The organism is Mesorhizobium sp. WSM4871, assembly GCF_055811295.1.
In genome coordinates, this window is record NZ_JBVVPU010000008.1 from 109676 (window position 1) to 166023 (window position 56348).

Sequence of the window (56348 nt, forward strand, 5' to 3'; positions counted from 1 at the left end):
AGGCGGCAAAGTCAGGTACGGCGACGCGCGACGAGCTGTCGGGATCGACCATCACCATCACCTCGCTCGGCGCCATGGGCGGCGTGGCGACGACGCCGGTCATCAACCATCCGGAAGTGGCGATCGTCGGCGTCAACAAGATGATGGTGCGGCCGGTGTGGGACGGTGCGCAGTTCATGCCGCGCAAGATGATGAACCTGTCCTCGAGCTTCGACCACCGCGTGATCGACGGCTGGGACGCCGCGGTGTTCATCCAGCGCATCAAGACGCTGCTGGAGACGCCGGCGCTGATTTTCGTGGATTAGGGCTGTGGTTGGAGGAGTTGGCTCTTTGGCTGAACGTAGCGCATGGTCACCGCCGGCCGGCTTCCGGCTGCCAGCCTACAACGCCTGCGATTGGCCGCACGCCTCCACGCCTTCGTCATCCTCGGGCTTGACCCGAGGATCCATGCCGTGCCCGCTGTCGAAGGGCGCGGCACTGCAGAATTCCGCACTGATGCGGCTCTCGGATGTCACGGCATGGATCCCAGGGTCTACGCGACGTCGCTTCGCTCCTGCTTCGCCCTGGGATGACGAAGGGAGGGGTGTCTCGGCTAACCTCCAAGGTTCCGGGTTTGCCATAACCGGTGCGATGACGAACCAGGTGACCCCATGAAAGAAATCTCCTGCAAGCTGCTCGTCATCGGCGCCGGGCCCGGCGGCTATGTCTGCGCCATCCGCGCCGGCCAGCTCGGCATCGACACGGTCATCGTCGAAGCGGGCAGGCCGGGCGGCACCTGCCTCAATGTCGGCTGCATCCCGTCCAAGGCGCTGATCCATGCGGCGGAGGAGTTCGAGAAGGTATCGCATATGGCCGGCGGCAAGGGGCCGCTCGGCATTTCGGTCGCGCCGCCTTCCCTCGATCTGGCCAAAACGGTGGCCTGGAAGGACAATATCGTTAGCCGGCTGACCAACGGCGTCGCCGGACTGCTCAAGAAAGCCAAGGTCAAGACCGTACAGGGCTGGGCGACGTTCCGCGACGGCAAGACCGTCGAGGTCGAGACCGAGACCGGAACGCAGGTGATCCGAGCCGAGACGGTCGTGATCGCGACCGGTTCGGCTCCGGTCGAACTGCCGTTCCTACCCTTCGGCGGGCCGGTGATCTCATCCACGGAAGCGCTGGCGCTGAGCGAAGTGCCCAGAAGGCTCGCGGTCGTCGGTGGCGGCTATATCGGGCTGGAGCTGGGCATTGCCTTCGCCAAGCTCGGCGCCGCGGTGACCGTGGTCGAGGCCTTGCCGCGCGTGCTCGCCCAATATGATGCGGAGCTGACCCGGCCGGTAGTAAAGCGGCTGGCCGAACTCGGCATCGAGGTGATCACAGGCGCGAAAGCCAAGGGCCTCTCCAGTAAAGGCGATGCGCTGCTGGTCGAGACGTCTGACGGCAAGACGGCTAAGATTGCCGTCGACAAGATCCTGGTCACGGTCGGGCGCAAGCCGCTGACCGAAGGGTTTGGGCTCGAGCAGATCGATCTCGACATGGCGGGCAAAGATGGGTCAGGCAGATTCATCCGCATCGACGACCAGTGCCGCACCTCGATGCGCGGCGTCTTCGCCATTGGCGACGTCACCGGCGAGCCGATGCTGGCGCACCGGGCGATGGCGCAAGGCGAAATGGTCGCCGAGATCGTCGCCGGTCACAAAAGAAGCTGGGACAAGCGCTCGATCCCGGCGATCTGCTTCACCGATCCCGAACTGGTCACGGTGGGCCTGTCGCCGGAGGAGGCGAAGGCGCTGGTCGGCGAGATCAAGATCGGCCAGTTCCCCTTTGCCGCCAATGGCCGGGCGATGACGAAGCTGGGCGAGGAAGGATTTGTCCGGGTCGTTGCGCGTGCGGACAACCATCTGGTGCTCGGTATCCAGGCGGTCGGACAAGGTGTCTCGGAGCTGTCGGCGGCGTTTGGTTTGGCGCTGGAAATGGGCGCACGGCTGGAGGATATCGCCGGCACCGTCCATGCCCATCCGACGCAGGGCGAGGGTTTCCAGGAAGCGGCGCTGAAGGCGCTGGGACACGCGCTGCATATTTGAGGGGGCGTGATCTCCCCCCTTGAGGGGGAGATGCCAAGTGGTGGCAAAGAGGGCAGGCCAGAGGGGGTTGGTTCGACTGGATGCGACCCTCCCTCGCGGCAGATGGAGGTTGGCGCTCTACGCGAGGCGACCCCCTCTGTCGCCTTCGGCGACGTCTCCCCCTCGAGGGGGGAGATTACGCAGCTCACCCCGCCAGCCGGCTTACCATCTCGTGCTGCGCGTAGGCGTGGCCAAAACGGTTGGCGAGGAAGGCGTCGAGGGCGATGTCTTCCTGCCTGATGAAGCCCTTGGCCGGCAGGCTGCCGTCGGCCAGCATGTCGAGCACGGCGCAGATGGCGGAGGCCGTGGTGATCTGGATGGCGCTGCGCACGGTCTCGCCGATGCGCTTCGAATAGATCTTGTTGGCGTAGGTCTCCTGCAGCAGGCGGCCGTTCTTGCGGCCGCTGACGGTGACGAAGACGATGACCACATCCTGCAGCGTCGCCGGCAGGGCGCTTTCGAAAATGTCCTTCAGCACGTCGCGGCGGTGGCGCAGGCCGAGGTCGTTGAGCAACGCCTTCATGATCGCGGCGTGGCCGGGGTAGCGGATGGTGCGGTAGTTCAGCGTGCGCACCTTGCCCTTCAGCGTTTCGGCCAGCGTGCCGAGGCCGCCCGAGGTGTTGAACGCCTCGTAAGTGACGCCGTCGAGCGAAAACTCCTCGCGCTCCTCCAGCGGCGGCACCTCGACCAGCTCGCCTTCGACGATCGCCTCGCAAGGCTCGCAATATTCGTTGATGACGCCGTCGGTGCTCCAGGTCAGATTGTAGTTCAGCGCGTTCGACGGGTATTGCGGCAGCGCGCCGACCCGCATGCGCACGCTCTCCAGCGTGTCGAAGCGGCTGGCGAGGTCGTTGGCGACGATCGAGATGAAGCCCGGCGCCAGCCCGCATTGCGGGATGAAGGCGCTTTTGGCGGAACGGGCCAATTCCCTGACGCGTCTGGTGGCGGCGACATCCTCGGTCAGGTCGAGATAGTGCACGCCGGCGGTGGCGGCCGCTTCGGCGATGCGCGTGGTCAGATGGAAGGGGGCGGCGCTCAGCACCGCGAAACGGCCGGCGAGCGCTGCTTCGAGGGCGCCCGCTTGCGCAATGTCGAGTTCCAGGGTCGCAATCGTAGCCGGAAGGTCGGTCGCGCCAAGCTGCGCCACCGAACGGTCGACGAGGGTGACATGATAGTCGCCTGTATCGGCCAGCATTGCGGCGATGGTCGAGCCGATCTTGCCGGCCCCGACGACTACGATTTTCTTCATGACGGCTTCCCTCGCCTAAATTGGTTGAGGGCTCAGGATCGCAGCTTGCCTGTCGAAAGGAAGCGTGGAACTGTTCGAAACGAAGTCCCCCGTTTGATCGATATGCCGACATCGATCGTCGAAATGCCGAGTGAAGCTGAATGCCGAGTGAAGCTGAATGCTGAGTGAAGCTGACCAGGCCCTGATTTCCCTGCTGCGCGACAATGCGCGTGCCTCAACGGCGGAGCTGGCGCGGCGGCTCGGCGTGTCGCGCACCACCGTGCAGAGCCGGATCGAGCGGCTGGAGCAGCGCGGCATCATCGCCGGCTACGGGATTAGGCTTTCGCCCGACCATGAACGCGGCCTGGTGCGGGCGCATGTGCTGCTGACAGTCACGCCCAAGCTCGCCGACAAGGTGGTGCGCGCGTTGCAGGCGCTGCCGCCGGTCAGGACGCTGCATTCGGTGAGCGGCAGTTTCGACATGATCGTCATCGTCGACGCGCCGTCGATCAGGGATCTCGATACGCTGCTCGACGAGATCGGCGCGATGGACGGGGTCGAGCGGACATCGTCGTCGATTATTCTGTCGACGCGGATCGACCGCTGAGGGGGCTGCGTCGCCATTCTCCAGCGCTGGTGATTAGCCGCCGACCACCATGCCTTCGTCATCCTAGGGCGGAGCGAACGCGAAGCGGAGCGAAGACCCTAGGATCCATGCCGTGACATAAGCCGAAGAATGCATCGGTTCGGAATGGCGCTCGATCCTGGCGCAAAGAGTACTAGGCTCCGGGCCGTCGGAGAATTGCCGCCAGGTAACGGCATGGATCCTAGGGTCTGCGCCGCGTCGCTACGCTCCTTGCTTCGCCCTAGGATGACGAAGAGAGGGAGGTTTTCGGGTAGTCTCACAAGGCTACGACTGCCCCAAGGAACTGTCGGCGTTCGCTGGCCTCGGCCGAGGATCAGCTCTACCGCGCGGCGTTCTTCAGCCAGTCGTCGACGCCTGCTAGCCGCCGATCTGGTCGAGAAACGGCAGATTGCCGGCCATCAGTCCGGCGTCGACATTGAGCGTGGTGCCGGTGATGCCATTGGCAAAGGGCGACGCCAGGAAAACCGCGGCGCGGGCGACCTCGACCGGTTCCACCAGCCGGCCGAGCGGATAGAGCTTGCCGACGGCGGCGAGGATCTCCGGCTTCTGCGCCAGGCGATGTTCCCAGGCGCCGGTGCGGATCGAGCCGGGAATGACGGCGTTGGCGCGGATGCCGTTGCGGCCTTCCTCGGTGGCGATGGCGCGCATCCAGGCGTTCAGCGCCGCCTTGGCCGCGGCATAGGCCGGGTTGCCGAAATGCGCCTGCGCGTTGACCGAGGAGATAAAGACGAAAGCCGCGCCCTGCTTCTGGTTGCGCATGACGGGCAGCAGCGCCTGCGACAGGAGTGCTGCGCTGCGGAAATTCAGGTCCATCTCATGATCGAGCGCGGCAAGCGAGACGTCGGCCAGTGTTTCCGCCCGCGTCCAGCCGGCGTTCGAGATGATTGCGGCCGGCGCATTGCCCTTGCCAATGCGGCCGGCAAACGATGCGACAGCCTGGTCATCGAGCAGGTCGAAATGATGCGCCTCGGCAATTGCCGTCGCGGTCAGGTCTGTGCCCTTGCGATCGCAGGCGATCACCCTTGCCCCGCAGGCCGACAGGACCGTGACCAGGGCGCTGCCGACGCCGCCGGCGGCGCCGGTAACGACCACGCCGCGGCCACCGAAGTCGATCATATGGCTCCTCGCTTGTCTCTCACTCGATCCTCCCCTGCCGAATCGCTTGACGCAACCGCCTGGTGAAGTGCCTGGTGCAACGGTTGGCCTGCAGGATGCTGACGCCACTGTAATAAAGCAACATAAATTCCAAAGAATGTTGCTTTCCTACAAAGCCTGTTTGAGAATCGTCTGGACAGGCGTAAACCGTCGCCGGGGAAACCGGCAAATGGCGCTATTGCAAGATCGCGCCGTGCCGCGCATGAACAGGAGGCTTTTCTTGCCCAAGCAATGTTTTGGAACATCCCATGTGCCGCTGTCGCCGGCGGTGCGGGCTGGCGACTTCGTCTATGTCTCCGGACAGGTGCCGGTCGGCGGCGACGGTGTGGTGGTCAAGGGCGGTATCGTCGAGCAGACCGAGCAGGTGCTTTCGAATGTGAAGGCAGCGCTGGCGCTGGCCGGCTGCACCATGGACGACGTGGTCAAGACGACGGTCTGGCTTGAGGACGCGCGCGATTTCGGCGCCTTCAATGCCGTCTATGCCAGGCATTTTCCAAAGGATCCGCCGGCCCGCACCACGGTGGAGTCGCGGCTGATGATCGACATCAAGATCGAGGTGGAAGCCGTCGCCTACCGGCCGCTCTGAGCGGCGCCGGCAACGACAGCCGACAGGGACAGAAACGGGAACAGCCGCCATGCGTGTCTTCACGGCCTCGCTCGCCACCGAAACCAACACCTTCTCGCCGGTCTCGACCGACCGCTCGTCCTTCGAGATGGCGTTCTACGCATCGCCGGGAAAGCATCCGGAGACGCCGACGCTGTGCTCCGCGCCGATCCCCGTCCTGCGCCGGCGGGCCAGGGACGAAGGCTTCACCCTGATCGAAGGCACCGCGACCTGGGCCGAACCCGGCGGCTATGTCCGGCTCGACGTCTATGAGGCGCTGCGCGACGAGATCCTCGATCAGTTGCGAGCGGCGATGCCGGTGGATTGCGTCGTTCTTGGCCTGCATGGCGCGATGATCGCGCGCGGGCTGGACGATTGCGAAGGCGACCTGCTGGCCCGGGTGCGCGAGATCGTCGGCCCCAAGGTGATCATCGCCGCCGAACTCGATCCGCATAGCCATCTGACAAAGAAGCGCGTGGCGGCGGCCGACATACTGGCGGCGTTCCTCGAATTTCCGCACACCGATTTCGTCGAGCGCGCCGAGCATGTCGTCGAGCTGGCGCTGGCAGCAGCGCGCGGCAGGATCCGGCCGGTCATCTCGGCCTTCGACTGCCGGATGATCGACGTGTTCCCGACCAGCCGCGAGCCGATGCGCTCCTTCGTCGACCGGATCAAGGCGCTGCAGGGCAAGCACGGCATCCTGTCGGTATCGCTGATCCACGGGTTTCTCGCCGGTGACACCGCCGAGACCGGGACGCAGCTCCTGGTGGTCAGCGACAATGACCGCACCGCCGGCGATGCGCTGGCCGAGCGGCTCGGACGGGAGGTTTTCGCCATGCGCGGCTCGACGGCGATGCACAGCGTGACAACAGGCGAGGCAATCGAGCGGGTCAGGACAGGCGGCCACGGCGACAGGCCGTTCGTGCTCGCCGACATGTGGGACAATCCCGGCGGCGGCACCGCCGGCGACAACACCGTGCTGCTGCATGCGCTGGTCGACAGCGGCATCAAAAGTGCCGGCGTGGCCACGATCTGGGATCCGCAGGCCGTGGCGCGGGCGCAAGGCGCCGGCGAAGGCACGGTGCTCGACATCCGCATCGGCGGCAAGACGAGCGTTGCCAGCGGCATGCCCTTCGACGGCACGTTCGAGGTCCGCCGCCTGGCGCCCGACGCCTGGCAGTCGTTCGGGTCGAGCCTGGTGCCGCTCGGCCCCTCGGCGGTGCTGCGCCTGGCGGGCACCGAGATCGACATCGTCATCAACACCAACCGCACGCAGACCTTCGAGCCCGACATCTTCTCCAATCTCGGCATCGACCCGCTGAGCAAGCAGGTGCTGCTCATCAAATCGACCAACCATTTCCACGCCGGTTTCGTGCCGGTCGCGCGTGAAATCATCTATGTCGCGGTCGAGGGCTGCTATCCCAACAACCCCGTCACCACGCCCTACCGCAAGCTCAAGCGCCCGATCTGGCCGATCGTGGCAGACCCTTTTGGGACCGACAGCTCTGGCGAGGCCGCGGCCTGAAGCCGGCTTTGTTTCTCAACCGGAGGCTAGGCATCGATGCAATTTGACCTCCTGCTGAAGGGCGGCCGCCTGATCGACCCGGCGTCCGGTCTCGACGCGCCGCGCGATCTCGCCATCGCCAATGGCCGCATCGCCGCGATCGAGGCCGATATCCCGTTCGAACGCGCCGCGCGCGTCATCGACGCCAGCGGCTCCATCGTCGCGCCCGGCCTCATCGACCTGCACAGCCATGTCTATTGGGGCGGCACCTCGCTCGGCGTCGATGCCGACCGTCTTGCCGCAAGGAGCGGCACCACCACCTTCATCGATGCGGGAAGTGCGGGCGCCGGCAATATCCTCGGCTTTCGCCGCCATGTCATCGAGCGCTCGAAAGTCCGCATCCTGGCCTATGTCAACATTTCCTTTGCCGGCATCTTCGGCTTCTCGCACAGCGTGGCGGTCGGCGAATGCAGTGACCTCCGGCTCTGCGAACCGCGTGAGACGGTGGCGGCGGTGCGCGAGCACGCGGACGTGGTCGTCGGCGTCAAGGTGCGCTCGGGCCGCCATGCCGGCGGCACCAGCGGCATCGCGCCGGTGGATCTGGCGCTGGAGGCAGCCGACCAGGCGGGCCTGCCGCTGATGGCGCATATAGACGAGCCGCCGCCCGGCCGCTCGGAAGTGCTGCCGCGCCTGCGCAAGGGCGATATCCTCACCCACTGCTTCCGGCCGTTTCCCAATGCGCCGGTGTTCGCCTCGGGCGCGGTGCGGCCCGACATGCGGCTGGCGCGCGAGCGCGGCGTCATCTTCGACATCGGCCACGGCATGGGCTCGTTCGACTTCGAGGTCGCCAAGGCGATGCTCAAGGAGGGGCTGGCGCCCGACGTGATCAGCAGCGACGTGCATCTCTACTGCGTCGACGGCCCGGCCTTCGACATCCTGGTCTGCATGTCGAAACTGCTGGCGCTGGGGATGCCGCTGGTGGAGGTCTTGCGCGCGGCGACGCAGCGGCCGGCGGAGGCCATCGCCAGACCCGATCTCGGAACGCTCAAGGTGGGCGGCGTCGCCGACGTCGCGGTGCTGCGCCTGCGCTCGGGCAGCTTCACCTTCGTCGATTCGCTCGGCGCGGCGCTGGTCGCAGAGCAACGGCTGGTCTCGGACGGCATCGTCATCGGCGGCACCTGGTGGCCGAACGAGGCGGCGGATGACCTCGGCGACACCGAGCGCTTCAGGGCGCATGCCCAGCATACGCATGTCGAGGTTGCCGCGAGGCACTTTGGGCGCAGCCACGATTGAGGCTGTGCCTGTGCGGGCTCAGCGTCTGTGCAGGCACCACGCGACTTCGTCATCCACGGGCGGAGCGACGCGAAGCGGTGCGCAGACCCGAGGATCCATGCCGTGACTTTTGCCGAAGAATGCAACGGAACAGGATAGTCGTTCGATGAGTCCCTTTACCGCCGTTGGTGCATGGAACCTTGCTTCAGGATCGCTTTCGCGTGTCATGAATGGCACGGCATGGATCCTCGGATCTGCGCTGCGTCGCTGCGCTCCTTGCTTCGCCCGAGGATGACGAAGGCACAGGTTAGCAGCCCGAATTACTGGGCACCCCATAAACCCGCGTTGCAATCCCCTCCATCCTCGCCTTGATCTGCAGCGCCACATATTTCGAATAGAAGCGCGACAGCGCCAGATTGCCGCCGTGGAACCATAGCGCTTCCTGTGCCGTCGGCTTCCACATGTTGCGCAGCTCGCCTTGCCACGGGCCGGGGTCGCCCCTGACGCCCGAGCCGAGGCCCCAGCATGGGCCGACCTTGTCGGCGACCTCGCGCGAGACGATCTGCGCCACGGTCTCGTTCATCGACTGGTAGCCGGTGCAGGCGACGATGGCGTCGACCGCGAGTTCAGTGCCGTCGTCGAAAAGGATGCCGGTCGACGTCAGCGCCTTGATGCCGACGCCGCTGCGCAGGCCGATCTGGCCGTCGATGATCAGGTCCGACGCTCCGACATCGATGTAGTAGCCCGAACCGGTGCGGTAGGCCTTCATCAGAAGGCCGGTTTCGTCGTCGCCGAAATCGAGGGCGAAGCCGGAAGCGCGCAGACGATCATAGAAGGCCGCGTCGCGCTCCCTGATGATATCGTAGAGCGCCCGCTGGCCCTGCGGCACCAGCGCGAACGGCGTCGAGGCGACGATCATGTCGGCCTTCTCGGTGGTGATGCCGCGCTCCAGCGCCTTTTCCGAGAAGATCTCGAAGCCGACTTCCATCAGCGTGTCGGACTTGACCACCGTGGTCGGCGAGCGCTGGATCATGGTCACTTCGGCGCCGCTTTCCCAGAGATCGACGCAGACATCATGTCCCGAGCTTGCCGCGCCGATGACGGCAACCTTCTTGCCGCGGAATTTCTCGCCGCTGGAATATTGGCTCGAATGCAGCAGCTCGCCCTGGAATTGATCGGCGCCAGGCAGGTCGATGCGCCGTGGCGGGCCATAGGCGCCGGTGGCGAAGACGATGTGCTTCGGCTTCAGTGTGATGCGCTGGCCGGCGCGATCGACGACGACCGTCCAGACCTTCTCTGCCTCGTCATAGCTGGCGCTGACGCACTTTGTGGCGACCCAGTAATTGAGTTCCATGACGCGCGTGTACATTTCCAGCCAGTCGCCCATCTTGTCCTTGGGCGTGAATACCGGCCAATTCTCAGGAAATGGAATGTAGGGCAGATGGTCGTACCAGACCGGGTCGTGCAGCACGAGGGTGCGGTAGCGGTTGCGCCAGGAATCGCCGGGCCGCGCATTCTTCTCGATGACGATGGTCGGCACGCCGAGTTGCCGGAGTCGCGCGCCCAGCATGATGCCGCCCTGGCCGCCGCCGATGACCAGGCAATAGGGCTGCTCGGAAGCGCCGAGGTCGCGCATCTCGCGCGCCCTTGCCTCCGCCCAGGTCTCGCGGTCCGGATCGGCCTTGTGGCGGACACCGAGCGGCCGCGCCGGGCCCTTGCGCTCCTCGAAACCCTTGAGGTCGGTCATCGCGGTGAACAGCGTGCGGCAGCGTCCGTCGTTGAGGCGCATGATGCCCTGGCCCCAGGCCGACGCCGTCTCGAAGGTGAACCAGGCCTCTATCGTGCCTTCGTCGGCGCTGGCCTCGCCGTTGAGCTGCCATCCGGTCGGCCTTGCCGTTGTCAGCGTGGCTTCCAGCATCTCGCTTATCGCGGCGCGGCCTTCCATGGTCTTGATGTTCCAGGTGAAGGTCAGGAGGTCGCGCCAGTAGCAGTCGTCGGCGAACAGATTGGTCACGGCATTGACGTCGCCGGTCTCCAGCGCCTGGGCAAAGGAGGAAAGCCAGCTGGCGGCCTGTTTCGATGGTGCGATCTCGAGCATTCTTCCTCTTCCTGCAATACACCCAATTCATACTGGGGCCGTCAATTGTCAAACTCGGCGCCGCCCCTCATCCGCCTGCCGGCACCTTCTCCCCGTATAGTGACGGGGAGAAGGGGGCTGGCCGCAACGCTGGCGACCCCCTCTCCCCGTTCTTCACGGGGAGAGGGTAAGGGGTGAGGGGTAGCGCAAGTGCCCCGCAAACTGGCCTCAATCCCCCAGCGGTTCCATTTCCTTGCCTGTCCTGTGGATCTGGGCGTTGTATTTGATGCGGCGGACCGTTTCGCGGGCCGAGCCGTCGAGCTTGTAGGCGCAAGCCACCGCCATCAGATCGATCGCCGCCAGGAAGGCGAAGCGCGAGGCCGTCGGCTTCAGCGTGTCGGGATATTCGGGCACCGCCACCGTCAGCCGGACGTCGCAGGCGCGGGCGAGGTCGGTGTCGGGCGCGGTCACGCCGATCGCGTTGGCGCGGTAGTGCTTGGCGAGTTCGACGGCCTCGATCACCTCCCGCGTTCGTCCTGTCGCCGAAATGGCGATCACCAGATCGCCGGGCTTCAACGTCGAGGCGGTCATGCGCATCAGATAGGGGTCGCATTGGGCGCTGACGGTGATGCCATAGCGGAACAGCCGGTACTGGGTTTCCTGCGCCAGCGCCGACGAGGAGCCGCCGAGGCCGAACACGGTGACCTGGCGCGCCTTGGCGATGAGCTCGGCCGCCTTGACCAGCTGCGCCGGATCGAGCTGCCGCTCGGCCTCCTGCAGCGCCTGGCGCGCCTCGCCGAACACGGCGTTCCAGAACGGCATGCCATTGTCGGCGCTCGCCGGCGCAGGCTTGCTCAGATAGAGCGCGCCGACGACGAGGCTCTGCGCCAGCTTCAGCTTGAAGTCGCGCACGCCGTCACAGCCGATGGCGCGGCAAAAGCGCGTCACCGTCGGTTCGCTGACGCCGGCGCGCTGGGCAAGTGCGGCGTTGGAAGCATCGACCGCGTATCGGACGTCGTCGAGCACGACATCGGCGACGCGCCGCTCCGCCGGTCGCAGCTCGGCGTAAGAATCCTTGATCAGCGAGATGATGTCGGGGATGCGCCTGACATGGTCGTGTTCATCGGCCGCGCGCCCATCGGCATTGTCGTTTGAGGTCCGCCCATCAGCTTTAGTCATTGAGCCTTCCTGCCATTCGTGGAGCTGGAATCTCTACCATGTCTGCATGCCGTCATCACGTCCGCAACGCGGGATGCGAATGCTGCGCTTGCCTGTCCACTGCCGGAGCCGTTTTTCAGGAGTATGTAGGAAAGCAACATTCTTTTCAAGCAATAGAAACATAATAAAAACAACATAATACGAGACGCATGCGCAAACTGCCGGGTTACATCCCGGCTCTCCGCTTGACAGCAAAGTAGGATAGTTACAGACTGATTTCGCGCGATGACCGAGGGGCTGATCGCGCAATCTCCGAGGGGCGCATGAACGCGGGCAGTGCAACCACCCCGAAGCTTGGCGTGCAGGCCGCGACCAAGGTCTATCACACGGCTTCCGGCGACCTTCTGGCGCTGGACCGCTGCAGCCTCGACGTCCACGCCAATGAGATCGTCTCGATCGTCGGCCCTTCCGGCTGCGGCAAGACCACGCTTTTGTGGTCGATGTCCGGGCTGCACCGGCTGACCAGCGGCGGGGTGCGGCTCGACGGCAAGGAGATCACCGGTCCGCATCCCGATATCGGCATCGTCTTCCAGGAGGCAAATCTCCTGCCTTGGCGCAATCTCGACGCCAACATCCATTTTCCCTTCGAGATCAAGGGCGAGAAGCCGGACCGCGCCTGGATCGCGCATCTCATCAACCGTGTCGGGCTCGACGGTTTCGGCGGCAAGTTTCCGCGCGAGCTGTCCGGCGGCATGCAGCAGCGCGCGGCGATCGTGCGGGCGTTGGCACTGAAACCGTCCGTGCTGCTGATGGACGAGCCGTTCGGCGCGCTCGACAGCTTTACCCGCGAGGAGATGAACCGGCTCGTCGAGGAGATCTGGCTCGACACCAAGACCACCATCGTCTTCATCACCCACAGCATCGAGGAAGCGATATTCCTGTCCGACCGGGTGGTGGTGCTGAGCGCGCGGCCGGGCCGCGTCGCCAAGGAGTATCGCGTGCCGTTCGCGCGCCCGCGCTCGCTGGAGATCATGGCGACCAAGGAAGTCTTCGACCTCACCAACAAGATCAAGATGGATATTGTCGGGGAGCGCTCCCGGCCGAAGGCGCCGGACCGGCCCACCGCCGAAATCGTGAGGATCAGGCCGTGAGCGGAGGCGACGCCATCCCGGAATTTTCGAAGGCCAAGGCGGGCGCCAAGGCCGGCGATGGGCATGATGTCAGCCTGACCAATTTGTCGGCCTTTGCCAGCGGTCCCGGCATCAAGTCGGGCAAGGAGGTGGCGGCCATCCTCGCTGTCGCCGTGATCATCATCGGCGGCATCGAACTGGCGCTGCGCCTGTTCCAGGTGCCGCTCTACATCATGCCGCCGCCGAGCTCGATCGCCTACGCGTTGTTCGACGAATTCCCGCTGATCGCGCCGCATCTCGGCTACACGCTGGTCGAGCTGATATCCGGCTTCACCATCGGCGCGGTCATCGGACTGGTGATGGCGGCGGTGATCACGCAGTTCCCCTTCGCCGAGAAGATCGTCGCGCCCTACATATTGCTGCTGGTCACCACGCCGATGCTGGCGCTGGTGCCGCTTCTGATCCTGCGCTTCGGCTTCGGCTACACGCCGCGCATCATCGCGGTGGCGCTGGCCGCCGGGCCGATGGTGATGATCAACGCGGCGACCGGCTTTCGCCGCGTCGACAACGCCAAGATCGCGCTGGCGCGCTCCTATGGCGCCAGCACCTTGCAGATCTTCTGGAAAATCCGCGCGCCGATGGCGCTGCCGATGATCCTGGTCGGGCTGATGATCGGCGCGATTTTCGGGCTGCTGACCGCGGTCGGCGCCGAAATGGTCGGCGGCGGCTTCGGTCTCGGCAACCGGCTGACCACCTATTCGTCGATGATCCAGATGCCGCAATTCTTCGCGGTGGTGCTGATCCTGTCGACCCTCGGCATCCTGATCTATGTGCTGTTCTTCCTGATCGGCAAGAAATGGGCGAGCTGGGAGGCATGAAACGGAGCAGATGAAGGCGCCCGGGAGGCGGGCGGCAGGGCCAAACAAGCAATCAACAAAAAGGGGAATGCCATGACCAAAGAAAGTTCGATCAGCCTGAGTGCCGGGATCTCCCGCCGCACTTTCCTGCAGGTGACCGGCGCCGGCCTGGTGACGGCGACCGCGCTCGGTGCTTCCGGCCTCAGGGCCAGGGCCGAGGCTTATGGAAAGTTCACCTGGATCTCGCCGCGCGGCACGCTCGAGGTGCTGGACGACTATCCCTATTGGGCGGCCAAGAAAGCCGGCTATTTCGGCGACCTCGACACCGACATGCAGCCGGGACCGTCGGACGGCACGGCGACGGTGAAGTTCGTCGATGTCGGCCAGGCCGATATGGGCTTTCCCTCGCCTGGCGTGTTCTCCTTCGCCATCCAGAACGGCATGAAGCTCAAATCCGTGTTCCACATGGGCGCGCGCGACACGTTCAGCATCGCCTTCCGCAAGGGCGAGGGCACGAACGACCTGAAGACGCTCGAAGGCAAGACCATCCTGCTCGGCTCCGCCGCCTGGCAGTCGATCACCGATCCGCTGCTGGCGGCGCAAGGCGTCGACATCAAGAAAGTGAAATATGTCGAGGCCGGCTGGCCGACCTGGGGCACAGCACTTGCCGGCGGCCAGGGCGATGCCGCCTTGTCATGGGAGGGCTTGCGCGCCGAATGGATCGCCAAGGGCCTCGATTTCGAATATTGGCTCGGCGTGCAGAACTCGAAGCTGCCGGCCAACACATTCGTCGTGCGTACCGCCGATCTCGAGGACCCCGACCGCAAGGCGTTCCTGGAGAAATATCTGCGCGGCTGGGCGATGGGGCTGGAGTTCGGCTACCAGAACCCACGCGCCGCCGTCGAAGCGGTGTTCGAGCAGTTCCCGACTTTGGCCAAGAATCTGGGGCCGGAGCTCGGCACCACCTCGATCCTGCAGCAGATCAACGTCTTCCGCGGCGACATGGACAAGCGCGGCGGCTGGGGCTCGCACGACATGGCGAGCTGGCAGGGTTTCTTCGACGAGATCCACAAGATCGGCCAGATCACCAACCCGGTGAAGGCCGAGGACGTCTGCACCAACGATTTGATCGGCCCGGCCAATGATTTCGACAAGGCCAAGGTCAAGGCCGATGCCGATGGCTACAAGCTGTCGGAAGGCTTTGCCGCGCTCGATGTCGAGAAGATCAAGGCGCATCTGTTCGACTCGGCGGTGAAGTAGCACGCCGGCAAATTCGTGCTGGAGAATTGCCGATGCCGCCCCTCATTGCCCTGCCGGGCATTTCTCCCCGTATAGTGACGGGGAGAAAGACGCTTTCGCAAAGGATTTCGCCAACAATAACTAGCGTTGCAAAAGAAGCGCCAGGGTTGCGGCCGGCCCTCTTCTCCCCGTCCCTATACGGGGAGAAGGTGCCGGCAGGCGGATGAGGGGCAGCGCAAACCTGAAGCGATTGCCCTGGAAAAACGACCAATACGGGCGGCGACCAGGTTGCCTCCCGCAAAATCATTTGAAAAGAGCACGGGAGGTGGCATTGGCCGACAAGGTAAAAGTGCTGGTGGTGGGGCTGGGCAATATGGGCGCATCGCATGCCAGCGCCTATCATCGCTCCGACGGCTTCGAGATCGTCGGCATCATGAGCCGCTCGATCAAGAGCAACAAGAAGATCCCGGCCGAACTCGCCGGCTATCCGCTCTACGAGGATTTCGACCAGGCTCTGGAGGAGACGAAGCCCGATGCCGTCTCCGTCAACAGCTGGCCCAATACGCACGCCGAATACGCGCTGAAGGCGATCGCCGCCAACTGCCATGTGTTCATGGAAAAGCCGCTCGCCACCAATATCGAGGATGCCGAAAAGGTCGTCGCGGCGGCGCGGGCGAAGAACCGCAAGCTGGTGTTGGGTTATATCCTGCGGGTGCATCCCTCCTGGATCAAGTTCATCGAGGTCGGCAAGACGCTCGGCAAACCGCTGGTGATGCGGCTGAACCTCAACCAGCAGAGCAGCGGCAGCGCCTGGCACTGGCACAAGAACCTGATCGATTCGCTGATCCCGATCGTCGATTGCGGCGTGCACTATGTCGACGTCATGTGCCAGCTGACCGGCGCCAAGCCGGTGCGGGTGCATGGCATCGGCGCCAAATTGTGGGCGGAAGCCGACAAGCAGAATTACGGCCATCTGCATGTCACCTTCGATGACGGCTCGGTCGGCTGGTACGAAGCGGGCTGGGGCCCGATGATGAGCGAGACGGCCTATTTCGTGAAGGATGTGGTCGGTCCAAAGGGCGCTGTCTCGATTGTCGCCGGCCAGGCGGCAAGCAGCGCGGCCGAGGCTGCCGAGGTGTCGAACTCCGCCGATATCGACCGCCACACCAAGACCGATGCGCTGAAGATCCATTATGCGCAGGTCGATGGCGACAAGAATTTCAGCAAGCCCGACGAGATCGTCAGCATGGAGGACGAGCCCGGCCACCAGGAGCTTTGCGACCGCGAGCAGGCGTTCTTCCTGCGCGCCATCGCAGAGGATCTCGATCTGACCGAGCAGATGGATGCGGCGGTCAACAGCCTGCGCATAGTGCTCGCCGCCGAGCAGAGCATCGAGTTGGGACGGACTGTCGAGCTGGCGTGAGGCAGGCTTGCCTGCGTCGGGTCGGAACGGCGTGAAGGCCGCAGCCGCTTCGTTCAGGGGCCGAATATCACAAGCTCGGTGAACGTCAGATCGCCAAGCGAGGGTGGTTTGGGGCCCTTGAAGTACTTCAGGCCCTTGTTGGGGCGGTACCATCCGTGCAGACCTGCAATCGGCTCCTTGGCGTCGACGACGCAAAGCAGGATTCCGCTTCGCAAGAGAAAGCGCCCCAGAGCGCCGGCACACCGGCTCAGATCCGCGAGAGAGCGGCAATAGATGATCTGATAGCATGGGACAAGACCACGCAACATTCGGCGCGGCATCAACACCAAAGGAAACGCTGCTCCGTCGCAAATGCAAATCAATGACAGGCAGCCCAGCGCGGCGTGTTCCGAGAGTATGTATCTCTCGCTGTCGGGCAGCATCGCCATTTCCGCAAGGTCGGGACGAACTTCAAGCACGCGACGTGACCGCTGCACCGAATTCAAAGCCGGCAAAAAGGCAAATTGTCCATTGGAAAAGAGGCGAAAGCCGAGCGCCCGGTTGGCTTTCAACGTCGCGGGCGCCGGCGAGATGTTCGTGTAGGTGACATCCCTTCGCTTGAGAACCGCCGCAACCAACATGGCGCCATAGGGACGGAATTCCGCGTCGACGGACCAGCTTGAAAGGTTGCAGCGGATTTCGTCGCCGTCCTGCCCCTGATAACGGGTATAGAGGGTCAGCACGACACCGACGATCCGACCGGCGTTTTCCAGGGCAAAGCCGTATCGCTGGAATTCGGCAATGGACGGCCGCTGCGACAGACGGATCAGCGCCTGTGTCCAATAACTACGGTTCCGCTCCGGGAAACCCCTGCACAGGCAATCGACCACTCCTTCCCAGTCAGCTTCGCGAATTGGTCGACAGCGAAGATCGGGAGGGAGAGCGCCAAGGACGGCCAAAAAAATCAACTCCAGAATACAACAAGCCCAACAGATATTGTTGGTGAATAACGATTAATAATCTGTGCCGCATTTAAGAGCGATTTTCCGCACTGAGGCGGCCCGCCGCACCAGATGGACGATATGCCGGACGGACCCGTCCGGCGTCAAACCGCTGTGGGACAACGTGCTGAAAGCACCGCCGGCCGGAGCCGGCGGCGCTCCCTGGACAGTCTATAGGGGCAGGACAGTCCAATGATCCCTAAGGATCGATTCTAATTTCGGATGTTCCCTGGCCAGGGACATCGGCCGAACGGATGAAGGGGCCTGGGGCACTCAATCCCAAGCGGGCGTATCTCTTTCTGATGCCTTGATCGAAAGGCTTCTCGAAATAGCGGAAACTCAGAGCCGCCAGCCCGAAAACAACGCCAATGAACGCGACGAGACATAACGGATTGGACGCAATTTCCGGCCTGTCGATTCTGAAAAAGTCGAGGATCGTGTTGATCGCTATCTGCAACGGGACATGCAGGAGATAGCTGCCATAGGTGGCATCGCCGAACCATTTCAACCCGTCGGATCTGTATATGCCGATAGTGTCGATGGCAGCGGTCACCAGCACCAGACCGATGAAAGCGACCACCACCTGAAAGTTGACCGGAATGGGGAACGCTTGGGCGATGGGTAGGAAGAGAAGGGCCGAAACGGCTCCCACAATCGCCAGCGTGATCGATTTCCTCAGCAGAAGAAAAACGGCCACGCCAAGGTAGAACAAAAAGGCGCACTGCACGACCGGTGATGTCACGTGCTGGGCCAATATGGCAAGCGGTGCGGATACGCCTATGGCGGTGACGAGAGCCGGGTAGCGCCGCAGGAACGACAGGCTCCAGAAGAAAACGAAGTAGACGACGACTTCAGCCGAAAGCGACCACACAGGTCCATTGAAGGACCAGCCTTTTTCGAAGCCCCACGCAGAAGCCATGAACAGGTTCAGGGTGAAGTGATAGGCGTCGTTATGCTCGTATATCTGCTCGTGGCCCACTGCCATCGATGAGCAGAATTGCAGAACTGCAACCAGGATCAAGGTCGCAAAATGCAGCGGGTAGAGCCGCGCAAACCGGCGGATGAAAAAATCGCCTCCACTTACCGGGTGATCAATGTAGGTGGCCGCAAACACAAACCCGCTAATGATCCAGAAGAACTGCACCGCCCAATAGCCGTAGTCGTAGAAAATCCACAAAGCCCCATGCCACGGCAGCATGCTGCTGTCGCCAACGATTGGATCGGGACCTGCCTCTGGAAAGTAGAAGTGCCGATAGTGGTAGATCAGCACGGCCAGGGCCGCCGCACCCCTGGAAATGTCGATCAGGCGATAACGCTGCGGGGCTCTCGCGGTCATCTGGGCGGGTCAGTTCTGCCAGAGGACCACCAGACAAAATACAGTGAGCCCGTCTTCATCACGGGAACGCGCCGGTCGCGTTCGCGGTCCCGCGATTCTCGATAGGTCTCGACCTGTTCATCGGGCTGGATAATCTCGGGGTTCAGCGGGCGCTCGCAATCTCCAACTCGCGTCGAGTATCAGGCCGCGGACCATTGGGCAATGTTTGATCGGGCCAACATCAGCTGCTTTACATCTCGTGCGCCCGGCTCCCAGAAATCAATCGCGGTGGCGACAGGGTGGCGGCACGCAACGAGAAAATGAAAAGGCCACCCGAAGGCGGCCCTGTTCAACTGCTTGATTCCCTGGGAGGAAACTGGAGCGGGTGAAGCGATTCGAACGCTCGACCCCAACCTTGGCAAGGTTGTGCTCTACCCCTGAGCTACACCCGCTCGCGCGGCTTTCGGGCCGCAAGCCGCGCCTATATGGCTGAAGAGCGCGGCGATTGCAACAGGGAAATCGCAGGCTTTTTCGGCGGCGCCCAGCGACGCAAACAGAGATCATCGCATAGGTGACGGCTAACGGAATCCAGCGCGTCGCCGCGCTACGGTCTTGTCTCGACCGCGCCATTGGCCGTAAACGGCTTGACCGGAACCGCGCCGACAGGATGCCTGATGCCGAAAACCGAAGCAGAGTTTTTCGCCTTTCTCGCCGATCTAGGCATTGACGTCTCGACGCGGCGCCATCCGCCGCTATTCACGGTTGCCGATTCGCAGGCGTTGCGCGGGGAAATCGCCGGCGGTCATACGAAAAACCTGTTCCTCAAGGACAAGAAAGACAATTTCTTCCTGGTCAGCGTCGGCGAGGAGGCGGTGGTCGACCTGAAGCAGATCCACCATGTTATCGGCGCCGCCGGCCGCGTTTCCTTCGGCAGACCGGAGATGCTGATGGAGCTGCTCGGCGTCGTTCCGGGCGCGGTCACGGTTTTCGGCCTGATCAACGATACGAAGTTGCGGGTCAAGGTCATCCTCGACCAGGCATTGATGGATCATGCGGTCATCAACGCCCATCCGCTGACCAATGAGGCAACGACGTCGATTGCCGCCGCCGATCTCGTCAGATTCGTCGAGGCAACCGGGCACGATCCTGCTATCTTGAAAGTCTCGGCATAAGCGCCACATGCATGGCGGAAAAGCCGGCAGGGCTGAAAAACCGATTTCTGGAGACGAGACGTTGCGCCAGGCCGAAGCTGGCGGCGCGACCGAAAGGGCGATGAGATGAGCGACAACAATCCATTTGGCGGCCAATTCGGCAGCAATGGCGGCCAGTACGCCACGTCGGTGCAGTATGGCGGTACCGAGGCGGCTCCCGCGAAAGCAGCACTTGGCGAGGCGCCGGCCGATGTCATCAAGGACACCACGACCGCCACTTTCGCCGCCGACGTCATTCAGGAATCGCGCCGCCAGCCGGTGCTCGTCGATTTCTGGGCGCCGTGGTGCGGCCCCTGCAAGCAATTGACGCCGCTGCTGGAAAAGGCGGTGAAGGCGGCCGGCGGCAAGGTCAAGCTGGTCAAGATGAACATCGACGATCATCCCTCGATCGCCGGCCAGCTCGGCATCCAGTCGATCCCGGCGGTCATCGCCTTCAAGGACGGTCAGCCGGTCGATGGCTTCATGGGCGCCATTCCAGAGAGCCAGATCACCCAGTTCATCGACAAGGTCGGCGGCAAGAATGGCGGCGCCCCGCAGGTCGCCGAGGCGCTTGCCGCGGCAGCGGAGGCGCGTGAGGCCGGCGACGCGCAGACAGCCGCCGACATTTACGACGCGATCCTGGAGCAGGCGCCGGAAACGATCGAGGCGATCGCCGGGCTGGCCGATCTTCTGTTCGAGGCCGGCGATGCCGAGGGCGCCGAAGCCGTGCTGGCGCGGGCGCCGGAGGCAAAGAAGGATGCACCGCCGCTCGCCGCGGTGCGCGCCAAGATAGCGCTTGCCGCGCAGGCTTCAGCGCTTGGCAACCCGGCCGAGTTCGAGCGGCGCCTGGCCGAAAACCCGGGCGATCACCAGGCGCGGTTCGATCTTGCCATGATCCAGAACGCCAAGGGCGAGCGCATGGCGGCGGCCGACAATCTGCTGGCGATCGTCAAGGCAGATCGTACATGGAACGACGATGGCGCCAGGAACCAGTTGCTGCAATTCTTCGAGGCCTGGGGCATGACCGACGAGGCGACGCTGTCGGCGCGACGCAAACTGTCGTCATTGCTGTTTTCATAAGCCGGCGCTGTTTTTTACCGTTGGCCTTGCGGCCGGCGGCGGCCGCGCCAGATTAGTGGTGAGGCCCAAGAGCAGGCAGCCGACTTGAAGCGCATCATCCGTTCATGACGCGAAGCGTTTCAGGACAGGCCCGATCGGCCTGCTGCGTTGGGCACAGGCGGATCGGAGGCGCTTCTCGATATGAAGCGATCGGAGGAACGAGGTGCAAGCGGGAAACGCGCATTACCGGCTGGGCACGGATCTGCCGTCGACGATCCCGATCTTTCCGCTCGAAGGCGCGTTGCTGCTGCCGGGAGGCCGCATGCCGCTCAACATCTTCGAGCCGCGCTATCTGCAGATGGTGGACGAGGTGATCGCCGGACCGCGGCTGATCGGCATGATCCAGCCCAGCCTCGATGGCGCCTTGCGTGCCCATGGCGAGCCGGAACTGTGCAGCGTCGGTTGCGCCGGGCGCATCATCGCTTTTTCCGAGAGCGGCGACGGCCGCTATCTGGTCTCGCTGCAAGGCGTGTGCCGGTTTCGCATCGTGCAGGAACTCTCCGTCAAGACGCCGTTTCGCCAGTGCCGTTTCGCGCCCTTTCTCACCGATCTGGACGAAGACCAGGCGGAGACCGGGATCGACCGGCCGGCGCTGCTCAGGGCGTTCCGTGCCTATTTGCAGGCCAATGATCTGGAAGCCGACTGGGAAAGCGTCAGCCGCGCGGAAAACGCCATGCTGGTCAACGCGCTGTCGATGATGGCGCCCTACGGGCCGGCCGAGAAACAGGCGCTGCTCGAAGCGCCGGATTTGAAGACGCGCGCCGAAACGCTGATCGCCATCACCGAAATGGCGCTGGCACGCGAGAATGAGGACTTTGGTTCGAGCTTGCAGTAAGAAGAACTGTCCTTCTCCCCTTGTGGGAGAAGGTGGATCGGCGCGCAGCGCCGAGACGGTTGAGGGGTGCTGGACGGATCGCCGTCGTTGCCAAGCTGGAACACCCCTCATCCGACTGAGCTGCGCTCGGCCACCTTCTCCCACAAGAGGAGAAGGGAAGACCGCTCAGACTTAGCGATTGCCCAGGAGGACGGACCGGATGGCGGATGGGCGTGACGGCAAGAAGATCGATGTCGATCCCAAGCTCTTGGAATTGCTGGCCTGCCCGCTGACCAAGGGTCCGCTGGCCTGGGATCCGGAACGCGGCGAACTGATCTCGAGGGTGGCAAAGCTTGCCTATCCGGTGCGTGACGGCATCCCGATCATGCTGCCCTCGGAGGCGCGGGCGATCTCGGCCGAGGATGTGTTGCCGCCGCCTCCACCGCGCCTGGGCGGGCCGGGCTAGGGTGTGTTGATATTCAGGTGAGGCCTGCCTGCGAATGGCGGTCTTCTGCGCTTCCGGTGCTCACGTACCCAAAAGTACGCTGCGCTCCGGTTCTCGAAGCCCACCATTCTCGACTCGGCCTGACCTGAATCTCAACACACCCTCCCCACAACAGCATCGGTCCTCTATTGAAAGTTGCGCCCCTTGGGCATGACCCTTTCCGCTTTTCCCGACAGCGTCGCGATATCCCGCCGGTCGTTCTGCACGACAGGTGCGTTTTCCTCCAATAGCGTTGCCAGCCAGGGCGTCAGATCCTCTATCTTCTCGGCGACGATATGGATGACATCGGATTCCGACTGCAGCTTGCCGGTGACCTTTACGAAGCGCGCGCCCATGACGATGGGCCGGTAGCGGGTGAAGGTGCGTTCCCAGAAAATGACGTTGGCGACCGAATGCTCGTCTTCCAGCGTCAGGAAAATCGCTTTGCCAGTGCCCGGGCGCTGGCGCACGAGCACGAGGCCGGCGACGGAGACCCGCCGGCCATCGCGCACCGAAGAAAGGCGTGCATTGGGCGTGACCCCGACCCGGTCGAGCCGCTCACGCAGGAAGGCGACGGGATGCGCCTTCAGCGACAGGCCGAGCGAACGGTAGTCATGAATGACATGCTCGCCGAGCGGCATTTTCGGCAGCTTCGTCTCGGGCTCGAGATCGCGCAGGCGGATATGCTTCTGGTCGAACAGCGGCAATCTCTCGGCGGCGCTCTTGCCGTCGAGCGCGCGGACCGCCCACAGGGCCGCGCGTCGATCGAGGCCGATCGAGCGAAAGGCATCCGCCTGCGCCAGTTTTTCGATCTCGTCGACGTCGAGACCCGAGCGCAGCCAGACATCCCTGACGGTCTCGTAACCTGAGCCGCGTCTTTGGACAAACACCTCCATGCGGTCCTTGGAAAGCCCCTTGATCTGGCGGAAACCCAGCCGCACGGCATGATTGGTCCGTATGACGCCTCGCATTTCGGCATGGCGGGCAAGGGTGCGGGCCGGATCGAAGGCCGATTCCTCCAGCGCGCAGTCCCAGCCGGAGAAATTGACGTCGGCCTCGCGGATGTCGACGCCGTGGTCGCGCGCGTCGCGGACGAGCTGGGCCGGCTGGTAGAAGCCCATCGGCTGCGAATTCAGGATCGCGGCGCAGAACACATCGGGGTAGAAGGTCTTGAACCAGCAGGAGGCATAGACCAGCAAAGCGAAGGAGGCGGCGTGGCTTTCGGGAAAGCCGTATTCGCCAAACCCTTCGATCTGCTTGAAGCAGCGCTCGGCGAAGTCCTTCCGGTACCCTTTTTTCATCATGCCGTCGATCATGCGCTGGCGGTAATTGCCGATCGTGCCGGTACGCTTGAAAGTGGCCATGGCGCGGCGCAATTCATCGGCCTCGCCCGGCCTGAAGCCGCCGGCGACGATGGCGATCTTCATCGCCTGTTCCTGGAACAGCGGAACACCCAGCGTCTTGCCAAGAATCTCCTTCAGCTCCGGCTTGGGGTACTCGGCTTCTTCCTTGCCCTGCCGGCGGCGCAGGTAGGGATGCACCATATCGCCCTGGATCGGGCCGGGCCGCACGATCGCCACTTCAATGACGAGATCGTAGAAGGTGCGCGGCTTCAAGCGCGGCAGCATCGACATCTGGGCGCGGGATTCGATCTGGAAGACGCCGAGCGTGTCGGCACGGCAGATCATGTCGTAGACATGGCCGTCCTCCGGCGGCAGGGTAGCCAGCACATAAGGTTGGCCGTACGGGTCGCGAGCATCGGGGTAATGGTTTTCAAGCAGGGCGAAGGCGCGCTGCAGGCAGGTCAGCATGCCGAGCGCCAGCACGTCGACCTTGAGGATCTTCACCGCGTCGAGATCGTCCTTGTCCCACTCGACCATCTTGCGCTCGTCCATCGCCGTCTTGACGATGGGCACGATCTCGTCGAGCCGGTCCCTGGTGATGACGAAGCCGCCGACATGCTGGGACAGATGCCGGGGGAAGCCCATGATCTCGTTGGCGCGTTCGATCACCTGCCTTGCCAGCGGATCGGTGCGGTCGATGCCGCCGGCGTGGGCTTCCTTCTCGCCGAGTTCCGAGGTCGACCAGCCCCAGATCGAGCTGGACAATGCGCTGCGGACATCCTCGGACAGGCCCATGGCCTTGGCCACTTCGCGCAGCGCCGAGCGGCCGCGATAGCTGATGACGGCCGCGGCCAGGGCAGTGCGCTTGGCGCTGTATTTCGTATAGATGTACTGGATCACCTCCTCGCGCCGCTCATGCTCGAAGTCGACATCGATGTCGGGCGGCTCGTTTCTTTCCTCGGAAATGAAACGTTCGAACAACGTATCGATCCTGTCGGGTCCGACTTCGGTGATGCCGATGCAGAAGCAGACGATCGAATTGGCGGCGGAACCGCGCCCCTGGCAGAGAATACCCTGGCTGCGGGCGAATTTGACGATGTCGTGGACGGTCAGGAAATAGCGCGCGTAGTTCAGGCGCTCGATCAGAGCGAGTTCCTCGCGAATGCGCTGCATTACGGAAGCGGGGACGCCCGCCGGATAGCGCGTGGCGGCCCCCTCCCTGGCCAATCGTTCGAGCTCGGCCTGCGGCCCGAGGCCCGATTCCGTCGGCTCGTCGGGGTAGTTGTACTGGAGGTCGCTGAGCGAGAAGGTCAGCTCGCCGGCAAAGCGCAGCGTTTCCGCCAGCGCCTGCGGATGCCGGCGGAACAGGCGGGCCATCTCGACCGGGGGCTTCAGATGACGCTCGGCATTGGCGGCCAGCTCCAGCCCGACCTCGCCAACGGGCATGTTGAGGCGGATCGCCGTCAGCACGTCCTGCAGCGGCCGCCGCTCGGCGCTGTGATAGAGGATGTCGTTGGTCGCCATCAGCGGCACGCCCGATGCCTCGGCCATCGCCGCCGCCTGCTCGATGCGGAAGCGGTCATTGCCGCGATAATCCGGTGCAACGGCAAGCCGCAGGTTCCCACCGAAGCGATCCTTAAGCCGGCTAAGCAATGCAAGACCATCATCGGCGCCCGATGTCAATTCTGGCAGGACAGCCAGCGACAGCAGGTCACCCCATTCAAGAAGGTCGCTTCGCTGCAAAAGGGTCGCGCCCTTCTCGTTTTCGTCGCGCAGATTGGCTTGCGTCAGCATGCGGCAGAGATGACCCCAGCCCTTGCGGTCCTGCGGATAGGCGAGAATGTCGGGCGTGCCGTCGCCAAAAACCAGGCGGCAGCCGGGATGGTAAGGCAGCTTCTCCACCTTGGCCTGCTGCCAGGCGCGCACGACGCCGGCCACCGTGTTGCGGTCGGCCAGGCCGATCGAGGAGAAGCCGAGGAACTTGGCCGCGACCACCAGTTCCTCCGGCTTGGAGGCACCGCGCAGGAAGGAGAAATTCGACTGGATGCCGAATTCGGCATAGGGAACGATGGTCAGCGCGTTCATGCGAAAACCCCATGCATGAACCAGCGCGGCGGCACTTGAGAGACGCCGTAAAGGCCTTGGCGGTAGAGCCAGTAGCGGCGGCCGTCGCTGTCCTCGATGCGGAAATAGTCGCGGGTCGGCGCGTCCTCGCCGCCCTGCCCCCGCCACCATTCCGGCGCGATGCGTTCGGGCCCTTCGGCGCGCGCCACGCGATACAAGGCCCGCCGCCAGCGGAAATTCATCGGCGGTCCCTCAGGCATCTCGGTGGCCGGCACCTCGATCGGCTCGGGCGAACGGAACAGCCGGATCGGGCGTTCCCGCGGGTAGATCGTGGCCGGCGGATAGATGGTCATGGGCGGATTTCTGACCGGCTTCCTCGGCGGCGAGGTCCTTTGCGGGACTTCGGAGAAAGGCACAGTGGCGACGGCGCGCTCCGGCAGATGGCTCTCGACAGTGACCGGCCGCAGGACAGCGCCGTCGCCGAGGCGGGCGCGGATGCGGTCGGCGAACAGCGCGATATCGGCGTCGCAATCGTCCGTCTCGCCGGTCAGGTCCGCCTGCTGCATGTCGAAGGCCGCCGCCGACAGCACGCAGAGACGCACGAGGTCGAAGCCATAGCCGGCATCGATATCCTGTTCGAGCGCGGCCAGCCTTTCGTGGAACAGTTTCTGGATCAGCAGTGGCTCGCGCAAGGGACGCGACGTGCCGACAGCGATGCGGCTGACGGCGCCGTCGACGCGGAAAAGCAGCAGCGCCAGCCGTCTCGCGCCCTCGCCGCGGCGCTCGAGATCGGCCTTCAGTGTCGTCGCCAGCAGGCTCACCAGCCGCTCTATCTCGTCGGTCAGCATGACTGGCTCGGCGAGATGGCGTTCGACCGAAAGCGGCGCCACCGGCAGGCGCGGCGAGACAGCCTCGTCGAGGCGGCCGAGCGCCTGGTCGAGGCGCAAGAGCAGCGTTGCGCCGAAGCGGCGGGCGAGCGGCGCGCGGGGCGCTGCCATGACGGCGCCCGCCGTGCGCAGGCCGACGCTTTCCAGGCTGGCGCGGATATCGGGCTCAATGCGCAGCGCGGCCAGCGGCAAGGGGGAAAGAAGCGCCTCCTCCTCGCCGCTCCGCACGATGTGGTCACTGGCAAACCGCGCCGCCGCCCACGCCGCACCGGGCGTGGCGGCAAGGCCGGCGCGGACGTCGAAACCCTGATGGAAAAAGCGCGACAGGATGTCGTCCAGCATCGCGCGTTCGCCGCCGAACAGATGGGTGCAGCCGGTGACATCGAGGAACAGGCCGTCGATCCCATCGATCGCCACCAGCGGGGTGTAGCGGTCGCACCAGTCGGCAAGGCCTTCGAGCAGGCGGCGATCGGCCTGCGGATCGGCCTCAACGACATCGATCGAGGGATGCATGGCGCGCGCATCGGCAATGCCCATGCCGCGCTTCAGGTGAAGCGCCTCAGCCCGCTCGTCGAGGGCCGATATGCGCTGGGCGTTGCGGTCGCGATGGCTGATCACGAGCGGTGGGTGAGATGGCGGCAGGTGATCCGACGGCCGCGAACGCCACGACCGTCCCAGACGCTGGCGCAGGATCCTTTCGGCGGCCAGATGCGGGAACCACAGGGACAGGATCCTTTGCCTCCCCGGCCCTTCTTTGCTCGAAAACATGGTCATCGGGGTTCCACTCCAGTGTGAATTGGCCAGGCAAGGCGGTGCGGCTCTTGCCGATGCCGACGGTGAAGGCGGGCCGGCCGATCGAGCCGGCGAGCGGCCCGGCGATCGTCGCGCGGCTTGCGGAAGGGGCTGTAGACACAATGAGACGCACGGGCGCGGCGGTCGGTTCGGCCTCGCCGGCCTGGCGCAGCAGGAACACCGGCCGGCCGGCCGCTTGCGCGCGGGCATGCAGGCGCCGTGTCGCGGTGAGGTCCAGCCGCTGCGGACTGCCACGGATTTCAAGGATGACGGCGGAGAGCGCCGTCATCCTCGCGGCCTCCTCGGCGACCCACAAAGCATCGACAAGCCGCGGCGCCTCGGAAAACAGCAATTCTCCGGGTTCGATGCCGAAGGAGGTTTGAAGCCCCCTGGCATAGGGAAAGCCGGCCTCGCGAAAAATTTCCGATGTGCCGATCCACAGGATGGGCAAGCGCGGCTGCTGCTGCTTCAGGATCAGGCTGACAAGCGAAAGGGCAAAGCCGGCGACAGCTCCGGCGTCACGGGTTTCAGCGCCATGGATCTCGCTGAGCGCCGCCTTCGGCAGGCCGCCGCCGAGCGCGGCATCGAGAGGCTCGGCGGTGCGCAGGAAGGCATCGGGCGGCGCCACCGCAAGGCCGCGCCGGACAATGGTCAGATCCCGTGCATCCTCGTCAGGCGGCGAGCCAACCGGGGCCGCGCCGACCGGCGCCTGCAGGCGCTCGGGCAACGTTCCCTCGATCTTCGCGATCTGGCGGCGCAGGGCAAAAACAGTCTCCCGCGCCACGGCGTTCATCGCCATGACGGTCAGCTTCCACTCACAATTGTTCCTGTTATGTTCTTATAGATTCCAGAGGGGGATCGAAGAGTCAAGCGGAGTCATGGGGAATTTATTCCTGTCTCTCCCTCGCCTACGGAGCGTCTTGGTCATTTGCCTCGCCCGGTGCGAAAGCCTATATGCCCGGGAAAGGACAAAGCATGGCCCGCATCTACAAGACCCGCACCTGGCACGCCGAGCTTTCGCCGTCGATGGAGGAAATCGAGTTCCTGGCGCTGGAGGCCTATGCCCATCTGCCAGAGGATTTCCGCAAGCTGACCGGCGAGATCGTCATCCAGATCGCCGAATTCCCGACCGACGAGATCATGGACGATCTGTCGCTGGAAACGCCCTTCGACCTGCTCGGCCTGTTCGAGGGGCGCGGCATCGCCGAACGCTGGAATCCGCAGACCGGCGAGGGGCCGAACCGCATCACGCTCTACCGCCGCGCCATCCTCGATTATTGGTCGGAGAACGAGGAGACGCTGGGCGACATCGTCACCCATGTGCTGATCCACGAGATCGGCCACCATTTCGGCCTGTCGGACGACGATATGGAGAAGATCGAAGAGGCGGCTGAGTAACGAGTGCTTGAGTGCCGCGCGCAGGTCGAGAAGTGGCGTCTCATTCCTTCGCACCCCCCTCTGTCCTGCTGGCATTCGAAGGGATGTGCTTAGTACGGCCGCCTACCAGTCGCTGAGCTTGGTGTCCGGCCCGTATTCCTGGCCCTCGACATCCTTCACCACGGCCTGGCCGCAGCGCATGGACTTGGTCTTCTTGTCATAGGCATAGGTCGGCGAGCCGAACAGGTGCCAGCCCTTGTTCAGCGCCGCCGTCACCTTGTGGCAGAAGCTGGAATCGTCCGGAGCGGACAAAAAGCGGTAGAGTTTCATTCTTCGATCCTGTCGTTTGGTTCGGGATCATGCTCGATCATGCCCCGATGGCGGCGGCCTTTGCCAGCAGTTTTTCGGCCTGCGCCAGGTGCAGCCGCTCGACCATCTTGCCGTTCAGCGCAATCACGCCCTTGCCGGCATTCTCCGCCAGCGCAAAGGCATCCTTCACCGCGCGCGCTTCGGCCACTTCCTCGGCGGACGGCGCAAAGGCGCGGTTCGCCGCCTCGATCTGGGCCGGATGGATCAGCGACTTGCCGTCGAAGCCCATTGCGGCCGCTTCCGTGCATTCGCGCGCAAAGGCATCGAGGTCGCGAAAATCGTTGGACACGCCGTCGAGCATATCGAGGCCGCCGGCGCGCGCGGCCAGCACCATCTGCATCAGCCACGGCACGAGATAGCGCCGGTCCGGCGTGGCGAGAATGCCGGTGTCCTTGACCAGATCATTCGTTCCGGCAACGAAACAAACAAGTCGCGAGGCCGGATCGCGGCCGAGTTCAGCGATGGCGCCGATGTTGAGCAGCGCCTTGGGCGTCTCGATCATTGCCCAGAGCTTGACCTCGTCCGGGGCAAAATTGTCGTCGAGCACATCGCCGGCTTCCAGGATGTCGCGCGGCGTGCCGACCTTGGGCAGAAGGATGCCGTCGGGCTCGCACTTGGCCACGGCCAGCAGATCATCGGCGCCCCACTCGCTGGACAGCGCGTTGATGCGCACGATCATCTCGCAACGCCCGGGACGGTTGGCGAAAATGCCAGCCAGTCTTTCCCGCGCGGAAATCTTGTCGGCCGCAGCAACGGCATCCTCGAGATCGATGATGACGGCATCGCAGGCCAGCGACGGCAGCTTGGCCAGCGCCTTGTCGTTCGAGGCCGGGATGTAGAGCACCGAGCGGCGCGGGCGATAGGTTTGCGTCATGTCCGATCTATGCCGCCTGAGGCCGGCTGAGGCAAGCATGCAGGCAATTGCTTCGGGTTCGAATCTCCGCCGGCGTTGGTGATTGGCGAAAGCCGAAGCCGCATCCGATCTCCCCCCTTGCGGGGGAGATGTCCGGCAGGACAGAGGGGGGTGGGAAGGATCGCTACTTCGGCTTGAGCATTCCCAACCGAGATTCAACCTGAAGGCATGGCTGCGATTTGGTTGATACGTCGGCGGGACAGCACCCCCCCTCTGCCCTGCCGGGCATCTCCCCCGCAAGGGGGGAGATTGGCAGCTTCACCGACATCGCCTGCACCTAAAGCGATTGCCTGCACGAAAACTGCACGCCCTTGCAGAAAATCTCCTCCGGTCCGCCCTGCCGCGTCCTTGCCGGCACGCGAAAGAGGCGGGCATGCAAGATCAAGAAAATCCCCGCTGGCGGCTGCCGTATCGGCTCCGAAACGAAGGCTGGTGGCTTGCCGACCCACCCGGGTCTCACCCTCTCGCCGCCCTCCTCCCTTTCATCCCAACGCCCGTGCCGCGATATCCCGGCCGGGCGATCACGAAAGTCCTGCCATGACATCGTATCTCACGCCGAGCTATTGCAGCCGCTTCGGCGTCGCCGTGCTGCTTGCCGCACTGGCGGATTTCCTCTTCTACGGCCAGCCCGCCGGCATCAATTTCTTCCTGTTCGCCATGCTGATCGCCGGTGCGATCGTTGCCGTGCATCCTTCGGCTCTCAGCGACATCAGGGTCTGGCGGAAGCCCGCCGCACTGCTGGTCGCGTTGCTGCCGCTCATCGAGAACGTCAGCGTCCTGTCCGTCTCGATCGGGCTTGCGGCTCTGGCCGTCTTTGCGCTTTCGCTCACCCGGCGGCTGCGGCGAAGCCTTGCCCGCATTGCCGGCCAGCTCCTGGCGTTCGCGCTCGCCACGCCCTTCCGGTTCGTCCATGACTTCTTGCGCTGGCGCAGGGCGGCGCGGCAGCTTGGCCAGCGCCGCATCCGCTTCGCGGCAATCGCCGTCTGGATCATGCCGCTGGTGCTTGGCGCGGTGTTCCTGGCGCTGTTCGGCGCCGCCAATCCGGTCATCGAATACTGGCTTTCGCTGATCGACCTCTTCGCCCTGCTCAAGCTCATCCAGCTGCCGCGGCTGTTCTTCTGGCTGATCGTGCTTGCCGGCGTCTGGGCCTTCCTGCGGCCGCGCCTTCCGCGCCTTGCCAGGCGCATTCCGCGTCTGGCGCCGGCCGCCAACGCGCCGCCGTCGGCAAAAGCCGCCACCACGATCGAGGACATCGTCTTCGGCAAGGCCGCCATTTTGCGCGCGCTCATCGTCTTCAACATCCTGTTTGCGGTGCAGACCGGGCTCGACGCCGCCTATCTCTGGGGCGGCGCGGCACTCCCCGATGGCCTGACCTATGCCGCCTATGCGCATCGCGGCGCCTATCCTTTGATCGTCACGGCGCTGCTCGCCGCCGGCTTCGTGCTGGCGGCGCTGAGGCCCGGCAGCGCGACGTCAGGCGATCGGCTGATCCGCACCCTGGTCTATGCCTGGGTGGCGCAGAACATCGCGCTGGTCGTTTCGTCGATCCTGCGGCTCGACCTCTATATCGGCATCTATGCGCTGACCTACTGGCGCGTCGCCGCCTTCGTCTGGATGGGGCTGGTAGCGGTGGGCCTTGCCCTGATCATCGCCCGCATCGTGCTGGAAAAACCCAATCAATGGCTCTCTTCGGCCAATCTTCTGACGCTTTCGGCGACGCTTTATGCCTGCTCTTACATCAACTTCGCCGCGCTGATCGCCAACTACAATGTCGACCATTGTCTCGAAATGACCGGTAGGGGCACTTCGCTCGATGTCGGGTATCTGCATGCGCTGGGTCCGGGCGCCTTCCCGGCTCTCGATCGCTTCATCGAGCATCAGGGCAGGTCGATCGCCACCGACACCGCGTCGGTTACCGCCTTGCTGAACCTTGTGGAGCGGCATGAAGCAAACAAGGCCGCCTATCGCATGGTGCAGAAAAACTGGCGGGCATGGAGCTTTCGCAACTGGCGGCTCGATGCCTATCTCGACACGCACGGGCCGTTCGTGGTTCCTGATCGCTTCGAACGTCCCCTGTCGGGTCCCTGATTGATGCCGCATCACATTCTCGTCGCCGACGACGACCCGCATATCCGCGAGATCATCTGCTTTGCGCTGGAAAAAGCGGGGATGAAGACGCTTCCCGTCGCCGACGGCGCCGCCGCCCTGCAGGCGATCGAGCGCCACGCGCCCGATCTCGTCGTGCTCGACATCGGCATGCCCGAGATGGACGGGCTGGAAGTGTGCCGCCGGCTCAGGCAGCGATCCGATGTGCCGGTGCTGTTCCTGTCCGCGCGTGATGAAGAGATCGACCGTATCCTCGGGCTGGAAATGGGCGGGGACGACTATGTCACCAAGCCGTTCAGCCCGCGCGAACTGGTCGCCCGCGTCAACGTCATCCTGCGGCGCGCCCGCCCGGCGCCTGTCGAGATCGACGACCGGCATCTCTCGCATGGCAGGCTCACTCTGGCGCCGGCCAGCCACGCCGCCAGTTTCGACGGCAGGACGCTGGCGCTGACCGCGATCGAATTCTCGATCCTGAAAGGGTTTCTGGCGCGCCCGGCGCACGTGCTCGACCGCGAGACGGTGATGGCCAGCGCCTATGCCGGCAATATCCATGTCGCCGGCCGCACCGTCGACAGCCATATCCGCAACATCCGCGCCAAGCTGGCGGCGGCCGGCTGCGAGGATGCGATCGAGACCGTGCACGGCGTCGGCTTCCGGCTCGGCAAATGCGGCGCGTGAGCGCGCAAAAATGGATCGGCACCAAATGGCGGCCACGGTTGGCCATGATCGTCGTCGCCATCCTGATCATGGTGATGGCGCTGCCGCTGGTCGGCCTGTTCTTCTTCAGGCTCTACGAGAACCAGCTGATCCGCCAGACCGAGGCCGAGCTGATCGCGCAGGGCGCGGTGCTCGCCGCCATCTATGCGCAGGATGTGCGCGAGGCCGGCATTCCGGTCGAACGGCTTGGCGCTCCGATACCCGCGGAAGAGAGTGAATATCCAGGCAGGAGCAGCGAGCTCGCCTCCCGCTACCGGCCGATCGAGCCGAGCCTCGATCTCGCCTCCGACACTGTCCTGCCGACCCGACCTGCGGCCGTCGCCGCCAGTCTCGACCCAGTCTTCGCGGCGATCGGTTCGCGTCTGTCGGGCATCCTTGCCGAGACACAGAAAACCACGCTGGCCGGCTTCCGGCTGCTCGATCCCAGGGGCGTCGTCATTGCCGGGCGCGAGGAGGTTGGCCAGTCGCTCGCCGAGGTCGCGGAGGTGCGCGAGGCGCTTTCCGGCCGCTACGCCAGTGAGCTCAGGCTGCGGATCCCCGACCAGCCGGCGCCACCGCTCTATTCGGTCAGCCGGGGGACGAAAGTCCGCGTCTTCGTCGCCATGCCGGTTGCCGTGGCCGGCAAGGTCGCCGGCGTCATCTATCTGTCGCGGACACCGAACAACATCGTCAAGCATCTCTATGGCGAGCGCGGCAAGGTTACGCTCGCGGCCATCGCCATTCTCGGCGGCACACTGCTCATCGCCTTCGTCTTCCTGCGCACCGTCAGCCGGCCGATCTACGCGCTGATGGAGCGGACAGAGCGGATCGCCGCCGGCGACCGCACGGCGATCAGGCCGCTCGACCATCACGGCACGCGCGAGATGGCCGAGCTTTCGGCGGCTTTCCTCGACATGGCCGAAAAGCTGCATGCGCGCTCCGACAGCATCCAGACCTTCGCCACCCATGTCTCGCACGAGCTCAAATCGCCGCTGACGGCGATCCAGGGCGCGGCGGAGCTGCTGCGCGATTCGGGCGCCGCCATGGACGAGGTCGAGCGCAAACGGTTTTCAAACAACATCGTCACCGATGCCGGGCGGCTCAATCTTCTGGTGCGCCGCCTGCTCGACCTGGCGCGCGCCGAAAACCTCGCCCCCAGCGGCGAGACCACATCGATCGGCGCAGCACTGGCGCTGCTGCCCGTGGACAAAAGATTGGCGGTCCATGTCGAGGCGGGTGGTGAGACCGGCCTGCGCATCTCGGGCGAGAACGCGGCGATCGTGCTTGCCAATCTGATCGACAATTCGGCGCGCCACGGTGCGAGCGCGGTTTCGCTCGCGGCAAGCAGCGCGGGCGGCAAGGCGACGGTTCTGGTGAGCGACGACGGCGCCGGCATTTCGCCGAGCAACCGGGACCGCATCTTCGAGCCGTTCTTCACCACGCGCCGCGATTCCGGCGGCACCGGCATGGGGCTCGGTATCGTGCTGGCCCTCCTGAAAGCGCATGATGGCACGATCCGGCTGGTTGACTCCGGGCGCGGCACGCGCTTCGAGATCACCTTGCCGGCCGCATGAAGGATGCGATCGGCGGATCGGAGAAAAAAGTGCGCTACGACATCGTCATCATCGGTGGGGCCATCGTCGGCTCGTCGATCGCCTATTATCTGCGCGAGGAAGGGTTTTCGGGCTCGATCGCGCTGGTCGAGCGCGACCCGCAATTCGCCCATGCGGCGACGACGCTGTCCTGCGCCTCCATCCGCCAGCAGTTTTCCATCCCGGAAAACATCCGTCTGTCGCAGTTCACGCTGAAACTGTTCCGGCGGCTGACGGAGGTTTTTGGCGCCGATGCCGATATCGGCTTTCGCGAAGGCGGCTATCTCATCCTGGCCGGCGAGAACGGCCTGCCGATCCTCAAGTCCAATCACGAGGCGCAGATGGCCGAGGGCGCCGACATCGTGCTCGAGGATGCCGAGCAGCTCACGCGCAGGTTTCCGTGGCTGTCGGCAGAGGGCATCACCGCCGGCGCCTATGGCCGCAGCGGCGAGGGCTGGTTCGACGCGCATGCGATGCTGATGCTGTTCCGCAAGGCGCTGCGCGAGAAAAAAATCGATTTCATCACGGCCGATGTCACCGGCATCGCGCGGCAGGGCGATCGCGTCACCGGCGTCAGCCTCGACAATGGCGAGAAGCTCGAAGCCGGCATCGTCATCAACGCCGCCGGGCCGAATGCCGGCAAGGTGGCCGGCATGGCCGGGCTTTCGCTGCCGGTCGAGCCGCGCAAGCGCAACGTCTTCGTCTTCGAGGCGCGCGAGAAATATGCCGACATGCCGCTGCTGGTCGATCCCAGCGGTATCTATGTCCGGCCGGAAGGCTCGGTCTACATCACCGGCGGCGCCGAGCCGGAAGAGGGCGATGGTCCGGCCGATCCCAAGGATTTCGAGCCGGACTGGCCGCTGTTCGAAGAGGTGATCTGGCCGGTGCTGGCGACCCGTATCCCGGCCTTCGAGGCGATCAAGCCGACACGCGCCTGGGCCGGACATTACGACTACAATACGCTCGACCAGAACGCGGTGATCGGGCCACATCCTGAGCTGACGAATTTCCTGTTCGCCAACGGGTTTTCCGGCCACGGCCTGCAGCAGGCGCCCGCGGTCGGCAAGGGGCTGGCCGAGCTGATCGTGCATGGCAGCTACAGGACGGTGGATTGCTCGGCGTTCGGGTATGAGCGCGTTGCGGAGGGAAGGGCGTTTCGGGAGTTGAATGTGATTTGAGGCTGGCGCGGCGCCTTGTTCCTTCGTCATTCCAGGGCGGAGCAGGAGCGAAGCGACGTCGCGAAGACCCTGGAATCCATGCCGTTACTACTGCCCTGAGGCGTTAGCGGTGCAGAATGAAGGCTGCGCCGACCCGCGTATAAAGTTCTGCACCCCCGCGACGCTTCGACATCACGGCATGGATCCTGGGGTCTTCGCTCCGCTTCGCGTTCGCTTCGCCCCAGGATGACGAAGATGGGTTAAGCCGCAACCCGCCTGGCCCGCATCCAGATGTGCCTGCAGCCCAGCCCGCTCCGTCAGCCCTTGCGGCCGAACCAGAAGGCGTCCGCCATGCGCTTCATGCCGATGCGCTCGTAGAAGCCGACGGCGTCGGGCATGGATATCAGGCTGATGGCGACCGATGGTCCGAGCTGCCGGCGTGCCTCGTCCATCAGGCCCTTGCCGACGCCGAGCCCCTGCGCCGACCGGGAAACGGCAAGGTCGGAAATATAGCAGACCCAGGAGAAGTCGGTGACGCCGCGGGCGACGCCGATCAAGGGCTTGCCTTCGATGTCGAGGCGCGCCGTCAGCACCAGGTTGGCGCCGGCAAGCATCGCCTTCAGCCGAGGTTCGTCATCGACCGGGCGCGTCTCGCCGAGGCCGGATTCCACCAGCACGCGGCGGAACTCGGCCGCGTCGAGGGCCGGCTCGCTGGCATAGAGGACGTGCTGTTCGCTCATGGCAGCCAGATTGCAGCAAGGAGCAGCGATTTCGAAGCCATTTTTTGCTCGCCCTTTGCTCCGCGGCTGTGCACAAACAGTTGGCTTTTATTTGCCCGTGGCTTTGTGTAAACCAGGCCCCAGCAAATCCCCGCAACGAAACTCGGGCAAAGACCATGGAAAAATTCACCAAGCTCACCGGCGTCGCGGCGCCCATGCCGATCGTCAATGTCGACACCGACATGATCATCCCCAAGGATTATCTGAAGACGATCAAGCGCACCGGGCTCGGCACCGGCCTGTTCGCCGAGATGCGCTACAAGGATGATCGTTCGGAAAATCCAGACTTCGTGCTCAACAAGCCGGCCTACCGCAAGGCGCAGATCCTGGTCGCCGGCGACAATTTCGGCTGCGGCTCGAGCCGTGAGCACGCGCCCTGGGCGCTGCTCGATTTCGGCATTCGCTGCGTCATCTCGACCTCGTTCGCCGACATCTTCTACAACAACTGCTTCAAGAACGGCATCCTGCCGATCACCGTCAGCCCGGAGGATTTGGAAAAGCTGATGGACGATGCCTCGCGCGGCTCCAACGCGACGCTGTCGATCGATCTCGAAGCCAAGGAGATCCGTGGGCCGGACGGCGGCGTGGTCAAGTTCGACCTCGACGATTTCAAGCGGCACTGCCTGTTGAACGGCCTCGACGACATCGGCCTGACCATGGAGAAGGCCGGCGCCATCGCCTCGTTCGAAAAGAAGAACGCCGAGCTGCGCCCCTGGGCCTGAGCGATGCGATGAAACCCGGGCGCGGCAGGCCGGGTTCGTGGCGGCTGAACGGAGGGACAGTCATGACACGTTCGCTTGTTGCCGGCGCCTGCGCGCTGGCATGGATTCTCATGCCGGTGGCTGGCGCGTATCCGCAGACCGACACGGTGCTCGTGCCTGCTGACGATTCGTCCGGCGGCGCCGCCGACCAGGACGCGTCGAGCAGCTCCAATGCGGCCCTGGCCGAGAGTGACAGCCAAGCACCGATCCCGTTCGAGGGTGGGCGGCTGACCATCACCCAGCAGGAAGAGTATGGCGAAAAGGTGCTGGCCTATGACGGCGAGCAGCTGGCGAGCAACTACGATGTGTTCTTCGACAAGGTCGTCAAGGTCGGCGGCGTCGATGTGGCTCTGGTCGATGTCGGCGACGGCGGGAACCAGTGTGGGCCGGCCAAGGTGATCGTCTGGAAACCGGAAGGCGGCACGATCCAGACCACCACCGTCGAGCAGGATGAATGCGGCGCGCCGCCGGCGGCCGTATCCGACAACGCCATTTACTTCGTGCCCTATCTCCTGCCGGGCGATTCGAAGCCGGCGCTGCAATGGTCACCCACCGAGGGGCTGACGATCTCGGGAAATCTCGCCTACATGCCGGAGCCCGGCACCGACTGGAAGGACGTCGACCCGGCAAAATACGACAACATCATCGATGCCTTCCACAATGAGGCCGTCTACAAGGCGGCCGAAAAACTGCTTGGCGATACGATGCCCGAAATGGCGACCAGCCTGCTGGTCGGCGGCGGCACCGAGAAGACGGCGTCCGGCGCGTTCTACGCCACCGGCTGCGTGCCGCATGCTTGCGGCGGCAGCAACGGCTTCATGGCCGTCGACCCGGCCAGGCACACGCTCTATTTCGCCCGGCAAGGCGACAAACCCGAGCCGGATGCGTGGCCTGCGGTCAAGACCTGGCCGGCCGACATAAAGGAGGCGCTGGACAAGGCGCTGGGGTCGGCAAATTAGGTCGGTGACCCTGCGCCTTCGTGCTTCGCCATCGGATTGACGAAGACGCGAAGGGTTCGGCCAGCGGCACGGCTGCTGGAAAAGCAGTTTGTCGTGATCCTCTCCATCGCTCTGTGCTGCCGGCCTCAGCCCTTCGCTGCCGCTCCGGGTGTTCGTCGTTCGAAAAGCCAAGCCTTACTTCGCTCCAAGGCTCAATGCCTTTTTGCGGTCGGCCTCGGCACGCTTGTGATTGCCGTTGGCGTCCCACGCTCTGCTTCGCACCTTATAGGCCGCGGCAAAATCCGGTTTGAGCTTTATCGTCTGGGATAAATCGGCGATGGCCCCGTCATAGTCCGCCTTGCTGATCCGAATCACGCCCCGGCCCAAATAGGCAAAGGGGTTTTTGCGATCGAGGCTGAGCGCCGTTTCGAAATCGCGCAGTGCTGCGGCGTCCTCATGTCTGCCCATCCATATGAGACCCCGATCGGCATAGATCCTTGCGTCCTTGGTATTGAGAGTGATGGCCTTGTCGTAATCCGCAAGCGCCCCGTCGTAATCTCCCTGGAAACCGCGGTTCTGGCCGCGGTCATAGTAGGTATCGGCAAGATTCGGGTTGAGCGCGATCGCCTGGCTGTAATCAGCCACGGCATGAGCGTAATCGCCCTTGGCCTCCCATGACATGGCGCGGGCCAGATAGGCATCATGGAATGCCGGAAAGTGCGCAATCGCCTTGTCGTAAAGGGCTATGGCGCCGTCATAGTCGTCCCTCTCATGCAGCGCTCGACCCTTGTTGAACGTCTGCGCGGCCAGCGAAGTCCAACTCGGCCTGGTCGCTTGCTCGCCCGCCCGGCCAGCGGCCTTGCCCGGCATCTTCGATGCGTTCGCTCCGTCTCTTGCCACCATCGCCAACTTGCGGCCCTTGCGGGCGGGGGCCATCTTTGGATCGAGCTTCAGCGCCTGGTCGAAGTCGGCAATCGCCGGGTCGTAGTCGCCCTTGGTGAACCAGACGCTGCCACGCGCAAAATAAGCAGGCGCATATTGCGGTTTGAGTTCGATCACGAGGCTGTAGTCGGCGATGGCGCGCTCCAGTTCGTTCTTGTTGGTCCACGCGACGGCGCGGCCGATATAAGCGTCTAGATAGCCGGGATAGAATTCGATCACCTTGCCGAAGTCGCTGATGGCTGCGTCGTACATACCCTTCTGGATAAGCGACGTGCCGCGGCCGATAAAGGCCGCGGCTTTTCTCGGATCGAGCGCAATCGCCTTGCCGTATTCGGCGATGGCGCGATCGTATTTGCCTTTGTCGTAGAAGGCATCGCCACGATCGATGAAAGCCTTGAGGTTTTTCGACTCCGACTCGACGGCGTCCGGCGCGCCACCACCTTCTGCCAGCGCAGCCACCGCCGCCTTGCGGGCGACCGCATACTCTGGACTGCCAGGGTTGAGCTTTATGGCCTGGTCGAAGTCGGCGCCGGCGCCGTCATAGTCCTTCTGGTCGGCCCGCGCCATGCCGCGCGCGTAATAGCTGGCGTCATCCTTCGCATCGATCCCGATTGCCACCGAATAGGCGGCGATTGCGCGCCCTGCGTCGCCCTTGGCGTGCCACGCCATGCCCCGGCAATAGTGAGCGTCGCGCACCTTCGGCTCGAGCGTTGCGGCCCGGTCGCAATCGGCGAGCGCGCCATCGGCGTCGCCGGAAGTCACCTTGGCGAGACCGCGGCAAAAATAGGCTTCGGTGAAATTAGGAGCGAGCTGGATGGCCTTGTCGTAATCGGCGATCCCTCGGCCGTAGTCGCGTTTGGCGGTCCAGGCCCTGCCGCGGCCGAAATAGCCGAAGCGGTTGTTGGGATCGAGCGCGATCACCTGATCATAGGCGCCGATCGCCTCGTCGTATTTTCCCATGCCCAGGAAGGCATCACCGCCAAGCACCGCTTCCAGCGCGCGCGGGTCCTTCGCCTCCAGGGCCTTTGCCGCCAACATGTCGTCCGGGGCCATGATATCCGGAGTGGGCGCTTGCGGCTTCGCCGGTTGCCTGTCCGGCTGCGGGGGCAGTCCGCGCTCACCGCCGGCAACCTGTTCGCCGCAGGCTCCCGCCCGCTTCGGATCGAGTTCGGTGGCGCGCCGGCAATCCGCCGCGGCCCCGGCTTCGTCGCCGTTCAACGCCCTTGCGCGGCTGCGGACGAGATAGGCGTCGGCATTGTCCGGGTCGAGGCTGATCGCCTTTGCTAGATCGAGAAGCGCGCCGCTGGCGCTATATTCTGCAAGTCGCGTCTCGGCGCGCTCGATCAGGACTTTTGCAGCCGCCGGGTTCCTTGCCTTCACGACGGCCGATTCGGCTGGTTCGTCCGGCGCGCGTTCGTTGCAGGAGCCCGCCCGCTTCGGGTCGAGGTCGACGGCGCGCCTGCAGTCGGCGGCGGCAAGGGCGTCGTTGCCTTGCGACGCTTCGGCAAGCGCCCGGTTGTAAAACGCTTCGGCGTTGTAGGGGTCGAACTGGATCGCAAAGCTGAAGCTATCGATTGCGCCGCCGACATCGCCCTGGACCTGTTGCTCCAACCCTCGTTTCAGATTCCAGGCAACGAGTTCGGAATGATCCTCCTTCTTGGGGTAGAGTTGCAGCGGCTCGTATGCGGGAGGTGCGGCCGGCTTGGCCGCTTGCGGCGCGGCCGGCGTGTCGGCGGCTCCGCCTGCATCATAGGCCTGGCTGGCCGCAAGGTCGGTTGCTTCCCCGGCTTTAGGACTTACCCTGCGCTTGTCGAGTTGGACGCTGAGCCTTTCCTTGCGGTAATCTGCGTTGGTTGGATCGAGCGCGATGGCCCGGTCCAGATCGGCGATTGCCTTGTCCGGATCGCTCGCCTCCCAGACGAGGGCCCGGATAAAGTACGACTTTGGATCGGTCGGCTTCAAAGAGATAGCTTTGTCTAGATCGGCAAACGCCTCCCTTGAATTGCCGACCCGGGCCATCGTCATGCCGCGTACCCGGTAAGCCTGGGCGTCGGTCGGGTCGCGGCGGACGACTTCATCCAGATCGGCAAGAGCGCGCGCATAGTCTTTCTTCAAGCCCCAGCTCTTGGCGCGGTTGAAGTAGAAAGCGGAATTTGCCGGATCAAGCCGGATCGCCTCGTCGAACGCGGCAATGGCGCGGGTAGGGTCACCCTTGTCCTGCCATTCCACTCCGGCCGCATTTTGGGCGGAAGCGGCGCCCGAACCGCCATCGCCGTCCGGTTTACCCAAAGCCTCGACAATCAGACGCGCGCAATCGCGCCCCTTGTCCACGTCGACCCCGGCAATATACTCGCAGTCGGCTTCGGCGCGCTTGCGCTCGCCCTTGGCGATCCATGACAGGGCGCGGTCATGGTAAGGTGTGACAGGGTCCGTTCGCACACTCTGTGCCTTGTCGTAATCGCCCTGGGCTCGCGCCGCGTCGCCCATGCCTTCCCAGGCAATGCCGCGCACGCCATAGGCCATTTCGTTGGCGGGGTCGATGTCGATCGCCCTGTCGCAATCGGCAATGGCGCTATCGTGCTCGCCGTTCCTGCCGAGCGCCCTGGCGCGATCGACATAGAGGCTGCCATCGTCCGGCGTGAGCGCAATCGCGCGCGTATAGTCGGCAACGGCTTGATCGAAGTCGCCTTTGCTCTGCCAGGCAATGGCGCGATTGGTAAAAGCGCGCGTGTAAGTCGGATCGAGCGTGACCACCTCGGTCATATCGGCGATGACATGATCGACATCGTTCTTCTGGGTGTAGGTCAGGCCGCGCACGAAATAGGCGTTCACGCGCAAATCGGGGATCTCGTTTTTGTCCTCGGCAATAGCGGTGCAAGCGGCGATCTGCGCGTCGGCGCCGACCTTGCCGTCGCTGAAACAGGCAGCATAATCCTTGCCGGCGGCATGTGCCGAACTGCTCATTCCGCCAGGCACGACAATCCCCGCGAGTACCAGCGCCAACATCGGCACGCGCAAAAGCCCCGCAACAAATGCGCGCGCCAGCGCGTCGGTGTGGCATGACATGGTGCTGGTCCTCCCCCCGGAGTTACTGCGACTGCCCTCGCGGATACTTATATAGTTCTGTTTTTGTTCCTTAATGCAAGCAGAAATTGCAGCGGCCGTCGAAATTGCCGCCCTCCCCTTGCGGGGCCAAGGAATGGTCCGCTTTCCGAACGACGAACGCCCGGCAGAGGAGCCGCTCCGCCGACATCGGAGATATTGCACCGCCTATCCATCTGTTTTGGCCTATGGCGGGATCAGCGTCTTCCCTGCAAAATAGTCGCAACCACCGGGAGGCACCATGCGCACACTCATCTCCACCGGTTCGCCGTTCGAAAAGACCGCCGGCTATTCGCGCGCGGTGGTGCAGGGCGACTGGTGTTTCGTCTCCGGAACGACCGGTTACGACTATGCCACCATGACCATGCCGGAGTCGGTCGAGGCGCAGACGCGCAATTGCCTGGCGACGATCGCCAAGGCGCTCGGAGATGGCGGCTTCGAGATGGCCGATGTGGTGCGGGCGCATTACTACATCACCGACCAGGCCTTCGTGGATATCGTCTTCCCCATCCTCGGCGAGACCTTTGGCGAGATCAGGCCGGCGGCGACGATGATCGTCTGCCAGCTCAACAGACCGGAGATGAAGATCGAGATTGAAGTCACGGCCCTGCGGCGGACGGCCCGATGAAAGTCCGGCGCATCGTTGCAAACATAGACACGCAGGATATCGCTGCGGCAAAGCGTTTCTACCAGGATGTGCTCGGCCTCGATCTCAAGATGGATCTGGGCTGGATCGCCACCTATGGCTCGCAGGAGACGATGACCGTGCAGATCAGCTTCATGGCCGAGGGCGGCTCCGGCACGCCGGTGCCGGATCTGTCGATCGAGGTCGACGATGTCGATGCGGCGCTCGACGCTATGAAGACCGCCGGCTTTGCCATCGAATACGGACCGGCCGACGAGCCCTGGGGCGTGCGGCGCTTCTTTGTGCGCGATCCGTTCGACAGGCTGGTCAACATTCTCTCGCATCGGTGACCACGCTTCCCATGCGCAGGCTTGCGCCCCGGGCGCTTGGCGTTTAGCAAGGCCGCGGTTTCTCCAAACAATATTGGGACGGTTCTCCATGGCTTCGAAAAATCTTCTCCTGCTTGCCGGCGACGGCATCGGCCCCGAGGCGATGGCCGAAGTGAAGAAGCTGATATCAGCCATGAACGACAAGCTCGGCAGCGGTTTTGTTACCGACGAGGGGCTGGTCGGCGGCTGCGCCTACGACGCGCATGGCGCGGCGATCTCCGATGCCGACATGGAAAAGGCGATGGCGGCCGACGCCGTGCTGTTCGGCGCTGTCGGCGGGCCGAAATGGGACGCGGTGCCTTACGAGGTGCGCCCGGAGGCCGGGCTGCTGCGGCTGCGCAAGGACATGGAGCTGTTCGCCAATCTCAGGCCGGCGATCTGCTATCCGGCGCTGGCGGCATCCTCCTCGCTCAAGCAGGAAGTGGTCGAGGGGCTCGATATACTGATCGTGCGCGAGCTCACCGGCGGCGTCTATTTCGGCGAGCCGAAGCAGATCATCGATCTCGGCAACGGCCAGAAGCGCGGCATCGACACCCAGGTCTACGACACGTTCGAGATCGAGCGCATTTCCGGCGTCGCCTTCGAGCTGGCGCGGACCCGCAAGAACCACGTCACCTCGATGGAAAAGCGCAACGTGATGAAGTCGGGCGTGCTGTGGAACGAGGTCGTCAGCCAGACCCACCAGGCGCGCTATGCCGACGTCAAGCTCGACCACATGCTGGCCGATGCCGGCGGCATGCAGCTGGTGCGCTGGCCGAAGCAGTTCGACGTCATCGTCACCGACAATCTGTTCGGCGACATGCTCTCCGACATCGCCGCCATGCTGACCGGTTCGATCGGCATGCTGCCTTCGGCCTCGCTCGGCGCGCCTGACGCGAAGACCAAGAAGCGCAAGGCGCTCTACGAGCCGGTGCATGGCTCGGCGCCAGATATCGCCGGCAAGGGCATCGCCAACCCGATCGCCATGATCGCTTCCTTCGCCATGTGCCTGCGCTATTCCTTCGGCATGGTGGCGGAAGCCGACAAGCTCGAAGGCGCGATTGCCGCCGTGCTCGACGATGGGCTGCGGACCAAGGACATCATGTCCGAAGGCATGACCGAGGTCGGGACCGTCGAGATGGGCGACGCGATTATCGCCAAGTTCCTGGGCTGATCCCATGACGGTCGACGTCCGCTGGGCGACGACCGGCGATGCGGCGGCACTGCCGTCATGCTGTGCGAGATGGCGGTGCACTACTGCGCCCTTACGCTGGCCGGCACTGGCCCCCACTGGTTTTCGCGTGCTTGGGTTGGGATCAGCGCGAAGACCAGAATGATCAGGCTGCCGAAGGTCGGGACCAGAACAAGCAGGACGAGCCAGCCGGTCAGGCCGATATCGTGCAGGCGACGCACGTTGAGTCCGAGCCATGGCAGGAATGTCGCCAGCAGGAAGAGGCCGCAAAGGCCGACCGTCACCGCCGGCAATTCGTCGAGATTGGCCATGGCGTCGTCGATGAAGACGCCGATGCCGCCAATCACCAGCAGAGCGATCGTCCAGAACAGGCAATAGCCCCAATATTCCTGGCGGCGGGCGCGACCGGCGAAGTTGAAGTAATTCTCGGTCAGACCCCGCCAGAAGTAATCCCATAATCCGGTGGCCGCAGCCGGCTCGTTCTCGGCGGACCGGCCGAAATGTTGCGACTTGGGTGTTTCGGGCGCATGGCCGGGCTGAGACGGTGCGGGCGCAGCAGGAGCACCGGCCGCAGCCGTCTGGGCGGGAATCGAAAAGACGTCGCGCGCTTTTCCGCCACCTGGCTGGAACTCGACCAGCGCGCCCTTGGATATCGACGTCTCGCGGCGCAGGTTCTCGCGCGCGAAACCGTAGCGATTGCCATCGGCTCCGGTGATGAAACCGAAGCCCTGGGTCTCGTCATAGTGAAGAACCTCGCCGCGCATGCTTTGCCCACCCCCATTCGCGTCTCGCCCAGACTGTCCAGAGTTGCGGCGGATCGCAAGAGGTGAGCGCGAAAACGGGCATCAGCTTTGCCAGGTCACCGGCACGTCTAACCCGGCCGCTTCTTGGATTTCTTGTGTTTCGGCGCACCGCTGGTCTCGAACTTCGGCTTGCCCGGCTTCTTCGCCCAGGGTTTTGCCTCGAACGAACCGGGGTCGCGCTGTCCGGCCGGCGCACGCTTTTCGAATTTCGGCTTGTGAGCAGCTTGGGGCGCGTTCGGATCGAACGCTCCCTTGCCGCGGTGCGGCTTTTTGTCGGGCCTTGGCGGCTGATAGCCGGCGCGCGACAGGTCGGGCGTGCCGTCCAGCCGCTTCACCACGATGTTGTTCTGCAGCTTGCGATCCGGCCCGATCGCGGCGAGGAAGCGGTCGGCCCAGTCGGCCGATATCTGCACAAAGGTCTCTTCCGGCTGCATCTTGATGGCGCCGATCTCGCGCTTGGTGATGCTGCCGGTGCGGCACAGCATCGGGATCAGCCAGCGCGGTTCGGCATTCTGCCGGCGTCCGACCGATAGCGAGAACCAGACGCTGGCGCCGAAATCGTCGCGGCGGCTGGGCGTTTCCTCGCGGCGCGCAAACTTCTCGCCGGACGGGGTGAATGGCGCGACATCGAGGAGATCCTCGGGCGCCGAGCGGCTGGAGCGGCACATGCGCACGAAAGCGGCCGCCACCAGTTCGGCGCCATGTCTTTCCAGAAGCGTGTCGACGAAGCCGCGTTCGTCATCGCCCACCGGCTGCTCGAAGGACGGATCGGCCAGGATGCGCTCGTCGTCGCGCCTGAGCACGTCGTCGGCCGAGGGCGGGCTCGCCCATGCGGCGGTCAGGCCGGCACTTTGCAGCAGGCGTTCGGTGCGCCGGCGGGCGCTGTTGGGCACGATCAGCGCGCTGACGCCTTTTCGCCCCGCCCGGCCGGTGCGCCCGCTGCGGTGCAGCAGCGTCTCCGGGTTGGTCGGCAGGTCGGCATGGACAACCAGTTCGAGGTTCGGCAGGTCGATGCCGCGCGCCGCCACATCGGTGGCGATGCAGACTTTGGCGCGGCCGTCGCGCATCGCCTGCAGCGCGTGGCTGCGCTCGTTCTGGCTGAGCTCGCCGGACAGGGCCACGACGGAGAAATTGCGGTTGTTGAAGCGCGCGGTCAGATGATTGACGGCGGCGCGGGTGTTGCAGAACACCAGCGCGTTCTTCGCCTCGTAATAGCGCAGCACATTGATGATGGCGTTCTCCCGATCGGCCGGGGCGACGCCCAGTGCCCGGTATTCGATATCGAGATGCTGCTTTTCCTCGCCGGCGGCCGAGATGCGCACCGCATTGCGCTGATAGCCCTGGGCCAGCGTGGCGATCGAGCGCGGCACGGTAGCCGAAAACATCAAGGTGCGGCGCTCGGCCGGGGCGGCGTCGAGGATGAATTCGAGATCCTCGCGAAAGCCGAGGTCGAGCATCTCGTCGGCCTCGTCGAGCACAACCGCCTTCAGCGCCGACATGTCGAGCGAGTGCCGGGTGATGTGGTCGCGCAAGCGTCCGGGCGTGCCGACGACAATATGAGCGCCGCGCTCGAGTGCGCGCCGCTCGGTGCGCATGTCCATGCCGCCGACGCAGGACGCCACCGTGGCGCCGGTCAGCTCGTAAAGCCATTCCAGTTCGCGCGTCACCTGCAGGGCGAGCTCCCGTGTCGGCGCCACCGCCAGAGCCAAGGGTGCAGCGGCCTGTGCGAAGCGCTCGGCGCCGCCGAGAAGCGTCGGCGCCAAAGCGAGACCGAAAGCGACGGTCTTGCCGGAGCCGGTCTGGGCCGAAACCAGTGCATCGGCCTCGCCGAGCTCCGGCGCCAGAACCGCCTTCTGCACCGGCGTCAGCGCGACATAGCCGCGTTTTTCCAGCGCGGTTGCCAGCGCAGGAACAATACTATCGAAATTGGACATCTTGCTCTTTCGGAATTCGGATACTTCTGTGCCCGGCGATTGGGCCTTTCGTCGGCGGGCGCTGAGACGCTCAATGAGCCGGACGGTCCCGCCGTTCGTACTTCGTGCCGCCATCATTGTACAGGGCAAGCGCAGTGCCTCGTCGCAATTGACTCTTTACGCAAAGCGCGTAAAAGCCGGCACCGAACGGGAAAGTTTTCGATGCGCGGCCTTTTGATGGCGTTCCTTGCAGTCGACTTCCCCGGCCACAATGCAAATCATTGGGCCGGGTGCGTTGCCGCGTCTCCTCGTTCCAGCAAAACTATGGCCAAAACCACCACCAAAACGGTGTGATTCCCTTGGCCTAACCACCCTCTCCCGGGTCCGGCCCGGGGGTTGAGGCCCGCATCAGCCGGCGGGTTTTCTCCAAAAACCGAGTGGAGAGGGACAGGAGAACTTTATGAGTTTCAAGGTAGCGATCGTCGGCGCCACGGGCAATGTGGGCCGGGAAATGCTCAACATACTGGAAGAGCGCGGCTTTCCGGTGAGCGAAGTTGTGGCGCTGGCTTCGCGGCGCAGCCAGGGCACGGAAGTATCGTTCGGCGACCGCACGCTGAAGGTCAGGGCGCTCGACCAATATGACTTTTCCGACACCGACATCTGCATCATGTCGGCCGGCGGCAACGTCTCCAAGGAATGGTCGCCGAAGATCGGCAAGCAGGGCTGCGTCGTCATCGATAATTCGTCGGCCTTCCGCTACGACCAGGACGTGCCGCTGATCGTGCCGGAAGTGAACCCGGACGCGATCTCGCTGTTTACCCGCAAGAACATCATCGCCAACCCGAACTGCTCGACGGCGCAGCTCGTCGTGGCGCTGAAGCCGCTGCATGATTTCGCCACCATCAAGCGCGTCGTCGTCGCCACCTACCAGTCGGTGTCGGGCGCCGGCAAGGAAGGCATGGACGAATTGTTCACGCAGACGCGGGCCGTGTTCGTCGCCGATACCGTCGACGTCAAGAAGTTCACCAAGCGCATCGCCTTCAACGTCATTCCGCATATCGACGTCTTCCTCGACGACGGCTTCACCAAGGAAGAGTGGAAGATGGTCGCCGAGACCAAGAAGATGCTCGATCCCAAGATCAAGCTGACGGCGACCTGCGTGCGGGTGCCGGTGTTCATCGGCCATTCGGAAGCGGTCAACATCGAGTTCGAAAAGCCGATCACCGCCGACGAGGCGCGCGATATCCTGCGCGACGCGCCGGGCTGCCAGGTCCTGGACAAGCGCGAGGACGGCGGCTACATCACGCCGCTGGAATCGGCCGGCGAGGACGCCACCTTCATCTCGCGCATCCGCGAGGATTCGACCATCGACAACGGCCTGTCGATGTGGATCGTCTCCGACAATCTGCGCAAGGGCGCAGCGCTCAATGCGGTGCAGATCGCCGAGCTGCTGGTCGAGCGGGGACTGATCCAGCCGAAGAAGAAGGCGGCATAGTTTTCGCTCACGGGCCGTATCGCCGCTGCCGCGGCGGGCTCTGCGCGGATGCGCCGGACGACCGGCGGCCCGCAGTCGCGGGCTCGGCCTTCGGCCGTTAGCTCCTTCTCCCCGTTCACGGGGAGAAGGTTCCGGCAGGGGGATGAGGGGCGGCGTCGGCGTCTCAAGTAAGCAGCAGGCGCTGGCGTCAAAGCCGGCTTTCCTCCGCCAGCTTTTCCAACATCGCCATCGCTTCCTCCGCCCGGTCGGCGGGGACGAACAGATGATCGTGGTAGAAGGCCGAGACCGGGTTGACGCCCATGCCGGCGCTGGCCAGCCGTGTGGTGATGGCGGCGAGGAAGCCGATGGCTTCCAGTGACGAATGGACGTTCAGGGTGATCATGCGGCTCGGGAATACGCCGGCCAGGCCGGCCGCCCTTGCCTGATTTTCCAGCACGATCAGCGTCGTGCCCTCACGTTCGCGAAACTGCATCACCGGGTCGAGGTTGCCGGGAACCGGCCCACTGGGCGGCAAGGTGACGAAGACATGGATGCCGGGAAGCAATTGCGGTGTCATCGTCGCCAGAAGTTTCTTCAGGTCGATTTCGCCGCTCATTGCCGTCCTCCGACTGACGCCCTTGGGACGTGCCTAATTACCCGTGGCGAGGTTATGCCGATAGTCCCCGGTACACAGGCGACATGTCGCTGGCGGCTGAGCTTGCGGTGCCGTCGTCCCTGGTTGTGCTGAAGCTCGACTTCGAGAAGCCGTTCAGGGCGAACAAAACCGTCGACTTCACCTCGGTGCCGGCAGGCAACAGCACCGCCGTCACCTGGGCTATGCACGGCCGCTATCCCTTCATCGCCAGGCTGATGGGCATATTCATCAACATGGACAGGATGGTCGGCGAGGACTTCGAGGTTGGCCTCGCCAATCTGAAGAGCGCTGCCGAGAAATAGGGTTTGGCTTAAGCGCGGGATCAAATCCCACAGCCCTGCGTTATCTGCACAAGGCGGGTGGAGATATTTGGCCTTCCGGAGGAACGACAATGAAAAAGATGATGCTTTTGCTGGCCCTGGCAATGCCGCTCGGCGCCTGCTCGCAGACAGAGAAGGGTGCGGCGGTCGGTGGACTGGGCGGCGCGGCGATAGGTGCTGCGGTGGCAGGGGATCCGGTGGAAGGAGCTGTTGTCGGTGGTGCTGTCGGTGCCGTCGCCGGCGCGCTGATCGGCCGCGCCAGTGAAAGCGGCCAGTGTCGCTATCGCGACCGCTACGGGCGCGTCTACGTTGCCCGTTGCCCGCAGGGCTATTGACCCGTCGATCCCGGAATTCCGACAAAAATAGCAAAACGGCGGGCAAGGCCCGCCGCTTTGTGTGAGATGGAACGTGACTTATTCCGCGGTGGCGGCTTCCGCCTCGGCCGGCGCAGCTGCAGCGGCTGCAACAGCGGCGGCGGCATCTTCCTGTGCCTTCTTCAAAAGGGCGGCGCGTTCCTGCGCCTTTTTGCCGGGCTCGGCCTTCTTCGGGTTGGCGCGGGCTTCGCGCTTGGCGAGGCCGGCCTCGTCAAGGAAGCGCAGCACGCGGTCGGTCGGCTGGGCGCCGTGCGACAGCCAGTGCTTGACGCGGTCGGCGTCGACCTTGACGCGTTCGCCGTCCTTCGGCAGCAGCGGGTTCCACGAGCCGAGCGACTCGATGAACCGACCGTCGCGCGGCGAACGGGCATCGGCGACGACGACGTGGTAGTAAGGACGCTTCTTCGAGCCCGCACGGGCCAGTCTGATCTTCAATGGCATTTCTTTTCTCCTATAAAGCTCTGATTCGTTAGTCGGTTTACGGCTTCTGTCTTTGTGCAAATCGTTATCCCAAAACCGCTGCGCAGTTTTGGGCGATATGCACTTGTCTCAGCCGGTTTTCGTCACGCCGTTGGAAGCGGCGATCTGTTCGTGGTGCCGGATCACTTCGCGGACGACGAAGTTGAGGAATTTTTCCGCGAAATCCGGGTCGAGATGAGCGTCGTTGGCCAGCTGGCGAAGACGGGCGATCTGCTGCTGCTCGCGCGCCGGATCGGCCGGTGGCAGGCCATGCTCCGCCTTCAGCACGCCGACCGCCTTGGTGCAGCGAAAGCGCTCGGCCAGCATATGGATGAGCGCCGCATCAATATTGTCGATCGAGGCGCGGTAGCCGGCCAGCATCGTGCGTGCGTCGGCCATGTCCTTCTCTTCGTTCATCGCGTCCTCACTTCTTCTTGCCGAGGCCGGGAAGCCCACCGCCACCTGGCAAGCCGGGAAGCTTCATGCCGCCGGGCAGGCCGGGAAGGCCGCCACCACCGGGAAGACCGGGCAGGCCCTTCATGCCGCCGAGACCGGCGGCCTGTGCCTGCTTCTGCAAGGCTTCGAGCTGCTTGGGGTCCATCTTCGACAGGTCCGGCATGCCGCCACCCATGCCCGGGCCGCCCATGCCGGGCATCATGCCGCCGAGGCCCATCTTCTGGGCAAGGCCGCCCATCATGCCGCGCATCAGGCCGCCGCCTTTGCCCTTGCCGCCCATCGCCTTCATCATGTCGGCCATGCCGCGATGCATCTTGAGCAGCTTGTTGATCTCGGCCGCATCGGTGCCGGAGCCGGCGGCGATGCGCTTCTTGCGCGAGTGCTTGAGAATATCGGGGTTGGCGCGCTCGGCCTTGGTCATCGACGAAATGATGGCGAGCTGGCGGCCGAACATCTTGTCGTCGAGGCCAGCGGCAGCCATCTGGTCCTTCATCTTGCCCATGCCCGGCATCATGCCCATGATGCCGCCCATGCCACCCATCTTCGACATTTGCTGAAGCTGGCCGGCGAGGTCGTTCAGGTCGAACTTGCCCGACTGCATCTTCCTGGCCATCGCCGCAGCCTGTTCGGCGTCGATGTTCTCGGCGGCCTTTTCGACGAGGCTGACGATGTCGCCCATGCCGAGGATGCGGTCGGCGATGCGCTTGGGATGGAACTCTTCCAGCCCGTCCATCTTTTCGCCGGTGCCGATCAGCTTGATCGGCTTGCCGGTGACGGCGCGCATGGAAAGGGCGGCGCCGCCGCGGCCGTCGCCATCCATGCGGGTCAAGACGAGGCCGGTGATGCCGACGCGCTCGTCGAAGCTCTTGGCCAGATTGACGGCGTCCTGGCCGGTCAGCGAATCGGCGACCAGCAGGATTTCGTGCGGCGACGACACCTTCTTGATGTCGGCCATCTCGACCATCAGCGGCTCGTCGATATGGGTGCGGCCGGCAGTGTCGAGGATGACGACGTCATGGCCGCCGAGCTTGGCCGCCTGCACAGCGCGGCGCGCGATGTCGACCGGGTTCTGGCCGGCGACAACAGGCAGGGTCGCCACCTTGACCTGCTCGCCGAGCTGGCGGAGCTGCTCCTGCGCGGCGGGACGCCGCGTGTCGAGCGAAGCCATCAGGACTTTCTTGTTCTGGCGCTCGGAAAGCCGCTTGGCGATCTTTGCCGAGGTCGTCGTCTTGCCGGAACCCTGCAGGCCGACCATCATGATGACGACGGGGGCCGGCGCATTGAGGTCGATGGCGACGCCTTCGGCGCCAAGCATCTCGACCAGCTCGTCATGGACGATCTTGACGACCATCTGGCCGGGCTTGATCGACTTGACGACGGCGGCGCCGACGGCCTGCTCGCGCACCTTGTCGGTGAAGGAACGCACCACTTCCAGCGCCACGTCCGCCTCGAGCAGCGCGCGACGCACCTCGCGCAGTGCCGCCGAGACATCCGCTTCGGACAGCGCGCCGCGGCCGGTCAGGCCGTTCAGGATGGAGCCAAGGCGCTCCTGAAGCGATTCAAACATCTGTTGTCCTTCGATCTCGGTTCAGGTCCGACCCGAGAAATAATGCGTTCGCGCCGAGTGTCCAAACAAAAGCCCGTGCAAGCGCAAAGCCAAAAAGCACCCGGGGGCGCTCTGCGCTGCCGGGTGTTGGCCTCCAGGATCGATTTACAGCACTCGCCTCAAAGAGGCTTCGGCGTCCTGGTCGGCTTGCTCGGAGGGATACTCGTCGCGGAATTCGCGGGCTGTAGACAGGAAATCGGCCGCGGAGTCAAGCTGCGAGCCGGATAATGGCCAGTTCAGGGGTGGATCGGCGCGCATGACTCCGATGTCAGGCTGTGCTATGCGCCGCGCTTCATGTCCAGCGTGATGCTGCAATCGGCCGCAAATAGCTTATATCAGTGCAACCATGACCCTTTCGCTCGATCTCACCACCGAAGGCGCCCGCGAGGCGTTGCGCGCCCGCGCCACGCCGGCCGAAAAGCCGTCGCTGGTCGGCCTGACACGGGCCGAGCTTGGTGAAGCCCTCGTCGCATCGGGCATCGTGCCGGAGCGCCAGGCCAAGATGCGCGCCCAGCAGCTCTGGCACTGGATGTATGTGCGCGGCGTCTCCGACTTCGCCGGCATGTTCAACATATCCAAGGATTTGCGCGCCGAACTGGACAAGCATTTCACTGTTGCCAGACCCGAAATCGTCGAGGAGCAGATCTCCGCCGACGGCACGCGCAAATGGCTGTTTCGCTTTCCGCCGCGTGGCGCCGGCCGGCCGGTCGAGATCGAGACCGTCTACATTCCCGAGGAAGGCCGCGGCACGCTGTGCATCTCCTCGCAGGTTGGCTGCACGCTGACCTGTTCCTTCTGCCATACCGGCACGCAGAAGCTGGTGCGCAATCTCACCGCCGAGGAAATCCTGGCGCAGTTGCTCACCGCCCGCGACCGACTTGGCGATTTCCCCGACCGCGACACGCCGGACGGCGCCATCGTGCCGGCCGAGGGCAGGAAAGTGTCCAACATCGTCATGATGGGCATGGGCGAGCCGCTCTACAATTTCGAGGCGGTGAAGAAGGCGCTGCTGATCGCCTCCGATGGCGACGGGCTTTCCCTGTCCAAGCGCCGCATCACGCTGTCGACCTCCGGTGTCGTACCCGAAATCTTCCGCACCGGCGAGGAGATCGGCGTCATGCTGGCGATCTCGCTGCACGCCACCAATGACGATCTGCGCGACCTGCTGGTGCCGATCAACAAGAAGTATCCGCTGAAAGAACTGATCGCCGCCTGCCGCGCCTATCCCAGCCTGTCGAACGCCAAGCGCATCACCTTCGAATATGTGATGCTGAAGGACGTCAACGATTCCATCGAGGACGCCAAGGCGCTGATCAAACTGCTCAAGGGCGTCCCGGCCAAGATCAATCTGATCCCGTTCAACCCGTGGCCGGGCACCAATTACCAGTGCTCGGACTGGGAGACGATCGAAAAATTCGCCGACTACATCAACAACGCCGGCTACGCCTCGCCGATCCGCACGCCACGCGGCCGCGACATCCTGGCCGCCTGCGGCCAGTTGAAGTCGGAATCGGAGCGCATGCGCAAGGTCGACCGGCTGGCGCTGGAAGCGATGATGATCGCGGGGCATGGCGAGGCGTGAACCGTCTCGTCGTCTATCTCATCCGCTTCGCTGTCATCCTGATCGGCTATGGCGTCGCTTCGCTGGCGGCCAGCGCCTTCCTCAACATCATGTTCCTGGCGTCGCTTGGGCTGATGACGGACGAGACGCAACCGGCGGCGCAGGCGTCGCTGTGGTTTTCCATCCCCTTCGTCGCGCTGTTCGTCGCCTATTTCGCCTTCATGCCGGCGGCCATCGCCATCATCGTTTCCGAGATCCTCGGCAGGCGCGACTGGCTGTTCTATGCGCTGGCGGGTGCTGCGGTCGCCGCGGTTTTCCTCGGCTTCGTCCACCAGACGGCCGATGCCAATTTCGAGGTCACCAACACCAGCGTCATGCTGGCGGTGATCGGCTGCGGCATGGTCGGCGGCATCTTCTACTGGTTGAGCGCCGGGCGCTGGGCCGGAAGCTGGCGTCAGATCGGAAGCGCTATTTCGCCTGGGCCGTCAGGATCTTGAGCGCGAAGGCCGAAAACACCCCGGCAAACAGGTAGTCGACGACGCGTGTCACCCGCGGGCTGGCCTTCATCGCCGTCGAGAATCTTTCCGCTGCAAAGACCATCGGCGCCGTCACCGGGATCGACAGCACGACGAACATCGCGCCGAGGAAGAACAGTTTTCCCGGTGCGTTCGGATCGTGCGCCGAGACGAACTGCGGCAGGAAGGTCATGAAGAACAGAATGATCTTCGGGTTGAGTAAATTGACGCCGAGCCCGGCCGCCCAGCTGCGGAACAGCGAAATCTGCGGGCCGCTCTTCTTCTCCGGCGAGAAGGCCGACCCCTTTGCGATGGCCTGCCACGCCAGGAAGACGAGATAGCCGGCGCCGAACAGCTTGAGCACGAAGAAGGCCATCGGCGAGGCGACGATCAGCGCCGAGACGCCGACCACCACCAGCGTCGTGTGGATCAGCGTGCCGCACAGCGCCCCGGCCATCGAGGCAAAGCCGGTGGCGCGCCCCTGGCTCAGCGTGCGCGACACGAACAGCGTCATGTCGGGCCCCGGCGTGATCGCCAGGATCACGGTGGCGATGGCGAACTGGATCAGCGTCGTTGTGTCGGGAATGAAGGACATGGCCAATCTCGTGGCAGCAAATATGGCTCGTGGCAGCAAAAGACGGCGCAGCCATACCCCAAGAGCCGCGCCCTTGCCAGCTTCTGGCCGATGCAGCATCTGGTCCAGGCACCGTTCGTCTCTTGCGCTGGCCGGAAACGCCGTGATACCTCGCCCGCGAAACCTTTCGCGCGGAACCGCTAAAATGTCCCCCAGCAAGATAAAAGACGTCAAGAAGGTCGTGCTCGCCTATTCCGGCGGCCTCGACACCTCCATCATCCTGAAATGGCTGCAGACCGAACTCGGCGCCGAAGTCGTCACTTTCACCGCCGACCTCGGCCAGGGTGATGAGCTGGAGCCGGCGCGCCGCAAGGCCGAGATGATGGGCATCAAGGACATCCGCATCGTCGACGTCCGCGAGGAGTTCGTCGCCGACTTCGTCTTCCCGATGTTCCGCGCCAACGCCGTCTATGAAGGCACCTATCTGCTCGGCACCTCGATCGCGCGGCCGCTGATTGCGAAGCATCTTGTCGATATCGCCGCCGAAGTGGGTGCGGACGCCGTGGCACATGGGTCGACCGGCAAGGGCAACGACCAGGTTCGCTACGAACTCTCGGCCTATGCGCTGAACCCCGACATCAAGGTCATCGCACCCTGGCGCGACTGGTCGTTCAAATCGCGCACCGACTTGATCAACTTCGCCGAGCAGCACCAGATTCCGGTGCCGAAGGACAAGAAGGGCGACGCGCCGTTTTCCGTCGACGCCAACCTTCTGCACTCCTCCTCCGAGGGCAAGGTGCTGGAGGACCCGTGGAGCGAGCCGCCGGAATTCGTCCACCAGCGCACCATCTCGCCGATGGACGCGCCGGACAAGGTCACCGAGATCGAGATCGAATTCCTGAAGGGCGATCCGATCGCGCTCAACGGCAAGAAACTGTCGCCGGCGACGATGCTGGCCGCGCTCAACGATCTCGGCCGCGACAACGGCATCGGCCGGCTCGACCTGGTCGAGAACCGTTTCGTCGGCATGAAATCGCGCGGCGTCTATGAAACGCCCGGCGGCACGATCCTGATCGCCGCCCACCGGGCGATCGAATCGATCACGCTCGACAGGGGTGCTGCCCACCTCAAGGACGAGTTCATGCCGCGCTATGCCGAGCTGATCTACAACGGCTTCTGGTTCGCGCCCGAGCGGCTGATGCTGCAGGCGATGATCGACAGGAGCCAGGAAGACGTCGAAGGCACGGTGCGGCTGAAGCTCTACAAGGGCAATGTCATCGTCACCGGGCGCAAGTCGAAAAAGACGCTCTATTCCGACGCGCTGGTCACCTTCGAGGA

General features: G+C 64.2%; 50 protein-coding genes and 1 tRNA gene (2 of these 51 running past the window's edge). 30 read left to right on the forward strand and 21 right to left on the reverse strand.

The genetic code is table 11. The features are described from left to right. Positions 1 to 305: the 3' end of a dihydrolipoamide acetyltransferase family protein gene (locus AC0L2H_RS17685; protein ID WP_473591401.1), read on the forward strand. Its footprint begins 1066 nt before the window's first position; the window shows 305 of its 1371 coding nt (coding positions 1067-1371); its start codon lies beyond the left edge, outside the window; the stop codon is at positions 303 to 305. A 345-nt stretch (positions 306 to 650) separates the two neighbouring features. Next, positions 651 to 2063 carry a dihydrolipoyl dehydrogenase gene (lpdA, locus tag AC0L2H_RS17690; protein WP_473591402.1) on the forward strand — a complete coding sequence of 471 codons (1413 nt, stop codon included), beginning with the start codon at positions 651 to 653 and terminating at the stop codon, positions 2061 to 2063. A 184-nt stretch (positions 2064 to 2247) separates the two neighbouring features. On the opposite strand, the gene AC0L2H_RS17695 is transcribed toward lpdA, so the two are convergent. Beyond that, a complete protein-coding gene (locus AC0L2H_RS17695) occupies positions 2248 to 3351 on the reverse strand; it encodes a saccharopine dehydrogenase family protein (protein WP_473591403.1) in 1104 nt (367 codons plus the stop codon). A gap of 157 nt (positions 3352 to 3508) precedes the next feature. Between AC0L2H_RS17695 and AC0L2H_RS17700 the strand changes: the two genes are divergently transcribed. Then, positions 3509 to 3937: an Lrp/AsnC family transcriptional regulator gene (locus AC0L2H_RS17700; protein WP_473591404.1), complete on the forward strand. Its 429-nt coding sequence runs from the start codon at positions 3509 to 3511 to the stop codon at positions 3935 to 3937. Positions 3938 to 4333: 396 nt separating this feature from the next. Here AC0L2H_RS17700 and AC0L2H_RS17705 read toward each other — a convergent pair whose 3' ends face one another. Beyond that, positions 4334 to 5092: an SDR family NAD(P)-dependent oxidoreductase gene (locus tag AC0L2H_RS17705; RefSeq protein ID WP_473591405.1), complete on the reverse strand. Its 759-nt coding sequence runs from the start codon at positions 5090 to 5092 to the stop codon at positions 4334 to 4336. Positions 5093 to 5333: 241 nt separating this feature from the next. Between AC0L2H_RS17705 and AC0L2H_RS17710 the strand changes: the two genes are divergently transcribed. The 3 genes from AC0L2H_RS17710 to AC0L2H_RS17720 are packed head-to-tail and all read left to right on the forward strand — an operon-like array spanning position 5334 to position 8532. Further along, positions 5334 to 5717 (forward strand): RidA family protein, encoded by a 384-nt coding sequence (locus AC0L2H_RS17710; protein WP_473591615.1) that lies wholly within the window; start codon positions 5334 to 5336, stop codon positions 5715 to 5717. Positions 5718 to 5766: 49 nt separating this feature from the next. Continuing rightward, the gene (locus AC0L2H_RS17715) at positions 5767 to 7260 is read left to right on the forward strand and encodes a M81 family metallopeptidase (RefSeq protein WP_473591406.1); all 1494 of its coding nucleotides are present in this window, start codon (positions 5767 to 5769) and stop codon (positions 7258 to 7260) included. Positions 7261 to 7296: 36 nt separating this feature from the next. Continuing rightward, positions 7297 to 8532 (forward strand): amidohydrolase/deacetylase family metallohydrolase, encoded by a 1236-nt coding sequence (locus AC0L2H_RS17720; RefSeq protein WP_473591407.1) that lies wholly within the window; start codon positions 7297 to 7299, stop codon positions 8530 to 8532. A gap of 286 nt (positions 8533 to 8818) precedes the next feature. Here the strand turns inward: AC0L2H_RS17720 and AC0L2H_RS17725 are convergent, their stop codons facing one another. Both AC0L2H_RS17725 and AC0L2H_RS17730 read right to left on the reverse strand, forming a co-directional pair. Continuing rightward, positions 8819 to 10609, reverse strand: coding sequence for an NAD(P)-binding domain-containing protein (locus AC0L2H_RS17725; protein WP_473591408.1), 1791 nt, complete (start codon positions 10607 to 10609; stop codon positions 8819 to 8821). A gap of 207 nt (positions 10610 to 10816) precedes the next feature. Continuing rightward, positions 10817 to 11767, reverse strand: a complete 951-nt coding sequence (locus tag AC0L2H_RS17730) for a MurR/RpiR family transcriptional regulator (protein WP_473591409.1) — start codon at positions 11765 to 11767, stop codon at positions 10817 to 10819. 302 nt (positions 11768 to 12069) lie between these two features. On the opposite strand from AC0L2H_RS17730, the gene AC0L2H_RS17735 reads away from it, so the two are divergent. From AC0L2H_RS17735 to AC0L2H_RS17750, 4 genes are all read left to right on the forward strand, one after another. Then, the gene (locus AC0L2H_RS17735; protein WP_473591410.1) at positions 12070 to 12897 is read left to right on the forward strand and encodes an ABC transporter ATP-binding protein; all 828 of its coding nucleotides are present in this window, start codon (positions 12070 to 12072) and stop codon (positions 12895 to 12897) included. Further along, on the forward strand, positions 12894 to 13754 hold the full coding sequence (locus AC0L2H_RS17740) for an ABC transporter permease (protein WP_473591411.1): 861 nt from the start codon (positions 12894 to 12896) through the stop codon (positions 13752 to 13754). Before AC0L2H_RS17735 ends, AC0L2H_RS17740 begins: the two co-directional genes overlap by 4 nt. Before the next feature lie 72 nt (positions 13755 to 13826). Continuing rightward, positions 13827 to 14993, forward strand: coding sequence for an ABC transporter substrate-binding protein (locus AC0L2H_RS17745; protein WP_473591412.1), 1167 nt, complete (start codon positions 13827 to 13829; stop codon positions 14991 to 14993). Positions 14994 to 15303: 310 nt separating this feature from the next. Then, positions 15304 to 16395, forward strand: a complete 1092-nt coding sequence (locus AC0L2H_RS17750; RefSeq protein WP_473591413.1) for a Gfo/Idh/MocA family protein — start codon at positions 15304 to 15306, stop codon at positions 16393 to 16395. 53 nt (positions 16396 to 16448) lie between these two features. On the opposite strand, the gene AC0L2H_RS17755 is transcribed toward AC0L2H_RS17750, so the two are convergent. The 3 genes from AC0L2H_RS17755 to AC0L2H_RS17765 all read right to left on the reverse strand — a co-directional run bounded on the left by AC0L2H_RS17755 (position 16449) and on the right by AC0L2H_RS17765 (position 19142). Next, the gene (locus tag AC0L2H_RS17755) at positions 16449 to 17333 is read right to left on the reverse strand and encodes a GNAT family N-acetyltransferase (protein ID WP_473591414.1); all 885 of its coding nucleotides are present in this window, start codon (positions 17331 to 17333) and stop codon (positions 16449 to 16451) included. 241 nt (positions 17334 to 17574) lie between these two features. Next, positions 17575 to 18711: an acyltransferase family protein gene (locus tag AC0L2H_RS17760; RefSeq protein ID WP_473591415.1), complete on the reverse strand. Its 1137-nt coding sequence runs from the start codon at positions 18709 to 18711 to the stop codon at positions 17575 to 17577. A gap of 356 nt (positions 18712 to 19067) precedes the next feature. Continuing rightward, positions 19068 to 19142 (reverse strand) — tRNA-Gly (locus tag AC0L2H_RS17765). Between the two features lie 222 nt (positions 19143 to 19364). Here AC0L2H_RS17765 and AC0L2H_RS17770 point away from each other — a divergent pair. The 4 genes from AC0L2H_RS17770 (at position 19365) to AC0L2H_RS17785 (ending at position 22279) form a co-directional block, all read left to right on the forward strand. Continuing rightward, positions 19365 to 19862: a prolyl-tRNA synthetase associated domain-containing protein gene (locus tag AC0L2H_RS17770; RefSeq protein WP_473591416.1), complete on the forward strand. Its 498-nt coding sequence runs from the start codon at positions 19365 to 19367 to the stop codon at positions 19860 to 19862. 105 nt (positions 19863 to 19967) lie between these two features. Next, positions 19968 to 20960: a thioredoxin gene (trxA, locus tag AC0L2H_RS17775; protein WP_473591417.1), complete on the forward strand. Its 993-nt coding sequence runs from the start codon at positions 19968 to 19970 to the stop codon at positions 20958 to 20960. A 202-nt stretch (positions 20961 to 21162) separates the two neighbouring features. After that, positions 21163 to 21834, forward strand: a complete 672-nt coding sequence (locus AC0L2H_RS17780; protein WP_473591418.1) for an LON peptidase substrate-binding domain-containing protein — start codon at positions 21163 to 21165, stop codon at positions 21832 to 21834. Between the two features lie 199 nt (positions 21835 to 22033). After that, entirely contained in the window at positions 22034 to 22279 is a 246-nt protein-coding gene (locus AC0L2H_RS17785; RefSeq protein WP_473591419.1) for a Trm112 family protein, read from the forward strand. Positions 22280 to 22443: 164 nt separating this feature from the next. Here AC0L2H_RS17785 and AC0L2H_RS17790 read toward each other — a convergent pair whose 3' ends face one another. Genes AC0L2H_RS17790 through AC0L2H_RS17800 form a run of 3 tightly spaced genes read right to left on the reverse strand, consistent with a single transcriptional unit; the run spans position 22444 to position 28182 of the window. Beyond that, a complete protein-coding gene (locus AC0L2H_RS17790; protein ID WP_473591420.1) occupies positions 22444 to 25725 on the reverse strand; it encodes an error-prone DNA polymerase in 3282 nt (1093 codons plus the stop codon). Further along, positions 25722 to 27209: a DUF6504 family protein gene (locus AC0L2H_RS17795; protein ID WP_473591421.1), complete on the reverse strand. Its 1488-nt coding sequence runs from the start codon at positions 27207 to 27209 to the stop codon at positions 25722 to 25724. Before AC0L2H_RS17795 ends, AC0L2H_RS17790 begins: the two co-directional genes overlap by 4 nt. Next, entirely contained in the window at positions 27151 to 28182 is a 1032-nt protein-coding gene (locus AC0L2H_RS17800) for an ImuA family protein (RefSeq protein ID WP_473591422.1), read from the reverse strand. Before AC0L2H_RS17800 ends, AC0L2H_RS17795 begins: the two co-directional genes overlap by 59 nt. 176 nt (positions 28183 to 28358) lie before the next feature. Here AC0L2H_RS17800 and AC0L2H_RS17805 point away from each other — a divergent pair, with 176 nt between their 5' ends. Further along, on the forward strand, positions 28359 to 28781 hold the full coding sequence (locus AC0L2H_RS17805; RefSeq protein WP_008873295.1) for a metallopeptidase family protein: 423 nt from the start codon (positions 28359 to 28361) through the stop codon (positions 28779 to 28781). Between the two features lie 102 nt (positions 28782 to 28883). Here AC0L2H_RS17805 and AC0L2H_RS17810 read toward each other — a convergent pair whose 3' ends face one another. Both AC0L2H_RS17810 and AC0L2H_RS17815 read right to left on the reverse strand, forming a co-directional pair. Then, positions 28884 to 29090, reverse strand: a complete 207-nt coding sequence (locus AC0L2H_RS17810) for a DUF1737 domain-containing protein (protein WP_107651923.1) — start codon at positions 29088 to 29090, stop codon at positions 28884 to 28886. Between the two features lie 37 nt (positions 29091 to 29127). After that, complete coding sequence (locus tag AC0L2H_RS17815) at positions 29128 to 30003, reverse strand: HpcH/HpaI aldolase/citrate lyase family protein (RefSeq protein WP_473591423.1); 876 nt, start codon at positions 30001 to 30003, stop codon at positions 29128 to 29130. A gap of 576 nt (positions 30004 to 30579) precedes the next feature. Between AC0L2H_RS17815 and AC0L2H_RS17820 the strand changes: the two genes are divergently transcribed. From AC0L2H_RS17820 to AC0L2H_RS17835, 4 genes are read left to right on the forward strand one after another with little or no spacing between them, the layout of a single operon-like run. Continuing rightward, positions 30580 to 32130: a DUF4153 domain-containing protein gene (locus AC0L2H_RS17820; protein ID WP_473591424.1), complete on the forward strand. Its 1551-nt coding sequence runs from the start codon at positions 30580 to 30582 to the stop codon at positions 32128 to 32130. A 3-nt stretch (positions 32131 to 32133) separates the two neighbouring features. Next, on the forward strand, positions 32134 to 32826 hold the full coding sequence (locus AC0L2H_RS17825) for a response regulator transcription factor (RefSeq protein ID WP_473591425.1): 693 nt from the start codon (positions 32134 to 32136) through the stop codon (positions 32824 to 32826). Then, positions 32814 to 34418 carry a sensor histidine kinase gene (locus tag AC0L2H_RS17830; RefSeq protein WP_473591426.1) on the forward strand — a complete coding sequence of 535 codons (1605 nt, stop codon included), beginning with the start codon at positions 32814 to 32816 and terminating at the stop codon, positions 34416 to 34418. The genes AC0L2H_RS17825 and AC0L2H_RS17830 overlap by 13 nt, the downstream gene beginning before the upstream one ends. Before the next feature lie 29 nt (positions 34419 to 34447). Beyond that, complete coding sequence (locus AC0L2H_RS17835; RefSeq protein ID WP_473591427.1) at positions 34448 to 35614, forward strand: NAD(P)/FAD-dependent oxidoreductase; 1167 nt, start codon at positions 34448 to 34450, stop codon at positions 35612 to 35614. A 296-nt stretch (positions 35615 to 35910) separates the two neighbouring features. Here AC0L2H_RS17835 and AC0L2H_RS17840 read toward each other — a convergent pair whose 3' ends face one another. Further along, the gene (locus tag AC0L2H_RS17840; protein WP_473591428.1) at positions 35911 to 36333 is read right to left on the reverse strand and encodes a GNAT family N-acetyltransferase; all 423 of its coding nucleotides are present in this window, start codon (positions 36331 to 36333) and stop codon (positions 35911 to 35913) included. A gap of 155 nt (positions 36334 to 36488) precedes the next feature. On the opposite strand from AC0L2H_RS17840, the gene leuD reads away from it, so the two are divergent. Both leuD and AC0L2H_RS17850 read left to right on the forward strand, forming a co-directional pair. Beyond that, on the forward strand, positions 36489 to 37094 hold the full coding sequence (gene leuD / locus AC0L2H_RS17845) for a 3-isopropylmalate dehydratase small subunit (RefSeq protein ID WP_473591429.1): 606 nt from the start codon (positions 36489 to 36491) through the stop codon (positions 37092 to 37094). A gap of 62 nt (positions 37095 to 37156) precedes the next feature. Further along, positions 37157 to 38092, forward strand: a complete 936-nt coding sequence (locus AC0L2H_RS17850) for a hypothetical protein (RefSeq protein WP_473591430.1) — start codon at positions 37157 to 37159, stop codon at positions 38090 to 38092. Positions 38093 to 38266: 174 nt separating this feature from the next. On the opposite strand, the gene AC0L2H_RS17855 is transcribed toward AC0L2H_RS17850, so the two are convergent. Next, the gene (locus AC0L2H_RS17855; RefSeq protein WP_473591431.1) at positions 38267 to 42079 is read right to left on the reverse strand and encodes a tetratricopeptide repeat protein; all 3813 of its coding nucleotides are present in this window, start codon (positions 42077 to 42079) and stop codon (positions 38267 to 38269) included. Positions 42080 to 42356: 277 nt separating this feature from the next. Between AC0L2H_RS17855 and AC0L2H_RS17860 the strand changes: the two genes are divergently transcribed. The 3 genes from AC0L2H_RS17860 (at position 42357) to leuB (ending at position 44282) form a co-directional block, all read left to right on the forward strand. Then, on the forward strand, positions 42357 to 42743 hold the full coding sequence (locus AC0L2H_RS17860; protein ID WP_473591432.1) for a RidA family protein: 387 nt from the start codon (positions 42357 to 42359) through the stop codon (positions 42741 to 42743). Then, the gene (locus AC0L2H_RS17865) at positions 42740 to 43090 is read left to right on the forward strand and encodes a VOC family protein (protein ID WP_473591433.1); all 351 of its coding nucleotides are present in this window, start codon (positions 42740 to 42742) and stop codon (positions 43088 to 43090) included. Before AC0L2H_RS17860 ends, AC0L2H_RS17865 begins: the two co-directional genes overlap by 4 nt. An 88-nt stretch (positions 43091 to 43178) precedes the next feature. Then, positions 43179 to 44282 carry a 3-isopropylmalate dehydrogenase gene (gene leuB, locus AC0L2H_RS17870; RefSeq protein ID WP_473591434.1) on the forward strand — a complete coding sequence of 368 codons (1104 nt, stop codon included), beginning with the start codon at positions 43179 to 43181 and terminating at the stop codon, positions 44280 to 44282. A gap of 80 nt (positions 44283 to 44362) precedes the next feature. On the opposite strand, the gene AC0L2H_RS17875 is transcribed toward leuB, so the two are convergent. Continuing rightward, complete coding sequence (locus tag AC0L2H_RS17875) at positions 44363 to 45064, reverse strand: DUF805 domain-containing protein (RefSeq protein WP_473591435.1); 702 nt, start codon at positions 45062 to 45064, stop codon at positions 44363 to 44365. Positions 45065 to 45171: 107 nt separating this feature from the next. After that, the gene (locus AC0L2H_RS17880; RefSeq protein ID WP_473591436.1) at positions 45172 to 47037 is read right to left on the reverse strand and encodes a DEAD/DEAH box helicase; all 1866 of its coding nucleotides are present in this window, start codon (positions 47035 to 47037) and stop codon (positions 45172 to 45174) included. A gap of 439 nt (positions 47038 to 47476) precedes the next feature. Here AC0L2H_RS17880 and AC0L2H_RS17885 point away from each other — a divergent pair, with 439 nt between their 5' ends. After that, positions 47477 to 48511 carry an aspartate-semialdehyde dehydrogenase gene (locus AC0L2H_RS17885; protein WP_107651936.1) on the forward strand — a complete coding sequence of 345 codons (1035 nt, stop codon included), beginning with the start codon at positions 47477 to 47479 and terminating at the stop codon, positions 48509 to 48511. A gap of 187 nt (positions 48512 to 48698) precedes the next feature. Here AC0L2H_RS17885 and AC0L2H_RS17890 read toward each other — a convergent pair whose 3' ends face one another. Beyond that, the gene (locus AC0L2H_RS17890; protein ID WP_473591437.1) at positions 48699 to 49106 is read right to left on the reverse strand and encodes an ACT domain-containing protein; all 408 of its coding nucleotides are present in this window, start codon (positions 49104 to 49106) and stop codon (positions 48699 to 48701) included. Between the two features lie 83 nt (positions 49107 to 49189). Here AC0L2H_RS17890 and AC0L2H_RS17895 point away from each other — a divergent pair, with 83 nt between their 5' ends. Next, a complete protein-coding gene (locus AC0L2H_RS17895) occupies positions 49190 to 49447 on the forward strand; it encodes an SRPBCC family protein (RefSeq protein ID WP_473591438.1) in 258 nt (85 codons plus the stop codon). Positions 49448 to 49536: 89 nt separating this feature from the next. Next, entirely contained in the window at positions 49537 to 49800 is a 264-nt protein-coding gene (locus AC0L2H_RS17900; RefSeq protein ID WP_473591439.1) for a YMGG-like glycine zipper-containing protein, read from the forward strand. Between the two features lie 78 nt (positions 49801 to 49878). On the opposite strand, the gene rpsP is transcribed toward AC0L2H_RS17900, so the two are convergent. The 3 genes from rpsP to ffh form a co-directional block, all read right to left on the reverse strand. After that, entirely contained in the window at positions 49879 to 50280 is a 402-nt protein-coding gene (rpsP, locus tag AC0L2H_RS17905; RefSeq protein ID WP_097575299.1) for a 30S ribosomal protein S16, read from the reverse strand. Between the two features lie 108 nt (positions 50281 to 50388). After that, a complete protein-coding gene (locus AC0L2H_RS17910) occupies positions 50389 to 50715 on the reverse strand; it encodes a chorismate mutase (RefSeq protein ID WP_473591440.1) in 327 nt (108 codons plus the stop codon). Between the two features lie 7 nt (positions 50716 to 50722). Beyond that, complete coding sequence (ffh, locus tag AC0L2H_RS17915) at positions 50723 to 52321, reverse strand: signal recognition particle protein (RefSeq protein ID WP_473591441.1); 1599 nt, start codon at positions 52319 to 52321, stop codon at positions 50723 to 50725. A gap of 385 nt (positions 52322 to 52706) precedes the next feature. Between ffh and rlmN the strand changes: the two genes are divergently transcribed. Both rlmN and AC0L2H_RS17925 read left to right on the forward strand, forming a co-directional pair. Continuing rightward, a complete protein-coding gene (gene rlmN, locus AC0L2H_RS17920) occupies positions 52707 to 53942 on the forward strand; it encodes a dual-specificity RNA methyltransferase RlmN (RefSeq protein ID WP_473591442.1) in 1236 nt (411 codons plus the stop codon). Next, complete coding sequence (locus AC0L2H_RS17925) at positions 53939 to 54418, forward strand: hypothetical protein (RefSeq protein WP_473591443.1); 480 nt, start codon at positions 53939 to 53941, stop codon at positions 54416 to 54418. The genes rlmN and AC0L2H_RS17925 overlap by 4 nt, the downstream gene beginning before the upstream one ends. Here AC0L2H_RS17925 and AC0L2H_RS17930 read toward each other — a convergent pair. Continuing rightward, a complete protein-coding gene (locus AC0L2H_RS17930; RefSeq protein WP_107651946.1) occupies positions 54390 to 55031 on the reverse strand; it encodes a LysE family translocator in 642 nt (213 codons plus the stop codon). The two genes, AC0L2H_RS17925 and AC0L2H_RS17930, sit on opposite strands and share 29 nt — an antisense overlap. Before the next feature lie 184 nt (positions 55032 to 55215). Between AC0L2H_RS17930 and AC0L2H_RS17935 the strand changes: the two genes are divergently transcribed. After that, positions 55216 to 56348: the 5' portion of an argininosuccinate synthase gene (locus AC0L2H_RS17935; protein WP_473591444.1), read on the forward strand. 97 nt of this gene lie beyond the right edge of the window; the window shows 1133 of its 1230 coding nt (coding positions 1-1133); its start codon is at positions 55216 to 55218; its stop codon lies off the right edge, out of view.

Bases quoted from the DNA above. Each gene is read 5' to 3' on its own strand.
- lpdA (WP_473591402.1), top strand. From the start codon at position 651: ATGAAAGAAATCTCCTGCAAGCTGCTCGTCATCGGCGCCGGGCCCGGC.
- AC0L2H_RS17695 (WP_473591403.1), bottom strand. From the start codon at position 3,351: ATGAAGAAAATCGTAGTCGTCGGGGCCGGCAAGATCGGCTCGACCATC.
- AC0L2H_RS17700 (WP_473591404.1), top strand. From the start codon at position 3,509: ATGCTGAGTGAAGCTGACCAGGCCCTGATTTCCCTGCTGCGCGACAAT.
- AC0L2H_RS17705 (WP_473591405.1), bottom strand. From the start codon at position 5,092: ATGATCGACTTCGGTGGCCGCGGCGTGGTCGTTACCGGCGCCGCCGGC.
- AC0L2H_RS17710 (WP_473591615.1), top strand. From the start codon at position 5,334: ATGAACAGGAGGCTTTTCTTGCCCAAGCAATGTTTTGGAACATCCCAT.
- AC0L2H_RS17715 (WP_473591406.1), top strand. From the start codon at position 5,767: ATGCGTGTCTTCACGGCCTCGCTCGCCACCGAAACCAACACCTTCTCG.
- AC0L2H_RS17720 (WP_473591407.1), top strand. From the start codon at position 7,297: ATGCAATTTGACCTCCTGCTGAAGGGCGGCCGCCTGATCGACCCGGCG.
- AC0L2H_RS17725 (WP_473591408.1), bottom strand. From the start codon at position 10,609: ATGCTCGAGATCGCACCATCGAAACAGGCCGCCAGCTGGCTTTCCTCC.
- AC0L2H_RS17730 (WP_473591409.1), bottom strand. From the start codon at position 11,767: ATGACTAAAGCTGATGGGCGGACCTCAAACGACAATGCCGATGGGCGC.
- AC0L2H_RS17735 (WP_473591410.1), top strand. From the start codon at position 12,070: ATGAACGCGGGCAGTGCAACCACCCCGAAGCTTGGCGTGCAGGCCGCG.
- AC0L2H_RS17745 (WP_473591412.1), top strand. From the start codon at position 13,827: ATGACCAAAGAAAGTTCGATCAGCCTGAGTGCCGGGATCTCCCGCCGC.
- AC0L2H_RS17760 (WP_473591415.1), bottom strand. From the start codon at position 18,711: ATGACCGCGAGAGCCCCGCAGCGTTATCGCCTGATCGACATTTCCAGG.
- AC0L2H_RS17770 (WP_473591416.1), top strand. From the start codon at position 19,365: ATGCCGAAAACCGAAGCAGAGTTTTTCGCCTTTCTCGCCGATCTAGGC.
- trxA (WP_473591417.1), top strand. From the start codon at position 19,968: ATGAGCGACAACAATCCATTTGGCGGCCAATTCGGCAGCAATGGCGGC.
- AC0L2H_RS17785 (WP_473591419.1), top strand. From the start codon at position 22,034: ATGGCGGATGGGCGTGACGGCAAGAAGATCGATGTCGATCCCAAGCTC.
- AC0L2H_RS17790 (WP_473591420.1), bottom strand. From the start codon at position 25,725: ATGAACGCGCTGACCATCGTTCCCTATGCCGAATTCGGCATCCAGTCG.
- AC0L2H_RS17800 (WP_473591422.1), bottom strand. From the start codon at position 28,182: ATGGCGATGAACGCCGTGGCGCGGGAGACTGTTTTTGCCCTGCGCCGC.
- AC0L2H_RS17805 (WP_008873295.1), top strand. From the start codon at position 28,359: ATGGCCCGCATCTACAAGACCCGCACCTGGCACGCCGAGCTTTCGCCG.
- AC0L2H_RS17810 (WP_107651923.1), bottom strand. From the start codon at position 29,090: ATGAAACTCTACCGCTTTTTGTCCGCTCCGGACGATTCCAGCTTCTGC.
- AC0L2H_RS17815 (WP_473591423.1), bottom strand. From the start codon at position 30,003: ATGACGCAAACCTATCGCCCGCGCCGCTCGGTGCTCTACATCCCGGCC.
- AC0L2H_RS17820 (WP_473591424.1), top strand. From the start codon at position 30,580: ATGACATCGTATCTCACGCCGAGCTATTGCAGCCGCTTCGGCGTCGCC.
- AC0L2H_RS17825 (WP_473591425.1), top strand. From the start codon at position 32,134: ATGCCGCATCACATTCTCGTCGCCGACGACGACCCGCATATCCGCGAG.
- AC0L2H_RS17830 (WP_473591426.1), top strand. From the start codon at position 32,814: ATGCGGCGCGTGAGCGCGCAAAAATGGATCGGCACCAAATGGCGGCCA.
- AC0L2H_RS17840 (WP_473591428.1), bottom strand. From the start codon at position 36,333: ATGAGCGAACAGCACGTCCTCTATGCCAGCGAGCCGGCCCTCGACGCG.
- leuD (WP_473591429.1), top strand. From the start codon at position 36,489: ATGGAAAAATTCACCAAGCTCACCGGCGTCGCGGCGCCCATGCCGATC.
- AC0L2H_RS17850 (WP_473591430.1), top strand. From the start codon at position 37,157: ATGACACGTTCGCTTGTTGCCGGCGCCTGCGCGCTGGCATGGATTCTC.
- AC0L2H_RS17855 (WP_473591431.1), bottom strand. From the start codon at position 42,079: ATGTCATGCCACACCGACGCGCTGGCGCGCGCATTTGTTGCGGGGCTT.
- AC0L2H_RS17860 (WP_473591432.1), top strand. From the start codon at position 42,357: ATGCGCACACTCATCTCCACCGGTTCGCCGTTCGAAAAGACCGCCGGC.
- AC0L2H_RS17865 (WP_473591433.1), top strand. From the start codon at position 42,740: ATGAAAGTCCGGCGCATCGTTGCAAACATAGACACGCAGGATATCGCT.
- leuB (WP_473591434.1), top strand. From the start codon at position 43,179: ATGGCTTCGAAAAATCTTCTCCTGCTTGCCGGCGACGGCATCGGCCCC.
- AC0L2H_RS17875 (WP_473591435.1), bottom strand. From the start codon at position 45,064: ATGCGCGGCGAGGTTCTTCACTATGACGAGACCCAGGGCTTCGGTTTC.
- AC0L2H_RS17880 (WP_473591436.1), bottom strand. From the start codon at position 47,037: ATGTCCAATTTCGATAGTATTGTTCCTGCGCTGGCAACCGCGCTGGAA.
- AC0L2H_RS17885 (WP_107651936.1), top strand. From the start codon at position 47,477: ATGAGTTTCAAGGTAGCGATCGTCGGCGCCACGGGCAATGTGGGCCGG.
- AC0L2H_RS17890 (WP_473591437.1), bottom strand. From the start codon at position 49,106: ATGAGCGGCGAAATCGACCTGAAGAAACTTCTGGCGACGATGACACCG.
- AC0L2H_RS17895 (WP_473591438.1), top strand. From the start codon at position 49,190: ATGTCGCTGGCGGCTGAGCTTGCGGTGCCGTCGTCCCTGGTTGTGCTG.
- AC0L2H_RS17900 (WP_473591439.1), top strand. From the start codon at position 49,537: ATGAAAAAGATGATGCTTTTGCTGGCCCTGGCAATGCCGCTCGGCGCC.
- rpsP (WP_097575299.1), bottom strand. From the start codon at position 50,280: ATGCCATTGAAGATCAGACTGGCCCGTGCGGGCTCGAAGAAGCGTCCT.
- AC0L2H_RS17910 (WP_473591440.1), bottom strand. From the start codon at position 50,715: ATGAACGAAGAGAAGGACATGGCCGACGCACGCACGATGCTGGCCGGC.
- ffh (WP_473591441.1), bottom strand. From the start codon at position 52,321: ATGTTTGAATCGCTTCAGGAGCGCCTTGGCTCCATCCTGAACGGCCTG.
- rlmN (WP_473591442.1), top strand. From the start codon at position 52,707: ATGACCCTTTCGCTCGATCTCACCACCGAAGGCGCCCGCGAGGCGTTG.
- AC0L2H_RS17930 (WP_107651946.1), bottom strand. From the start codon at position 55,031: ATGTCCTTCATTCCCGACACAACGACGCTGATCCAGTTCGCCATCGCC.